Origin of the sequence: Janibacter hoylei PVAS-1 (genome assembly GCF_000297495.1) — a bacterium.
In the GTDB taxonomy this organism is placed as follows: Bacteria; Actinomycetota; Actinomycetes; order Actinomycetales; family Dermatophilaceae; genus Janibacter; species Janibacter hoylei.
Map to the genome: position 1 here is coordinate 1 of NZ_ALWX01000009.1, position 46,018 is coordinate 46,018.

At 70.9% G+C, this 46,018-nt stretch carries 47 protein-coding genes, 1 tRNA gene and 4 pseudogenes; 22 read left to right on the top strand and 30 right to left on the bottom strand.

Annotation, left to right across the window (positions count from 1 at the left end; genetic code table 11):
• Together B277_RS02375 and B277_RS02380 are read left to right on the top strand one after the other, a co-directional pair.
• Window positions 1–1,662 (top strand): DUF2339 domain-containing protein (locus tag B277_RS02375; RefSeq protein WP_007924755.1); only part of this gene is annotated, 1,662 nt, incomplete at its 5' end.
• Between the two features lie 47 nt (window positions 1,663–1,709).
• Window positions 1,710–2,006, top strand: a complete 297-nt coding sequence (locus B277_RS02380; protein ID WP_007924757.1) for a WXG100 family type VII secretion target — start codon at window positions 1,710–1,712, stop codon at window positions 2,004–2,006.
• Window positions 2,007–2,060: 54 nt separating this feature from the next.
• Here B277_RS02380 and B277_RS02385 read toward each other — a convergent pair whose 3' ends face one another.
• The 15 genes and pseudogenes from B277_RS02385 to B277_RS02450 form a co-directional block, all read right to left on the bottom strand.
• Entirely contained in the window at window positions 2,061–4,595 is a 2,535-nt protein-coding gene (locus B277_RS02385) for an ABC transporter permease (protein WP_007924758.1), read from the bottom strand.
• Window positions 4,595–5,335 carry an ABC transporter ATP-binding protein gene (locus tag B277_RS02390; RefSeq protein ID WP_051987806.1) on the bottom strand — a complete coding sequence of 247 codons (741 nt, stop codon included), beginning with the start codon at window positions 5,333–5,335 and terminating at the stop codon, window positions 4,595–4,597. Before B277_RS02390 ends, B277_RS02385 begins: the two co-directional genes overlap by 1 nt.
• 124 nt (window positions 5,336–5,459) lie before the next feature.
• Window positions 5,460–6,242, bottom strand: a complete 783-nt coding sequence (locus B277_RS18660) for a metallophosphoesterase family protein (RefSeq protein ID WP_238539358.1) — start codon at window positions 6,240–6,242, stop codon at window positions 5,460–5,462.
• A 109-nt stretch (window positions 6,243–6,351) separates the two neighbouring features.
• Window positions 6,352–7,113: pseudogene (locus tag B277_RS20460) on the bottom strand (DUF7800 domain-containing protein); the annotation flags it as partial.
• A 53-nt stretch (window positions 7,114–7,166) separates the two neighbouring features.
• Window positions 7,167–7,910, bottom strand: a complete 744-nt coding sequence (locus B277_RS02400; RefSeq protein WP_007924765.1) for an SRPBCC family protein — start codon at window positions 7,908–7,910, stop codon at window positions 7,167–7,169.
• A gap of 10 nt (window positions 7,911–7,920) precedes the next feature.
• Entirely contained in the window at window positions 7,921–8,772 is an 852-nt protein-coding gene (locus tag B277_RS02405; protein ID WP_007924768.1) for an FAD binding domain-containing protein, read from the bottom strand.
• Window positions 8,769–11,285, bottom strand: a complete 2,517-nt coding sequence (locus tag B277_RS02410; protein ID WP_007924770.1) for a xanthine dehydrogenase family protein molybdopterin-binding subunit — start codon at window positions 11,283–11,285, stop codon at window positions 8,769–8,771. Before B277_RS02410 ends, B277_RS02405 begins: the two co-directional genes overlap by 4 nt.
• Window positions 11,282–11,767: a (2Fe-2S)-binding protein gene (locus B277_RS02415; RefSeq protein ID WP_007924772.1), complete on the bottom strand. Its 486-nt coding sequence runs from the start codon at window positions 11,765–11,767 to the stop codon at window positions 11,282–11,284. Before B277_RS02415 ends, B277_RS02410 begins: the two co-directional genes overlap by 4 nt.
• Before the next feature lie 86 nt (window positions 11,768–11,853).
• The gene (locus tag B277_RS02420) at window positions 11,854–12,984 is read right to left on the bottom strand and encodes an XdhC family protein (protein ID WP_007924773.1); all 1,131 of its coding nucleotides are present in this window, start codon (window positions 12,982–12,984) and stop codon (window positions 11,854–11,856) included.
• Complete coding sequence (locus B277_RS02425; RefSeq protein ID WP_007924774.1) at window positions 12,977–14,107, bottom strand: vWA domain-containing protein; 1,131 nt, start codon at window positions 14,105–14,107, stop codon at window positions 12,977–12,979. The genes B277_RS02420 and B277_RS02425 overlap by 8 nt, the downstream gene beginning before the upstream one ends.
• Window positions 14,104–14,976, bottom strand: coding sequence for an AAA family ATPase (locus B277_RS02430; RefSeq protein ID WP_007924775.1), 873 nt, complete (start codon window positions 14,974–14,976; stop codon window positions 14,104–14,106). The genes B277_RS02425 and B277_RS02430 overlap by 4 nt, the downstream gene beginning before the upstream one ends.
• Before the next feature lie 73 nt (window positions 14,977–15,049).
• Complete coding sequence (gene groL, locus B277_RS02435) at window positions 15,050–16,684, bottom strand: chaperonin GroEL (protein ID WP_007924776.1); 1,635 nt, start codon at window positions 16,682–16,684, stop codon at window positions 15,050–15,052.
• 208 nt (window positions 16,685–16,892) lie between these two features.
• Window positions 16,893–17,357: a hypothetical protein gene (locus B277_RS02440; protein ID WP_007924777.1), complete on the bottom strand. Its 465-nt coding sequence runs from the start codon at window positions 17,355–17,357 to the stop codon at window positions 16,893–16,895.
• Window positions 17,358–17,574: 217 nt separating this feature from the next.
• Window positions 17,575–17,865 (bottom strand): DUF3263 domain-containing protein, encoded by a 291-nt coding sequence (locus B277_RS02445; protein WP_128277277.1) that lies wholly within the window; start codon window positions 17,863–17,865, stop codon window positions 17,575–17,577.
• A 111-nt stretch (window positions 17,866–17,976) separates the two neighbouring features.
• Window positions 17,977–19,335, bottom strand: coding sequence for a pyridoxal phosphate-dependent decarboxylase family protein (locus B277_RS02450; RefSeq protein WP_007924779.1), 1,359 nt, complete (start codon window positions 19,333–19,335; stop codon window positions 17,977–17,979).
• A gap of 143 nt (window positions 19,336–19,478) precedes the next feature.
• Here B277_RS02450 and B277_RS02455 point away from each other — a divergent pair, with 143 nt between their 5' ends.
• From B277_RS02455 to B277_RS02485, 7 genes are all read left to right on the top strand, one after another.
• A complete protein-coding gene (locus B277_RS02455; RefSeq protein ID WP_007924780.1) occupies window positions 19,479–19,712 on the top strand; it encodes a three-helix bundle dimerization domain-containing protein in 234 nt (77 codons plus the stop codon).
• A 77-nt stretch (window positions 19,713–19,789) separates the two neighbouring features.
• Window positions 19,790–20,467 (top strand): uracil-DNA glycosylase, encoded by a 678-nt coding sequence (locus B277_RS02460; RefSeq protein ID WP_007924781.1) that lies wholly within the window; start codon window positions 19,790–19,792, stop codon window positions 20,465–20,467.
• The gene (locus tag B277_RS02465) at window positions 20,464–21,276 is read left to right on the top strand and encodes an SGNH/GDSL hydrolase family protein (RefSeq protein WP_007924782.1); all 813 of its coding nucleotides are present in this window, start codon (window positions 20,464–20,466) and stop codon (window positions 21,274–21,276) included. Before B277_RS02460 ends, B277_RS02465 begins: the two co-directional genes overlap by 4 nt.
• Before the next feature lie 85 nt (window positions 21,277–21,361).
• Window positions 21,362–21,763 carry a TOBE domain-containing protein gene (locus B277_RS02470; RefSeq protein WP_007924783.1) on the top strand — a complete coding sequence of 134 codons (402 nt, stop codon included), beginning with the start codon at window positions 21,362–21,364 and terminating at the stop codon, window positions 21,761–21,763.
• Window positions 21,760–22,530, top strand: a complete 771-nt coding sequence (gene modA / locus B277_RS02475; RefSeq protein ID WP_007924784.1) for a molybdate ABC transporter substrate-binding protein — start codon at window positions 21,760–21,762, stop codon at window positions 22,528–22,530. Before B277_RS02470 ends, modA begins: the two co-directional genes overlap by 4 nt.
• Complete coding sequence (locus B277_RS02480) at window positions 22,527–23,303, top strand: ABC transporter permease (RefSeq protein ID WP_007924785.1); 777 nt, start codon at window positions 22,527–22,529, stop codon at window positions 23,301–23,303. Before modA ends, B277_RS02480 begins: the two co-directional genes overlap by 4 nt.
• Window positions 23,300–24,361 (top strand): sulfate/molybdate ABC transporter ATP-binding protein, encoded by a 1,062-nt coding sequence (locus B277_RS02485; RefSeq protein WP_007924786.1) that lies wholly within the window; start codon window positions 23,300–23,302, stop codon window positions 24,359–24,361. The genes B277_RS02480 and B277_RS02485 overlap by 4 nt, the downstream gene beginning before the upstream one ends.
• Window positions 24,362–24,392: 31 nt before the next feature.
• Here the strand turns inward: B277_RS02485 and B277_RS15675 are convergent, their stop codons facing one another.
• Entirely contained in the window at window positions 24,393–25,025 is a 633-nt protein-coding gene (locus tag B277_RS15675) for a PepSY domain-containing protein (RefSeq protein ID WP_007924789.1), read from the bottom strand.
• 101 nt (window positions 25,026–25,126) lie between these two features.
• On the opposite strand from B277_RS15675, the pseudogene B277_RS02495 reads away from it, so the two are divergent.
• A pseudogene (locus tag B277_RS02495) lies at window positions 25,127–26,288 on the top strand (acyl-CoA dehydrogenase family protein).
• 13 nt (window positions 26,289–26,301) lie between these two features.
• Here the strand turns inward: B277_RS02495 and B277_RS02500 are convergent.
• Window positions 26,302–27,642, bottom strand: coding sequence for an MFS transporter (locus tag B277_RS02500; protein ID WP_007924793.1), 1,341 nt, complete (start codon window positions 27,640–27,642; stop codon window positions 26,302–26,304).
• 143 nt (window positions 27,643–27,785) lie between these two features.
• Between B277_RS02500 and B277_RS15680 the strand changes: the two genes are divergently transcribed.
• The 4 genes and pseudogenes from B277_RS15680 to B277_RS19695 all read left to right on the top strand — a co-directional run bounded on the left by B277_RS15680 (window position 27,786) and on the right by B277_RS19695 (window position 29,306).
• Window positions 27,786–28,706 (top strand): hypothetical protein, encoded by a 921-nt coding sequence (locus B277_RS15680; RefSeq protein ID WP_007924795.1) that lies wholly within the window; start codon window positions 27,786–27,788, stop codon window positions 28,704–28,706.
• Window positions 28,628–28,861 (top strand): annotated as a pseudogene (locus B277_RS19685) (GntR family transcriptional regulator); the annotation flags it as partial. The gene B277_RS15680 and the pseudogene B277_RS19685, both read left to right, overlap by 79 nt.
• Before the next feature lie 73 nt (window positions 28,862–28,934).
• Complete coding sequence (locus tag B277_RS19690; protein ID WP_338009722.1) at window positions 28,935–29,081, top strand: hypothetical protein; 147 nt, start codon at window positions 28,935–28,937, stop codon at window positions 29,079–29,081.
• Between the two features lie 117 nt (window positions 29,082–29,198).
• On the top strand, window positions 29,199–29,306 hold the full coding sequence (locus B277_RS19695) for a hypothetical protein (protein WP_007924814.1): 108 nt from the start codon (window positions 29,199–29,201) through the stop codon (window positions 29,304–29,306).
• Window positions 29,307–29,310: 4 nt separating this feature from the next.
• Here B277_RS19695 and B277_RS02520 read toward each other — a convergent pair whose 3' ends face one another.
• The 4 genes from B277_RS02520 to B277_RS18270 all read right to left on the bottom strand — a co-directional run bounded on the left by B277_RS02520 (window position 29,311) and on the right by B277_RS18270 (window position 31,860).
• On the bottom strand, window positions 29,311–29,973 hold the full coding sequence (locus tag B277_RS02520; RefSeq protein ID WP_007924824.1) for a class III extradiol ring-cleavage dioxygenase family protein: 663 nt from the start codon (window positions 29,971–29,973) through the stop codon (window positions 29,311–29,313).
• Between the two features lie 74 nt (window positions 29,974–30,047).
• Window positions 30,048–30,908 carry a dihydropteroate synthase gene (gene folP, locus B277_RS02525; protein ID WP_007924826.1) on the bottom strand — a complete coding sequence of 287 codons (861 nt, stop codon included), beginning with the start codon at window positions 30,906–30,908 and terminating at the stop codon, window positions 30,048–30,050.
• Complete coding sequence (locus tag B277_RS18265) at window positions 30,905–31,234, bottom strand: glycosyltransferase family protein (protein WP_007924828.1); 330 nt, start codon at window positions 31,232–31,234, stop codon at window positions 30,905–30,907. The genes folP and B277_RS18265 overlap by 4 nt, the downstream gene beginning before the upstream one ends.
• Window positions 31,222–31,860, bottom strand: coding sequence for a glycosyltransferase (locus B277_RS18270; RefSeq protein WP_202948405.1), 639 nt, complete (start codon window positions 31,858–31,860; stop codon window positions 31,222–31,224). The genes B277_RS18265 and B277_RS18270 overlap by 13 nt, the downstream gene beginning before the upstream one ends.
• 32 nt (window positions 31,861–31,892) lie before the next feature.
• Between B277_RS18270 and B277_RS02535 the strand changes: the two genes are divergently transcribed.
• Window positions 31,893–32,303 (top strand): type 2 periplasmic-binding domain-containing protein, encoded by a 411-nt coding sequence (locus B277_RS02535; protein ID WP_007924832.1) that lies wholly within the window; start codon window positions 31,893–31,895, stop codon window positions 32,301–32,303.
• A gap of 479 nt (window positions 32,304–32,782) precedes the next feature.
• Here the strand turns inward: B277_RS02535 and B277_RS02540 are convergent, their stop codons facing one another.
• The 4 genes from B277_RS02540 to B277_RS02545 all read right to left on the bottom strand — a co-directional run bounded on the left by B277_RS02540 (window position 32,783) and on the right by B277_RS02545 (window position 36,213).
• A complete protein-coding gene (locus B277_RS02540; protein ID WP_007924834.1) occupies window positions 32,783–33,085 on the bottom strand; it encodes a DF family (seleno)protein in 303 nt (100 codons plus the stop codon).
• 928 nt (window positions 33,086–34,013) lie between these two features.
• Window positions 34,014–34,709: a hypothetical protein gene (locus B277_RS17260; RefSeq protein WP_128277282.1), complete on the bottom strand. Its 696-nt coding sequence runs from the start codon at window positions 34,707–34,709 to the stop codon at window positions 34,014–34,016.
• 155 nt (window positions 34,710–34,864) lie between these two features.
• A complete protein-coding gene (locus B277_RS16425) occupies window positions 34,865–35,422 on the bottom strand; it encodes a GNAT family N-acetyltransferase (protein WP_083853597.1) in 558 nt (185 codons plus the stop codon).
• A 2-nt stretch (window positions 35,423–35,424) separates the two neighbouring features.
• Window positions 35,425–36,213, bottom strand: a complete 789-nt coding sequence (locus B277_RS02545) for a GntR family transcriptional regulator (RefSeq protein WP_128277283.1) — start codon at window positions 36,211–36,213, stop codon at window positions 35,425–35,427.
• Window positions 36,214–36,319: 106 nt separating this feature from the next.
• Here B277_RS02545 and B277_RS15685 point away from each other — a divergent pair, with 106 nt between their 5' ends.
• The 7 genes from B277_RS15685 (at window position 36,320) to B277_RS02575 (ending at window position 41,613) form a co-directional block, all read left to right on the top strand.
• Complete coding sequence (locus B277_RS15685; protein ID WP_007924842.1) at window positions 36,320–38,191, top strand: P-loop NTPase family protein; 1,872 nt, start codon at window positions 36,320–36,322, stop codon at window positions 38,189–38,191.
• A complete protein-coding gene (locus B277_RS17785) occupies window positions 38,178–38,435 on the top strand; it encodes a WhiB family transcriptional regulator (protein ID WP_157986930.1) in 258 nt (85 codons plus the stop codon). The genes B277_RS15685 and B277_RS17785 overlap by 14 nt, the downstream gene beginning before the upstream one ends.
• A gap of 98 nt (window positions 38,436–38,533) precedes the next feature.
• Window positions 38,534–38,695, top strand: a complete 162-nt coding sequence (locus B277_RS18680) for a hypothetical protein (RefSeq protein ID WP_238539357.1) — start codon at window positions 38,534–38,536, stop codon at window positions 38,693–38,695.
• Window positions 38,695–39,174: a replication initiator gene (locus B277_RS15690; protein ID WP_007924846.1), complete on the top strand. Its 480-nt coding sequence runs from the start codon at window positions 38,695–38,697 to the stop codon at window positions 39,172–39,174. Before B277_RS18680 ends, B277_RS15690 begins: the two co-directional genes overlap by 1 nt.
• Window positions 39,068–40,168 (top strand): replication initiator, encoded by a 1,101-nt coding sequence (locus B277_RS17265; RefSeq protein WP_338009721.1) that lies wholly within the window; start codon window positions 39,068–39,070, stop codon window positions 40,166–40,168. The genes B277_RS15690 and B277_RS17265 overlap by 107 nt, the downstream gene beginning before the upstream one ends.
• Before the next feature lie 35 nt (window positions 40,169–40,203).
• A complete protein-coding gene (locus B277_RS02570) occupies window positions 40,204–40,389 on the top strand; it encodes a helix-turn-helix transcriptional regulator (RefSeq protein WP_040880612.1) in 186 nt (61 codons plus the stop codon).
• Between the two features lie 3 nt (window positions 40,390–40,392).
• Window positions 40,393–41,613 (top strand): tyrosine-type recombinase/integrase, encoded by a 1,221-nt coding sequence (locus B277_RS02575; protein ID WP_007924852.1) that lies wholly within the window; start codon window positions 40,393–40,395, stop codon window positions 41,611–41,613.
• Window positions 41,614–41,633: 20 nt separating this feature from the next.
• On the opposite strand, the gene B277_RS02580 is transcribed toward B277_RS02575, so the two are convergent.
• The 5 genes and pseudogenes from B277_RS02580 to B277_RS17790 all read right to left on the bottom strand — a co-directional run.
• Window positions 41,634–41,706: transfer RNA gene (locus B277_RS02580), tRNA-Thr, on the bottom strand.
• 74 nt (window positions 41,707–41,780) lie between these two features.
• Entirely contained in the window at window positions 41,781–42,506 is a 726-nt protein-coding gene (locus B277_RS19425; protein WP_007924854.1) for a transglycosylase family protein, read from the bottom strand.
• 298 nt (window positions 42,507–42,804) lie between these two features.
• The gene (locus B277_RS02590; RefSeq protein WP_007924857.1) at window positions 42,805–43,581 is read right to left on the bottom strand and encodes a transglycosylase family protein; all 777 of its coding nucleotides are present in this window, start codon (window positions 43,579–43,581) and stop codon (window positions 42,805–42,807) included.
• Between the two features lie 153 nt (window positions 43,582–43,734).
• The gene (locus B277_RS02595; RefSeq protein WP_007924861.1) at window positions 43,735–45,072 is read right to left on the bottom strand and encodes a threonine/serine exporter family protein; all 1,338 of its coding nucleotides are present in this window, start codon (window positions 45,070–45,072) and stop codon (window positions 43,735–43,737) included.
• Between the two features lie 246 nt (window positions 45,073–45,318).
• Window positions 45,319–46,018: pseudogene (locus B277_RS17790) on the bottom strand (hypothetical protein); the annotation flags it as partial.

A 46,018-nucleotide genomic window follows, 5' to 3' on the forward strand; every position in this document is an offset into this window, starting at 1 on the left:
ACCCCGCCACCGACCGCTCCCTCCGCGCCGCCCGCGGAGCCCCCGACCGCGGCCCTGCCGCCCACCGAGCCGTGGTGGCAGCGCGACGGCGTGGTCGCCAAGCTGCTCGCCGTCGTCGGCACCGGCATCACCCTCATCGGCGTCGCCTTCCTGCTCGCCCTCGCCATCCAGATGGGCTTCTTCGGCCCTCTCGCCCGCGTCATCAGCGGGGCGATCCTGGCCGCCGCACTCGTCAGCGCGGCCGTCCTCGTGCGGCGGCGACCCTCGGGCACCATCGGTGCCCTCGGACTGGCCGCCACCGGATTCGCCACCGCCTACCTCGACGTCCTCGCCGTGACCTACATCTACGCTTGGGTGCCCCTCGCGGTCGGGATGGCCCTCGCCGGCGCCATCGCCCTCGGCGGTGTCCTGCTCGCCCGGGCCTGGGAGAGCGAGCTGCTCGCCGTCGTCGCCGTCCTCGGGGTCGCGCTCATGGCTCCCTTCGTCGGCATCTCGCACGGTCTGCTCACCGGCGCCTTCCTCGTCGTCCTCGCCGCCGCCACGTGGCCGGCGCAGGTCGGGCGGAGCTGGTACGCCCTCGAGGTCTCACGGGTCGTGCCCGCGGCGCTCTTCCTCATGGTGCTCGCCGGATTCCACGAGCGGACCGGCATCGCCGCGACGCTCGCCGTCGTCCTCGCCGTGCTCCTCACCGCCACCGCGGCACTCGGGGCGACGGTGCGCCGGCTGCCCGAGCAGCTCGGCATCCTCCTACCGGTGGCGATCGCCCCGGCCGCCGTCGCCGCGCTCGCCGTCGACGACCGGTGGGGCGGAGCCGGGCTCTTCGTCGTCATCACCTGCCTGCTCGTCATCGTCGCCGTCCTCGCCGACCACGGCCCGCCGACACCGTGGTACCTGCGCCAGCCGGAGATCGCCCTGGTGACCGCCGGCGTCACCTCCCTCGGTGCCGCCCTGCGGGCGGGCGACGGGCAGGGGTGGACCCCCGTCATCGCCGTCGCGGTCGCGCTCGGCTGGGCCGTGGCTGCTCTCGTCCTGCGGCACCAGACCACGCTGGTCGTCGCCCTGGCCTTCGCCGCCTTGTCTCTCCTCGGCGGCATCACCCTCCTGCCCTACGTGCTCGGTCGAGGTCTGGCCGGCGACGTCGACGCCCAGCACCTCATCGCCGCGGGCGGCCTCCTCGTCCTCTACGCCGTGCTCGCCCGCGCGATCACGACGACGCTGCCGATGCTGGCGCCCGCCCTGCCCCGGGTCCTCGTCGCGCTCAGCCTCGCCTGGGCCGGAGGGGTCGTGGTCCTCGCCGGCGCCCTGCTCGGGCAGCTCCTCGACGACGCACGGGGCGGCTTCATGGGCGGCCAGGCCGGCGCGACCGTCATCTGGATGGGTGTCGCCGCCGTGCTCCTCCTGCGCGGGCTGCGCGGCTCGAGCATCGCGATCCCGGCGGGCCTGACCCTCGTCGCCGTGAGCGTCGCCAAGCTGCTGCTCTTCGACCTGTCCTTCCTCTCCGGCATCGCCCGGGTGCTGTGTTTCATCGTCGCCGGCCTGCTCCTGCTCGGCATGGGCGCCGGCTATGCGCAGGCCCTCGAGCGCACCCGCCGCGAGAAGCGTCCGCCGGCCGGTCCTGTGGAAAACCCGACGGCCGCCGGGCCACTTCCTCCTACGGTCTGAAGGACACCGGGCCACACGGGCCCGGCACCGGACGAAGGGGAACGAGCATGGCCACTTTCACCGTCGACACCGACCAGGTGGCGAGCAGCGCGAGCGATGTCGCCCGCATCTCGGAGGACGTCGAGACGACCGTCGCGAGCATGATGACGCGGCTGATCTCGCTCCAGAACGACTGGCAGGGTGACGCCTCGACGTCCTTCCAGGACCTCATCAACGACTGGCGTGCGACCCAGCGCACCGTCAAGGAGAGCCTCGACGAGATCGGTCGGGCATTGCACGACGCCGGCCGGACCTACGACACCTCGGAGACCTCGGTCAAGAGCTCGATGCAGCCGGGTCGCTGACGAGACGCGCAGGGGCGGTGACCGGGTGGTCACCGCCCCTGCGCCCTCCGCGGGTCACTCCGTGGAGATCGCCTCGAGCACGTCCATCCGCGAGGCCCGGCGTGCTGGGAGCAGCGCCGCCAGGACACCGATGACACCGGCGAGGCCGACGAAGACCGCCATCTGCCCCCACGGGATCGCCAGCTCGGTGATGCCGTCGTCGACGAGGGCCCGCTGGATCGCGACACCCGCGACGACACCGAGGACGATGCCGAGCAGCGCCCCGAGGAGCGCGATGGTCACCGACTCCAGGGTGATCATGCGCCGCAGCTGACGACGGGAGAGCCCGACCGCCCGCAGCAGCCCGACCTCACGGGTGCGCTCCATGACCGACAGGCCCAGGGTGTTGACGATGCCGAGCACCGCGATGACGATCGCCAGGCCGAGCAGGGCGTAGATGAGGTAGAGCAGCTGGTTGATGCTCGAGCGCTGCTCATCGGCGTAGCCCGCCTGGTCCTTGAGGGTGACGAGCGGCTGCCTGTCGGTGATCGCCTCGATGTCCGCCTCGACCGCTGCCCTGTCGGCGCCGCCGTCGACGAAGATGAAGGCCCAGTTGTCGGCCGCCGCACCGTTCATCGCGTCGACCGTCTCGACCGACATGAGCACGTCCGGCGAGCCGATCGTGCGCAGCTCGTCGTAGAAGCCGACGACCTCCAGGTCCTTGGTCTCGGACCCCATGGTCACGGTGACGGTGTCGCCGACCTTGCGGCCCCCTTCGTGCTTGGTCGACAGGACGACCGCGTCGGGGCCGATGTCCGCCGTGCCGGACGTCGTCTCGATCTGCTCGACGTCGCCGAAGGACGCCGGGTCGATCGCCGTGACGAAGAGTTGCCCGCCGTCGACCTGGGCGCTGCTGAAGCGCACCGGCGAGACCTCGCGCACCCCGTCGACCTCGGCGACCTGCTCGGCGATCTTCGACGAGAAGGGCTGCCCCACCGCATTGCTCAGGATGTAGTCGGCGCGGAAGGTCTCCTCGATCTGCTGGTCGACGCTCGCCGTGGTGCTCGAGGCGACGACACCCATGAGCGCGACGAGGGTCATGCCGATCATCAGCGCCGAGGCCGTCGCCGCGGTGCGCCCGGGGCTGCGCACGGAGTTTTGCTCCGCCATCCGCCCGACCGTTCCGAAGAGGCGCCGGTAGACCCACCCGAGCCCGGAGATCACCGGCCGACCGACGAAGGGGGCGAGGAAGGCCGTGCCGAGGACGAGACCGACGATGCCGCCACCGATCCACCACAGCTGCCGTGTGTCGGCGACGAAGAGCCCGTAGAGGAAGGCGAGGGCGCCGACGGCGAGCACGGCGACCTCGAGCCCGTGGCGGACCGGGTGGTGGCCGGTGCCGGAGTCGATCGAGTCCCGCATCGCCGCCACCGGTGGCACCGAGCCTGCCCGACGGGCCGGCACCCACGCAGCGAGCATCGTAACGACGATGCCGACCGCGTAGGCGGCGATGACGGTGCGCGGGGTGAAGACCAGGCCGCTGCCCGACAGGTCGAGACCGATCGTCGCGAAGAGCGCCTTGATGCCCAGCGCGAGGACGACCCCCAGGGCCAGGCCGAGGGTCGCGCCGACGACGCCGATGATGAAGGCCTCGAGCAGAACCCCCCGGACGATCTGCCGGCGCGAGGCACCGATGGCCCGCAGCAGCGCCAGCTCGCGGCCTCGCTGGGCGACGATGATGCTGAAGGTGTTGATGATGAGGAAGGAGCCGACGAAGAGGGCGATGCCGGCGAAGACCAGCAGGAAGGTCGTGATGAAGCCGAGCGCCTGCTGCACGTCGTTCTGGTTTTCCTCGGCGAGCCCCTCACCGGTCCACCCCTTGAAGCCCTCGGGTACGAGGGGCTCGACCTGCGAGAGCAGCTCGTCCTGGCTCACGCCGTCCTTGGCCGTCACCCACACGGAGGAGTAGTCGTCCTTGCCGTCCATGAAGTACTTCTGCATGGACTTCGTGTCGAAGACGACGACCGAGGCGCCGGCCATCCCCCCTTCGCCGAAGGTCAACGTGCCGACGAGCTCGGCCTCGATCTCGGGGGTGTCGCCGGTCGTCACGAGGGTGATGTCGTCGCCCACCTCGTAGCCGGCACGCTCGGCGGTCACGGTGTCGACCATGACCTCGCCCTCGCGCTCGGGGACGCGGCCGGCATCGGTGACGAGCGGCTCCTCGCCGAGCTGGTTGGGCGCGTCGGTGTAGTTGAAGGACAGCGCGGGCGCGCCCTGCCCGCCGACGACCTTGCCGTTCTTGCCGACGACGAAGACGCCCATGGCGTCGATCGACCCGTCGGCACGCTCGGCGCCGGGCAGCTGGCCAAGCTTCTCGACGTCGGCGGCGGACATCCGGCCGCCGCCCGTGCCGCCGTACTCGTCGGTCTGCTCCGGCTGGACGACGACGTCACCGACGGTGCCGTCCATGATCCCGTCGAAGGTCCGCGAGAGGGTGTCGGTGAAGATCAGCGAACCGGCGACGAAGGCCGTCCCGAGGACGATCGCCATCGCGCTCATCAGCAGGCGCGCCTTGCGCGCCAGCAGACTCTTGAAGGTGGCCCTGAGCATCAGTGGGCCCCGCCAGTCAGGGCGACCATCCGCTCGAGGACGCTCTCGCGGTCGGGCTCGTAGAGCTCGTCGACGATGCGACCGTCGGCGAGGAAGAGCACACGGTCGGTGTGACTCGCCGCCACCGGGTCGTGGGTGACCATGACGATCGTCTGGTCGAACTCGTCGACGCTGCGTCGCAGGAAGCCGAGCACCTCGGCGCCCGACGTCGAGTCGAGGTTGCCGGTGGGCTCGTCGGCGAAGATGATCGCCGGCTTCGACACGAGGGCCCGGGCGCAGGCGACCCTCTGCTGCTGGCCGCCCGAGAGCTCCGTGGGCCGGTGACCGAGCCGGTCACGCAGGCCGACCTTACCGATGACGAAGTCGAACCACAGGGGGTCGACCTTGCGCCCGGCGATCGCCAGGGGCAGGAGGATGTTTTCCTCGGCGGTCAGCGTGGGGATGAGGTTGAAGGCCTGGAAGATGAACCCGATCCGGTCGCGGCGCAGCCGGGTGAGGTCCTTTTCCTTGAGCCGGGTGATGTCGGTGTCCCCGATGAGGGCGCGGCCGCTGCTCGCGGCGTCGAGGCCGGCGAGGCAGTGCATGAGCGTGGACTTGCCGGAGCCGGAGGGCCCCATGATCGCGGTGAACTGCCCGGCACCGATGTCGAGGTCGATGCCGTCGAGGGCGGCGACGCTCGCCTCGCCCCTGCCGTAGACCTTGGTCAGGCCGTGCGTGCTCGCGGCCACCTGAGTGCTCATGCGCGTCTCCCCGTGCTGGATGTGGTGTCGCGCCAAATCTAGGTGCACCTCAGGCGCCGGGTCACTGGGGTTTACCCCCGACGGCCTCCTCGGGGGTGCACCCAGCCGCTGGCTGCAGGGAGCCTCAGACGGTGACCTCGGAGACGACCCGCAGCCGCGGCCGGTCGTCATCACCGTCGACGACGCCCGTGACCCAGCGCAGGGTGAGGTGCCCGTCGTGCACCTCGGCGACGGCGAGGTTGTTGTCGAACCATGGCCCCTGCGTGAGCTGCCACGGGTAGCGCAGCGGCGGGACCCCCTTCGTCCTGGCGGCGAGCCAGCGCATCGGGCGGACGAGCCCCTTGGCACTCTGCGACACGAGCATCCGGATCCCGCGCGGCATCGGGTTGCGGATCGGGCTGCACACCGCCTGGACGATCGAGCTGCGTGCGCCGTGCGCGTCACCGCCGGTCACCTCGGCGACGTAGGAGTGGTGGACGTCGCCGGAGAGGAAGGTGATCGTCGCGGGTGGGCGGCCGCGCTCGCCACGGGCGACCGACATGACGAGCTCGAAGACCTCGACGAAGCCGGAGCTGAAGGCACCCCAGTGCTCGAGGTCGACGGCCTGCCGGACCACCTCGGTGGCGCGACGGACCGGCCGTGACCGGCCCGGCCCGGCGAGGGCCTCGCTGATCGCCTCCGCGTCGTGCAGCCCCGGCGGCAGGAGGAAGGGGAGGGAGGTCCCGATGAAGAGGTGGTCCAGGTCGCCGGTCAGCTGCTCGCCGAGCCAGGCCAGCTCGTCGTCGTCGAGCATCGCGCGGCGCTCGGGCTCGAGGACCCGGGCGGCCCGTGAGTCGAGCATGACCAGTCGGGAGCCGCCGAGCGCCCGGGTGTAGCTCCAGCGGTAGCGCTCCGGGTGCCGGTCCACCTGCTCGGCCAGGGCACGAAGGGGGCCGGTCAGGTCGACCTCGCCGGGAGCGGCCCCCCTCGAGCCGACGCCAGATCTCGTCGCGTGCGAGCTCCTCGGGCGCGAGGTTGCCGATGTGCTGGTGGACCCAGTAGCTCGTCAGGCCGGCGACGAGCCGCTCGTGCCACCACGGGGTCTTGTTGATCTCCTCGTGCCAGGCCCACGAGGTGTTCCAGTCGTCGCGGATGTCGTGGTCGTCGAAGATCATCGCGCTCGGCACGACCGACAGGACCCACCGGATCGCCGGGTCGCTCCACGCGAGCTCGTAGAGGTGCGCGTACTCGGCGTAGTCCTTGATCTCCTCGCCCGGCGGCTCGTCGAGGCTGCGCCGCGAGGCGATGAAGTCACGCATCTGCGGGCTCGTCTCGTCGGCGTAGACCTGGTCACCGAGGAGGGCGAGGACGTCGGGTCGTGGGGACTCCCCCTTCGCCAGGGACAGGGCGAAGGTGCGCAGCGCGTCGACGCCGTGGCTCGCGTGGTGCTCCGCGTCGTGCGGGACGCTCGTGCGGCAGCTGCCGAAGGCGAGCAGCGTCGCACGCGTGTGGTCCAGCGTCGCGATGCTCGAGGACGGCAGGTCGGAGCCGGCCGGCGGCCACACCAGCTCGTCGTCGACGCTCACCGTGTAGTCGTAGGTGCGGCCGGGCTCGAGGTCGTCGAGCAGGACGAGGGCGTAGTGGTGGCCCTCCACGACGAAGCTCGCGGCGTGCCACGCGCGGCCGTCGGCCGCGACGGTCACCCGCGCGGGGGCGGCGGTCTCCACCCAGACGGAGGCGTCGTGCTCACCGACGAAGCGCAGGAGGGGACCGAGGACGAGCGGAGACGTGGCGGTCATCCGCTCATCGTCTCGCCCGTGGCTGTGAGTCGGCTGGCCGGGGGTGCGTCAGCTCACCCCTTGCGACGCCGCAGGGCGATGATCAGGAGGACGAGCGGGGCGAGCGCCGCGGCGATCTGGGGACCGTAAGCCCGCAGCAGCACCGGAAGGGCGGTCGCCCCGAGGTCGATCGCGTCATCGGACGAGCTCGCCGGGCGCGCGGCCGGCGAGGACTCGGCCGGTGAGCTCGCGGCGGGAGCCGCAGCGGATGCGGGAGCCGTAGCCCCCGGTGTCGTGGTCGACCGGGTCGGCGTCTGCGCCGGCGATGTGGCCTCCGCTTCCTCCTCACCCGTCGGCTCCGGGGTGGCCTCGGGGGCGGCGAAGCGGCCCGCCAGGCAGTCGACGAACTGCCCGAGGAGCTTGTCGGAGACGTCCTGCATCACGCCACGGCCGAACTGCGCGGGCTTGCCCGTGATGTTGAGGTCGGTGACCACGTCCACCTTGGTGCTCGCCGCACCCTCGGGGGCCATCGTCACGACGACGTCGGCGCCCGCGGTGCCGTTGCCCCGCTTGTCCTTGCCCTTGGCGGCGATACCCATCCGGTGAGCGGCCTCGTCCTTGTCGACGAAGTCGCCGCTCCCCTTGTACACGAGCGCGATCGGACCGAGCTTGACCTTGACCGTGCCCTCGAAGGAGTCGGCGTCGGCGTGGGTCACCTGGGCACCGGGGAAGCACCCGGCGACGGACTCGATGTCGTTGAGCGCGGCCCAGGTCTCGTCGATGCCGGCGGGAACGGTGAAACTGTGGGTCAGTTGCACGAGGGTCCTCTCATCCTGCGGCCGTGAGCACGGCACGCCTCGTCAGTACGGTGGCCAGGTGCCGGCGGTAGTCGGCATCGCCGTTGAGGTCCGACGGCGGCTCGGTGCCCTCGCCGGCCAGGTCGCAGGCCGCCCGCACGCCCTCGGCCGTCGGCTGGTTCCCGACGAGCGCGGCCTCGACTGCGCTGGCTCGGACCGGGGTCGCGCCCATGTTGGTCAGGCCGACCCGTGCCTCGGCGATCGCGCCACCCTCGATCCGCACCTGCGCGGCGACCGCGACGATGGGCCACTGGTGGGCGACCCGCACGAACTTCTCGTAGTGCGAGCCCCACCCGTCGTAGGTGGGCACCCTGACGGCGGTGAGCAGCTCGTCCTCGCCGACCGCGGTCTCGAAGAGGCCATGGAAGAAGTCGGCCGCGGGGACGACCCGCTGGCCTGACGCTCCGGTGATGACGAGCTCGGCGTCCATGGCGAGCACAGGTGCCCCGCAGTCGCCCGCGGGGTCGGCGTGGACCAAGGCCCCACCGAGAGTGCCCCGGTGCCGGATCTGCGGGTCGGCGACCTCGCTGATCGCCTGGTGCAGGAGTCGACAGCGTCCACTCACCCGATCGTCGGCGAGGATCTCGTGGTACGGCGTCATGGCCCCGATGGTGAGCGCCCGACCGTCGTCGCTGATGCCGCGCAGCTCGGGGATCCGACCGATGTCGATGATCATCTCGGGGGCGTTGAGCCGCATCCGCAGGACCGGGAGCAGGGACTGCCCGCCGGCGAGCACCTTGGCGTCGTCGCCATGCTCGCCGAGCAGCCCGAGCGCCTCCTCCACCGACGTCGGTGCCGCGTAGTCGAACTTCGCCGGGATCATCGGACCTCTCCTTCCGTGCTCATCGCCGGTCCCGTGGGTCCGTCGGCGCCCGCCATCCGGTCGGTCTGCCCCTGGTCACCAGTCGCCTCGTCGAAGTGGGGCGCCGCGGCCCCGGTCGTGTCCTCGCCACCGGACCCCGACCGGATCGCCTGCCACACCCGCTCGGGGGTGCACGGCATCTGCACGTCGTCGACGCCGAAGATGCGCAGCGCGTCGACGACGCCGTTGACGATGCAGGGGGTCGAGGCGATCGTTCCCGCCTCACCCACTCCCTTGGTCCCGAGCGTGTTGCCCGTCGCCGCCGTCGTGGTGGTCGCGGTGTCGAAGCTGATGGTGTCGGCCGCGGTCGGGACGAGGTAGTCGACGAAACTGCCGCTCACGAGCGTGCCGGAGTCGTCGTAGACGGCCTCCTCCCACAGCGCCTGCGAGATGCCCTGGACGAGTCCGCCGTGGATCTGTCCCTCGACGATGAGCGGATTGATCACCTGTCCGACATCGTCGACGCAGGTGTACTTGCGCAGCCTGACCTCCCCGGTCTCGGTATCGATCTCGATGGCGCTCAGGTGGGTGCCGTGCGGGTAGTTGAAGTTCACCGGGTCAAAGGTGGCCTCCGCGTCGACGCCCGGTTCGATGTCGTCCGGGTAGTCGTGCGAGGCGAAGGCCGCGGCCGCGATGTCGGTGATCCCCACGGACTGGTCCGTGCCCGCGACACCGAAGCGACCGGCCGTGAACTCGAGATCGTCGGGGTTGGCCTCGAGCAGGTGCGCCGCGTAGCGCCGCGCCTTGTCGATGACCTTGTCCGCGGCACGGACCACGGCCTCGCCGCCGACGACGAGCGAGCGCGAGCCGTAGGTGTCGAGTCCCTTGTGCGAGATCTGGGTGTCGCCGTGCAGGATCTCGACGTCCTCGAAGGGGACACCCAGCCGGTCGGCGACGATCTGGCTGAAGGCCGTCTCGTGCCCCTGACCGTGCGGGCTCACGCCGACGACGACCTCGACCTTGCCCGTCGCGAGCATGCGCACGCTCGCGTGCTCCCAGCCACCCGCGCCGTAGTCGAGGCTGCCGAGGACACGGCTGGGCGCGAGACCGCACATCTCGGTGAAGGTCGAGATGCCGATCCCCAGTTGCACGGGGTCCTTGGACTCGCGCCGACGACGCTGCTCCTCGCGCAGCTCGTCGTAGCCGAACATCTGCTTGGCCAGGTCCGTGGCGGCCTCGTAGTTGCCGGAGTCGTACTCGAGTCCGGCAACGGAGGTGAAGGGGAACTCCTCGTGGGTGATCCAGTTGCGCTCGCGCACCACGAGCGGGTCCTCACCGAGCTCGTGTGCCAGCTCGTCCATGATCCGCTCGATGCCGAAGGTGGCCTCGGGGCGACCAGCACCCCGGTAGGCATCGGTCCAGGCCTTGTTGGTGAGGACCGACTGCATCGAGAAGTGGTAGGCCGGGAACTTGTAGATGGCGTTGAACATGAAGGCGCCCAGGACGGGAACGCCGCCGCCGATGAGGGCGACGTAGGAGCCGAGGTCCGCGAGCAGGTCGACCTTGAGCCCGGTGACCTTGCCCTGCTTGTCGGCGGCGAGCGTCAGCCGCTGCCACTGGTCACGGCCGTGGTGGGCCGCCATGAGCGACTCCGAGCGGGTCTCGGTGTACTTGACGGGCCGGCCCAGCTGGCGGGCCACCCACCAGGCCAGCCACTCCTCCGGCGTCACCTGCAGCTTGCCGCCGAAGCCGCCGCCGACGTCCGGGGCGATGACCCGGATCTTCGACTCCGGGACGCCGGTCGTGGCCGCGAGCGCGAAGCGCACGATGTGCGGGATCTGGGTCGCCGTCCACATCGTCAGCTGCTCGCCGGTCGGGTCGACGACGACGGAGCGCGGCTCCATGAAGGCGGGGATGAGTCGCTGCTGGCGGTACTCGCGCTCGATGACGATGCCGTCCTGGCGTGCGGTGGCAATGGCCTTCTCGACGTCACCCCCGGTGCCGGCCTCGGCGGAGTCGAAGGTCCACAGGGCCGACTTGTTGGTGCCGAGGTCGGGATGCGCGAGGACGGTGTCCTCCGCCGCCTCCTTGAGGTCGAGGGCGGCGGGCAGCTCCTCGTAGTCCACGTCGATCAGCTCAGCGGCGTCGCGCGCCTCCGCGGCGCTGCGGGCGACGACGAGGGCGACGATCTCCCCGGCGAAGGTCACCCGGTCGGCCGGCATCGGCGGGTGCACCGGAGTCACCTGATCCGGACTGACCGGCCACGCGTTGATGAGGACGCCGACCGATTCGTCGAGGTCGGCGCCGGAGTAGACGGCGACGACATTGGTCGCGCTGGCCGCCTCGCTCGTGTCGACCGACGTGATCCGGGCGTGCGCGAAGGGGCTGCGGACCATCGCCATGTGCAGCATGCCCGGCAGCACGATGTTGTCGGTCCAGCGGGTGCGACCGGTGATGAGCCGCTGGTCCTCCTTGCGACGGCGGTCGCGGCCGATCTCGGTGGTGGCGGGCCGCTCGGTGACCTCCGCGGTCATGACGCACCCCCAGCGGCACCGGCCGAGGCACTCGCCGCAGTCTGCACCGCGCGGACGATGTTGTGGTAGCCGGTGCACCGGCAGAGGTTGCCCTCGAGCCCCAGGCGGATCTCCTCCTCCGAGGGATCGGGGTTGTCGCGCAGCAGGTCGGCGGACTGCATGATCATGCCGGGGGTGCAGTAGCCGCACTGGAGGGCATGGCACTCGTGGAAGGCCGCCTGCACCGGATGCAGCTCGCCATCCGTGGCCATGCCTTCGATGGTCGTCACCTCGCAGCCATCTGCCTGGACGGCGAGGACGTTGCAGGACTTCACGCTCCTGCCGTCGAGGTGGACGGTGCACGCTCCGCAGTTGGAGGTGTCGCACCCCACCACCGTGCCGGTCTTGCCGAGGGTCTCGCGCAGGTAGTGCACGAGCAGCATCCGGGGTTCGACGTCGTCCGCGACGCGGGCGCCGTCGACGACAAGCTCGATCTTGGTCATGGGGCGCTCCTGATCTCGATCACGACAGTGTGATCTGGCTCATGCTAGCCATGACCGTGCCGGAGGTCACGCCTTCGCGTGAGGATTCATCCCTCGCTCGAGTGGTGGATCCGCCCTTGGCGCTCGGCCAGCGGTCGACCGGAGCCGCCCCACCGCTCGGCGACGAACTCGGCCGCGATGCTGATGGCGGTCTCCTCGGGCGTGCGGGCCCCGAGGTCGAGCCCGATCGGGCTGCGCAGCCGGTCGAGCTCCGCCGTGCTGACCCCCACCGCGCTCAGCCGCTCCTGACGGTCCTCGTGCGTGCGACGCGAGCCCATGGCACCGACGTACCCGACCTCGGGCAGGCGCAGGGCCACCTCGAGGAGCGGCACGTCGAACTTCGGGTCGTGGGTGAGCACGGTGATGACCGTGCGCCCGTCGATCCGCCCGGCCTCCTGCTCAGCTGCCAGGTAGCGGTGCGGCCAGTCGACGACCACCTCGTCGGCCGCTGGGAAGCGGCTGTGCGTCGCGAAGACCGGCCGGGCATCGCACACGCTGACGCGGTACCCGAGGAAAGAGCCCACGCGGGCGACGGCGGCCGCGAAGTCGATGGCGCCGAAGACGAGCATGCGCGGCGGCGGAGCGAAGGCCCACACGAAGACCCGCATACCCTCCCCGCGGCGCTGCCCGTCGGCGCCGTAGCCGAGGGTGGCGTTGTGACCGAGCGCGAGCTGGCCGAGCGCGTCGTCACGGACGGCGGCGTCGACCCGCGCGGAGCCGAGGGTGCCGGTCGGCTCCTGATCGGGGCGCACGAGCATCCGCCGCCCGAGCCAGGCGGGGTCGGGGTGCTCGATGACCGTGGCGACGGCCACGGGTCGGCCGGCCCGGACGTCGGCGGCCACCTCGTCGAGCTCGGGGAAGGTCTCGCGGCTCATCTGCTCGACCCACACGTCGAGGATCCCGCCGCAGGTCAGGCCGACGGCCATCGCGTCGTCGTCGGAGACGCCGTACCGCTGGAGGGCAGGGGAGCCCGACTGGAGCACCTCCTGGGCCAGCTCGTAGACCGCACCCTCGACGCACCCGCCGGAGACCGACCCGACAGCGGTGCCGTCGGGCCCGACGAGCATCGAGGCGCCGGGCGGCCGCGGTGCGGATCGGAAGGTCGCGACGACGGTCCCGACCCCGACGGAGTGTCCCTGCTCCCACCAGTCCAGGAGCTCGGTGAGCACCTCACGCATCGGCCAACACCTCCAGCAGGTCCTCGAACGCCCGCAGTGAGTGTCCTGCGACGAAGGCATCGATGTGGGGCAGCGCGGCGACGATGCCCACCTGCACCGGACGGTACCCCTCCTTGCCGCGGTGGGGATTGACCCAGACCAGCAGGTGGGACATCCGGCGCAGCCTGGCCAGCTGGTCGGCGAGCTCAATGCCGTCGCCGCGCTCCCAGCCGTCGCTCACGACGACCACGACAGCGCCGCGGGCCAGGTGCCGGGTCTGCTCCCACGTGAGGAAGACCCGCAGCACCTCACCGAGCCGCGTCCCGCCGGACCAGTCCGGTACCCGGTCACCCACGCGCACGAGCGCCCGCTCGGGGTCACGGGTGCGCAGGGCCTCGGTGACCCGGGTGAGGCGCGTGCCGAGGGTGAAGACCTCGACCGCACCGCCCGTGCCACCGGTCCGGGGCGCCCGCACGATGCCGTGGGCCAGCCGCAGCAGCGCGTCGGCGTAGGGTCGCATCGACCCCGAGACGTCGACGAGCAGCACGACCCGGCGGGTGCGCGGCCCTCGCCGCCGGTGGTGGATCCGGCTCGGCTCCCCCATCTGGCGCAGCATCGAGCGAAGGGTGGTCCGCACGTCGATCTCCCCACGGACCCACGTGGTCCGCCGGGTCCCGCGACGCACCGGCAGCCGCGGCCGCAGGCCCGCGATCATCCGGTCGAGCACGGCCTTGTCCCGCGGACCCATCGCCGCCACGTCGCGGGAGCGGAGGACCTCGACCTCGCTCGCGGCCACGTGCAGTGCGTCGGCCTCCCCTTCCCCGTCGTCGGCACCGTCGTCCTCGGGCAAGGGGGAAACGAGCTCGCTCTGCTCCTCTCTGTCGACCCGCCGGGGCAGGTCGTCGCGCCCGGCGAACCACTCGGCGTACACCTGCTCGAAGCGCAGGAGGTCCTCCGGTCCGGCGCACAGCGTGGCCCGGCCCGCCCGACGCACGTGCTCGAGGTCGCCGGCCCCGACGACCGATGCCGCTTCGAGGAAGGTCGCGGCCCGGTCGTGGGTCACCCCGACCCCGGCTGCCCTCGCCGCGTGGGCGAGCGCGAGGAGGATCTCGTCGACCTCGCCGGCGTGCGGGGGTGCCGTCATCGGGCGAGCACCCGGTCCAGTGCCTGCCTCACCCGCTCGGCGTCCTCGCGGTACTTGATCACGGCCCCGAGCGTGCGGGCGGCGGTCTCGAGGTCGAGCTCCGGCGACCCGAGACGCTGCAGGGCAGCGACCCAGTCGAGGGTCTCGGCGACACCCGGGGGCTTGACGAGGTCCTCGGTCCGCAGTCGCTGGACGGCGGTGACGACCTGGTGGGCCAGCGTCTCGCTGACGCCGGGGAGGCGGCTGCGGACGATCGCCACCTCGCGCTCCAGGCCCGGGTGGTCGATCCAGTGGTAGAGGCAGCGTCGCTTGAGTGCGTCGTGCAGGTCCCGGGTGCGGTTCGACGTGAGGATGACGGTCGGCGGCACGGCGGCCCGAACCGTCCCGAGCTCGGGGATGCTCACCGTCCAGCCCGAGAGCACCTCGAGCAGGAAGGCCTCGAACTCGTCGTCCGCCCGGTCGATCTCGTCGACGAGGAGCACGACCGGGCTGGTGCGCAGCGCCCGCAACACCGGGCGCTCCAGGAGGTAGCGCTCGTCGAAGAGCGAGCTCTCCGCCTCGCTCGGGTCGAGCTCGCCGCTGGCGGCGACCGCTTCGAGGGTGCGCAGGTGGAGGATCTGCCGCGGGAAGTCCCAGTCGTAGAGGGCCTGGGAGGCGTCGAGCCCCTCGTAGCACTGCAGCCGGATGAGGGGGGTCCCCTCGAGCTCGGCGAGGGCCTCGGCGAGGGCGGTCTTGCCCGTGCCGGGGGCTCCTTCGAGCAGCAGGGGGCGCTGCATCTCCCGCGCGAGGAAGGCCACCGTGGCCAAGTCCTCGTCGGCGAGGTAACCCGTGGCACCCAGCCGGTCCGCCAGCTCCTGCGGTGACGTCATGCAGGAAGGGTACGCCGAAGGGCGGTTCCCCGATCCGGGGGAACCGCCCTTCGTGCGTGGTGCAGGAGTGGGCTCAGAAGCCCATGCCCCCCATGCCACCCATGTCGTCGCCACCGGGCATGGCCGGAGCGGCCTTCTCCGGCTTGTCGGCGACGACGGCCTCGGTGGTGAGGAAGAGCGCCGCGATGGAGGCGGCGTTCTGCAGCGCGCTGCGGGTGACCTTGGCCGGGTCGATGATGCCCTGGGCGATCATGTCGACGTACTCGCCGGTCGCCGCGTTGAGGCCCTCACCCGCGGGGAGGTTCTCGACCTTCTCGGTCACGACACCGCCGTTGAGGCCGGCGTTGGTCGCGATCTGCTTGAGCGGGGCACCCGCCGCGACGCGCACGATGTTGGCGCCGGTCGCCTCGTCACCCTCGAGGGTGAGCTTGTCGAAGGCGGCCTTGGTCGCCTGCAGGAGCGCGACGCCACCACCGGCGACGATGCCCTCCTCGACGGCAGCCTTGGCGTTGCGCACGGCGTCCTCGATGCGGTGCTTGCGCTCCTTGAGCTCGACCTCGGTGGCCGCACCCGCGCGGATGACGGCGACGCCGCCGGCGAGCTTGGCGAGGCGCTCCTGGAGCTTCTCGCGGTCGTAATCCGAGTCGGAGTTGCTGATCTCGGCCTTGATCTGGTTGACGCGACCGGCGATCTGGTCCTGGTCGCCAGCACCCTCGACGATGGTCGTCTCGTCCTTGGTGACGACGACCTTGCGCGCACGACCGAGCAGGTCGAGCTCGGCGGTGTCGAGCGAGAGGCCGACCTCCTCGGAGATGACCTGGCCACCGGTGAGGATGGCGATGTCGGCGAGCATGGCCTTGCGGCGGTCACCGAAGCCCGGAGCCTTGACGGCGACGGACTTGAAGGTGCCCTTGAGCTTGTTGACGACGAGCGTCGACAGGGCCTCGCCCTCGACGTCCTCGGCGATGATGAGCAGCGGCTTGCCGGCCTGCATGACCTTCTCGAGGAGGGGCAGCAGGTCCTTGATCGAGCCGATCTTGGAGTTGGCGATGAGGACGTAGGGGTCCTCGAGCACGGTCTCCATGCGCTCGGTGTCGGTGACGAAGTAGCCGGAGATGTAGCCCTTGTCGAAGCGCATGCCCTCGGTGAGCTCGAGCTCGAGCCCGAAGGTGTTGCTCTCCTCGACGGTGATGACGCCTTCCTTGCCAACCTTGTCCATGGCCTCGGCGATCTTGGCGCCGATCTCCTGGTCAGCAGCGGAGATGGAGGCCGTGGCAGCGATCTGCTCCTTGGTCTCGATCTCCTTGGCCATCGCGAGCAGCTCGTCGGACACCGCAGCGGTGGCCTTCTCGATGCCGCGCTTGAGGGCCATGGGGTTGGCGCCGGCCGCGACATTGCGCAGCCCCTCGCGGACGAGGGCCTGGGCGAGGACGGTGGCCGTCGTCGTGCCGTCACCGGCGACGTCGTCGGTCTTCTTCGCGACCTCCTTGACGAGCTCGGCCCCGATCTTCTCGTAGGGGTCGTCGAGCTCGATCTCCTTGGCGATGGACACGCCGTCGTTGGTGATCGTGGGGGCGCCCCACTTCTTCTCCAGGACGACATTGCGGCCCTTGGGGCCGAGGGTGACCTTGACGGCGTCGGCGAGGGTGTTCATGCCCCGCTCGAGGCCGCGACGGGCCTCCTCGTCAAAAGCAATGAGCTTTGCCATTCGGGTGGTTCCTCCACGCGAATCGAAGGGTGCGACCGGGGGTGCCCGCGACGGACGGAGAGCGACCACCCGGCTCACGTCACCGTGCGATCGCGCCCCTCACCTGACCGGTCAGGACTGTCACTCTCACGAGGAGAGTGCTAACGCCATTATTGGCACTCTCCTCCGTCGAGTGCAAACGAGGCGGGCCCGGGCCGCCGCCTCGGCCTCAGACCGCCGGGTGGTGGTGCTCGAAGCTCGCCCTCATGGCTCCGTCGACGTCGGAGGAGATCGGGTCGTCGAGGTCCGCGACGAAGACGGCGACGAGCTCTCGGGCCGGGTTGTCGCGGGCGGCGGCGAGCAGCCCCTGCCAGGCCGCGAGGTTGGGGTGCTCGAGCTGCTCGCAGGCCCGGGCCGGCGCGAGGGCCTCGACGGCGGCGGCGAGCTGGTCGGTCGACACGTCGAGGGTGGCGGTCGACCCGTCGTGCCGCAGCACCGTGGCGAGGACCACGGCCGCCAGGCCGTGGCGACCGCCGGGGAGGTTGACGTGCGGCAGCTCCCACTCCGGGTCGCTGCTGGCGGGCGAGATCGCCACGGCCCACGCGGTCGGCCGCGTCCATCCGTCGACCTGTGCTGCCAGGTGGTCGGCGATCGCCGCCAGCCCGTCGGGGGTGCTCCAGTCGAGGTCGGTCATGGTCCCCACTGTGCCAACGAGTGGGCGGCTCCGGTACCCCCTGCGGACCGGAGCCGCCCACCTGCCCCTCCACCCCTGCACCGTGAGACGCGAGAGGACGACGGCGGGTTCGGCCCGGGCACGATCCGTGACGCTTCCGTGACCCTCGGGCGCCCGGTGCACGCACGAGGGCCCCGCCCGACCGGTGGTCGTGCGGGGCCCTCGTGGCGGCGTGCGCTCAGATCTCGATGCCGAGCCGCCGCGCGCTGCGGGTGCGCTGGCGCTGGTCGCGCAGGCGGCGCAGCCGCTTGATGAGCATGGGGTCCTCGGAGAGGGCGGCCGGGTTGTTGATGAGCCCGTTGAGCACCTGGTAGTAGCGGGTGGAGCTCATGTCGAAGAGCTCCTTGATCGCCTGCTCCTTAGAGCCGGCGTACTTCCACCACTGGCGCTCGAAGGCGAGGATCTCGCGGTCGCGGTCCGTGAGCGGGACCGAGGGGGTCGGCGCGGCGGTCTGGTCTGCGAGGTTCACGTCGAGCACTGTACCGGCGAAATCACACGCCTGTCATTACCTCGGCGTGTCGGCTGGACAGGTAGGGCGAAGGGGGTCACTCGCGCCTCCTTCGCCCCACCCGTCACAGGCTCAGCCCATCGAGTCGAGGATGGCGACGATGTCGTCGGTCGTCGTCTGGGGGTTGACGATCGCGAAGCGCGCGAGGGTCTCGCCGTCGTGGTTGGTCGGCACGACGAAGGCGAACTCCTCGTCGAGGATGCGGTCGGACCAGGCCTGGTAGTCCGCGGCCGTCCAGCCCGTGCGCCGGAAGACGAGGACGGACAGGAAGCGCTCGCCGACGAGCTCGAAGCCCTCGCGGCGGGCGATCTCGGCCTCGGCGAAGGCGGCGACGGTCAGCGTCTTCTCGACCGAGTCGGTGTAGGCCTGCGTGCCGTGCGTGGCCAGGGAGAACCAGAAGGGCAGGCCGCGCGCCCTTCGCGTCAGACCGACGGAGTAGTCGGTCGGGTTCCAGTCGGTCGCCTCGGTGAGCACGTCGAGGTAGCCCGCGTGCTGGGTGTGGGCCCGGCGCCCCGCCTCGGGGTCGCGGTAGAGCAGCGCGCAGCAGTCGAAGGGGGCGAAGAGCCACTTGTGCGGGTCGACGATGAAGGAGTCGCAGTGCTCGATGCCCGCGTACAGGTCGCGCACCGAGGGCGCGGCCAGACCGGCGCCGCCGTAGGCGCCGTCGACGTGGAACCAGATGCCGAGCTCGCGGCACACCTCGGCCACGGAGGTCAGGTCGTCGATGATGCCGAAGTTCGTCGTGCCCGCCGTCGCGACGACGGCGAAGAAGGTCTCCGGCCCCTCGGCGAGGAGGACCTCGCGCAGCCGCTCGCCGGTGAGCCGACCCCGCTCGTCGGGCTCCACGGTGACGAGCTCGGCGTCCATGACGTCGCAGGCGGACTGGATCGACGAGTGGGCTCCGCGGGTGGTCGCGACCCGGAAGGGACGCTGACCGGCGGGTGCGGTGCGGCGCGCCTCGGCACGGGCTGCGACGAGGGCCGAGAGGTTGCCGATCGTGCCGCCGGGGACGAAGACGCCGCCCGCGGACTCGGGGAGGCCGACGAGGTCAGCGATCCACCGGAGCGCCTGGTTTTCGGCATAGACCGCGCCGGACCCCTCGAGCCAGGAGCCGGCGTAGATCGAGCTCGCGCCGACCACGAGGTCGAACATCGCGGCGGCCTCGGTGGGCGCGCACGGGATGAAGGAGAGGTAGCGCGGGTGGTCGACGGACAGGCAGGCGGGTGCGAGCACCTCGGCGAAGAGGTCCATCGCCGACTGCCCGCCGAGCCCCTCGGCGGTGATCGTCTGACCGGCACGCTCCTGCAGCTGCGCCGGCGTGAGGGGCCGGTCGAGTGGGACCGGGTCGAGCTCGAGGCGCTCCTTCGAGTAGTCGAGGACGATCCGAGCCAGCTCGGCCAGGGAGGTGTTGTCGTCAGCGAATCCGTGCACGGAGGCACTCTAGGGCCAGCCGACGCGGCGCGAGGCCCCCAGGCGACGGCAGGGACACGCCCGAAGGTGTCCTCCCGGCAAACACTTGGGCCGCGCGTCCACATGGTGTTAACCTTGTGTTCATCTTGAGTCGAGGAGGACCCATGATCACCATCCACGTGGACCACGTCATGACCAACATGGCCGCGGACCTGTGCGTCCGCTACCCCCAGGTCGCCTGCGAGCGCATCGAGGCCATGGTCGCGAGCGCCAGGGAGCGCATCGAGCCGACCAACCAGCACCCCGAGTTCCTCGCCCCGCTCGTCGAGCACGCCGTGAAGATCGAGTTGCACGAGCTCGCCGGCGCCCCGGTGCCGCCCACGAGCGCCACCTGCTGACGACCCCCGATCCACGAACCCCCCGGTCCCCTGCACCGGGGGGTTCGTCGTCCCCGCGGCAGGCATAGGTTGGGCGGGTGCCAGCACAACCCCTGACCGAGCTCGTCCACCCCTCTTGGGCGCAGGCCCTCGAGCCCGTCGCCGGGACGATCGCGGCCATGGGCGAGTACCTGCGCGCCGAGGTCGCCGCCGGCCACGGCTACCTTCCCGCTGGCGAGCACGTGCTGCGAGCCTTCACCATCCCGCTCGACGAGGTCCGGGTGCTCGTCGTCGGCCAGGACCCCTACCCCACCCCCGGCCACGCCATCGGGCTCTCCTTCGCGGTGGCGCCGGACGTGCGGCCGCTGCCCCGGTCCCTGCTCAACATCCACCGCGAGCTCGTCGACGACCTCGGCGTCGCCACCCCCGGCAACGGCGACCTCACACCGTGGGCACAGCGGGGCGTCATGCTGCTCAACCGCTGCCTCACCGTGCGCCCCGGCGCACCGGCCAGCCACCAGGGCCACGGCTGGGAGCAGGTCACCGACCGCGCGATCGAGGCCCTCGCCCGCCGCGGCGGACCACTCGTCGCGATCCTCTGGGGTCGGCAGGCGCGCAACCTGGCCCCTGCGCTCGGCGACGTGCCACGCATCGAGAGCGCCCACCCCTCCCCCCTGTCCGCCCGCAACGGGTTCTTCGGCTCGCGGCCCTTCAGCCGGACCAATGAGCTGCTGACCCGTCAGGGAGCCGACCCGATCGACTGGAGCCTGCCGTGACCGAGCCGACCACCCCCGCCCAGCACCCCTGGCGCCGCTACGTCGCGATCGGCGACTCCTTCACCGAGGGCATGGTCGACGTCGACCCTCGGCACGAGGGCCGCTTCATCGGGTGGGCCGACCGCCTCGCCGCGGAGCTCGCCGGGCGCACCGGCGGCGAGGAGCTGCACTACGCCAACCTCGCCATCCGCGGCCGCAAGCTCGCCGACGTCGTCGGGCGGCAGCTCGACGAGGCGCTGACGATGACCCCGGACCTCGTCTCGGTGGTCGGCGGCGGCAACGACATCCTGCGCCCCCGGGTCGACCTCGACGCGATCGCCGCCCGGCTCGAGGACGCCGTCGCCCGGATCCGTGGGGCCGGCGCCGACGTGCTCCTCGCGACGCCGACGGACCCGCGCGGAGCCGGCCTCTTCTCCGCCCTTCGCTCGCGGCACGCGGTGCACACGGCCAACCTCCACTCCATCGCCGCCCGCCACGGCGCGCACGTCCTCGACCTGTGGGGCATGCGCTCGGTCAAGGACGCGCGCATGTGGGGCGAGGACCGGATCCACCTGAGCACACCGGGGCACGAGCGCGTGGCCCAGGCGGCGCTGACGGCGCTCGGCCTGCCGACGCGGGCGGGCTGGGACACTCCCCTCGACCCGGCGCCGTCGCGACCGGCCACCCAGCGTCGGGCTGAGCGCGCCCGGTGGGCGGTCACCTACGCCGGACCGTGGGTGCAGCGCCGGCTCACCGGCCGCTCCTCCGGCGACACGGTGACGGCGAAGATCGGCGAGCCCGCCCCCTTCGGCCCGCTCGACCTGCCCTGAGGTCGCGACGACCACAGCGCTCTTTGTCCAATACGGCTGCACTTTCCTGTGGTTTTGCCGCAGATGCGGTGATACTTTGCGCAACATGGCGCAGATTCGAATTTCAGAGGCGGCGGAGCTGCTGGCCGTCTCCCCGGACACCGTCCGACGCTGGATCGACGCTGGCCGCCTCACCGCGACGAAGGGAGCCGGCCCGGCCCACGTCGACGGCACCGACCTGGCGCGGCTCGCCGAGGAGATCGCCCACCCGGCCCCCGTCGGCACGGTGACCGACGAGTCCGCCCGCAACCGGATGCGCGGCATCGTCACCGAGGTCAAGAGGGACGGGGTCATGGCGCAGGTGAGCCTGCAGGCCGGACCCTTCCGGATCGTCTCCCTCATGTCCCGCGAGGCCGCCGACGAGCTCGGCCTGGATCCCGGAGTCGTCGCCGTCGCCTCCATCAAGTCCACCAATGTCGTCATCGGCACGCCCGGGAGCCCCGCATGAAGCGCATCGTCGCCACCACCGCCACCGCCGCACTCGCCCTGGCCCTTGCGGCCTGCGGCTCCGACTCGGACTCCTCTGCGTCGGGCGGCGACGGGGGCACCACGACCCTCAACGTCGCAGCGGCCGCCTCGCTCACGGCCTCCTTCGAGGAGATCGAGGCCGCCTTCGAGGAGGAGCACGAGGGCGTCGACGTCCAGCTCCAGTTCGCCGGGTCCTCCGACCTCGCCTCGCAGATCACCAACGGCGCCGACCTCGACGTCTTCGCCTCCGCCGACGAGGCCAACATAGACAAGGTCAAGGACGCTGTCGAGGGCGAGCCCACGGTCTTCGCGACCAATGTCCTGACGATCATCACCGAGCCGGGCAACCCGCAGAAGATCACCGGGCTGGAGGACCTCGAGGACTCCGACCTGGCCGTCGTCGTCTGCGCCGAGCAGGTCCCCTGCGGCGCCGCGACCGCGACCCTCACCGAGCAGCAGGGCGTCACGCTCGAGCCCGCGAGCGAGGAGTCCAAGGTGACCGACGTGCTGAGCAAGGTGACCACGGGCGAGGCCGACGCCGGCCTCGTCTACGTCACCGACGCGACCGGCGCGGGCGACAAGGTCGAGATGGTCGAGACGAAGGGCGCCGACACGGTCGTCAACAGCTACCCCATCGCCGCGCTCAAGGACTCGAAGCACGCCGAGGACGCCCGGGCCTTCGTCGACTACGTCACCGGCCCGGAGGGTCAGAAGGTGCTCAAGGGCAAGGGCTTCGGCACCCCGTGAGGCCCCCCGCCTGGCTATGGATCCCGGCGGCGGGGGCCATCCTCGTCGTCGTGGTCCCGCTGCTCGGTCTGCTGACCTCCGTGGACGTCGGCAGCCTCTGGCCGCTGCTGACGTCGGAGGCCTCGGTGACCGCGCTCCTGCTGTCGCTGCGCACCGCGGTCATCGCCACGGCGCTCTGCTTGGTCCTCGGGGCCCCGCTCGCCCTGCTGCTCGCCCGCGGGCAGTGGTGGGGGCAGGCGGTGCTGCGGGCGCTCGTCCTGGTGCCCCTCGTCCTGCCGCCGGTCGTGGGCGGCTTGGCGCTGCTGACGACCTTCGGTCGGCGCGGGCTGCTCGGCGAGCACCTCGTCGCCGCGGGCATCTCGATCTCCTACACGACCACCGCGGTGGTCCTCGCGCAGACCTTCGTCGCGCTCCCCTTCCTCGTCCTGTCCCTGGAGGGGGCGGTGCGGGGTCTCGACCGGCGTCACGAGGAGGCCGCCGCCACCCTCGGCGCCGGACCGTGGCGCCGGCTCACCCGCGTCACGCTCCCGCTCGTGGGGCCGGGGCTCGTGTCGGGCTCCGTGCTCGCCTTCGCCCGGGCCCTCGGCGAGTTCGGGGCGACGCTCACCTTCGCCGGGTCCGCGCAGGGGCGGACCCGGACCCTCCCCCTGGAGATCTACCTGCAGCGAGAGGTCGACCAGGACGCCGCCATCGCGCTCTCGCTCGTGCTCGTCGTGCTCGCCACGGTGATCGTCGGGTCCGTCTACGCGCGCACGACCAGGGCCGCAGCATGAGCCTGCAGGTGCGCGCCCGGTGGGCGCAGCGCGGCCTCGACGTCGACCTCGACGTGCCCGCCGGTCGGCACGCGATCACCGGGCCCAACGGCGCGGGCAAGTCCTCGCTGCTCGCCGTCGTCGCCGGACTGGCCCGCCCCGACGAGAGCCGGGTCGTGCTCGGCGGTCGCCCGCTCGACGGGCTGCCGCCGCACCGCCGTCGGGTCGTGCTCATGTCGCAGGCCGGGCAGCTCTTCCCCCACCTCGGGGTCGGCGACAACGTCGCCTTCGGCCCGCGCAGCCAGGGCAGGGGGCGGCGCGAGTCCCGCGCCGCTGCCGAGCACTGGCTCGAGGTCGTCGGGATGAGCAGCTTCGCCGACCGACGCCCCGCCCAGCTCTCCGGTGGTCAGGCCGCGCGCGTCGCCCTCGCCCGGGCGCTGGCCGCCGAGCCAGCCGCGCTCCTGCTCGACGAGCCGCTCGCCGCGCTCGACGTCGAGGCGACCCCCGCGATGCGGGCGGTCCTGTCACAGGTCACCCACGAGCGCGAGGACCTCGTCGTCCTCCTGGTCACCCACGACGTCCTCGACGTGCTCACCGTCGCCGACGGGCCGCGCGACACGCTCACCGTCCTCGGCGAGCAGGTCGAGCACGGCCGCGTCCGCGAGGTGCTCGAGCGACCGCGCAGCGCCTTCACGGCGGGGCTGGCGGGGGTCAACCTGCTCCGGGCCGAAGGGCGCGCCGGCGGCGGTGCCATCGCCGGAGAGGTCGAGATCGCCACCGGACCGCACCAGATCGCCGGGCCGTGCTGGGTGACCTTCGCCCCCGACGCGGTCTCGCTGCACGATGACCACCCGGAGGGATCGCCGCGCAATGTCTGGCGCTCTCGGGTCACGCGCGTCGAAGCGCACGCCGGGCGGGTGCGGGTCCGGTTGGACTCCCCCTTCGCGATGAGTGCGGAGGTGACGCCTGCGGCGCTGGCGGCACTCCCCCTTCGTCCCGGGGACCGGGTGTGGGCCTCGGTCAAGGCGACCCAGGTGCGCGTGCACCCAGCCACCGTCACCGCTGACGACCGTCCCTGACGGCCGGCTGTCGCGACCGGCCGCGAGGAGATCAGTCGTCCGTGGCGACCGTGGCCTGGCCCGACTCGACGTCGACGTCGACCTCGACGCCACCACGGTCCGTCGTGTCGATGGTGACCTGCCAGACGTGACGGCCGCCCTGCTCCTCGAGCTCGACGTCGTCGAGGGTGCCGTCGACCTGCTTCAGCGCGGTGGTGATGGCATCGCCGAGCGAGATCTTCGCGGCCTCGATCGCGGCCCGGTCCTCGTCGTCGAGGTCGTCCGTGTCGTCGTCGACCGTGGCGGTGCCGTCAGCCGTCACCGTGACCTCGGTGCTCGTGCTGCCCTCGGCGACGTCGATCTCCCAGCTGCCGTCGTCGTCCTGGTCGTCGATCTCGTAGGCGGCGCCGCCCGCCTCCTCCTCGGCCGCCGAGATGGCCGCGAGGACGTCGTCGGAGCTCGCACCGCCTGCCGCGGAGGTGCTGGATCTGCTCGTGTCGTCGGCGGAGGAGCTGCCGTCCGACGGGCTGTCGTCGGAGCTGCTCTCGGTCGTGGTGGTCGACGGCGCCGCGGAGCTGCTCGTCGTCGACCCGGCACCATCGGCACCGGTGTCCGACCCGCAGGCGGTGACGCCGAGAGAGACGGCGGCGGCGAGGGCGATGAGGGCGGTGCGTGAGGTCGTCATGGCTCCCACCATGGCGGCCCAGATCGCCGATATCCAGCCGGATCGGCCTGGGTGAAGGCACTCTCATCGAGGCCTCATCCCGGTCTCATAGAGTGGCACCCATGGCAGCAACGAGGCTCATGCCCACGGAGATCGGTGACGACCTCATCGCCCTCACGCGGGAGATCTGCGACAAGTCCCTGCGACCCCAGGTCGACGACGTCGAGGCGCGCGCGGCGACCGAGGAGGTCTTCCCGCGGGAGGTCTTCCGCACCCTCGGGCGGGCGGGCCTGCTCTCGCTGCCCTACCCCGAGGAGCTCGGTGGGGGGCGGACAGCCCTACGAGGTCTACCTGCAGGTGGTCGAGGAGATCGCGAGCGCTTGGGCGGCCGTGGCCGTCGGGGTCTCGGTGCACTCCCTGACCGCCTACGCCGTGCACACCTACGGCAGCCCCGAGCAGCAGCAGGCGCTCCTGCCCGACATGCTCTCCGGCGAGACCCTCGGCGCCTACGCCCTCTCCGAGCCCCTGGCTGGCTCCGACATCGGGGCGATGACGACCCGGGCCACCGCGGACGGCGACGACTGGCGCATCCGCGGGCGCAAGGCGTGGATCTCGCACGCCGGCCACGCCGACTACTACACGACCTTCGCCCGCACCAGCGACGACGGCGGTCGGGGCGTCAGCTGCTTCGTCGTGCCGGCCGACGCGCCGGGCCTGTCCTTCGGCACCCCGGAGAAGAAGATGGGCCTGCACGGCGACACCGTGCGCGAGGTGATCTTCGAGGACGCGCCGGTGAGCGGTGACCGCCAGATCGGTGAGCTCGGGCGCGGTGTGCCCATGGCGCTGGCCGGCCTCGACGCCGGACGGCTCGGCATCGCCGCGGTCGCGACCGGCCTGGCCCAGTCCGCCCTCGACGTTGCGGCCCGCTACGCGACCGAGCGCGAGCAGTTCGGCCGGGCCATCGCGAGCAACCAGGGGTTGGCCTTCCTGCTCGCCGACATGGAGGCCGCGGTGACGAGCGCCCGCGCCACCTACCTGCACGCCGCGCGGCTGCGTGACGCGGGCCGCACCTTCGGCAAGGAGGCCGCCGTGGCCAAGCTCGTCGCGACCGACGCGGCGATGCGGGTGACGACCGACGCGATCCAGGTCCTCGGTGGCGCCGGCTTCACCCAGGACTTCCCCGTGGAGCGCTACTTCCGCGAGGCCAAGGTGACGCAGATCTTCGAGGGGACCAACCAGATCCAGCGGCTCGTCATCTCGCGCCAGCTGCTCGCGGGGCTCTGACCCCCTTCGGCCGTCAGTCCTCGTGGTCCCGGGAGATGCCGGGCAGGAGGGCCTCGCCGGAGCGCAGGGCGTCCAAGGCGCCGGGGCTCTGCGCGATGCGATCGAGGCTGCGCCGGCGGTAGCGCCAGATCATCCACGCGCCGAAGCCCCACAGGAGGAACTGGACGCTCATCGCGATGCGGAAGTCGTCGAGCGTGTAGGTGTCCGGACCGCCGGGGGCTAGGCGGTCGAGGACGAGGCCGATGAGCGCCATCGTCACGAGCGAGGCGACGAAGCCGCCCATGTTGACCACGCCCGAGGCCCGGCCGAGCCGGTCGCTGCGGTGGAAGCTGCGGGCGAGGTCGAAGGCGATCATCGAGCCGGGTCCGCCCACCGCGGTGACGGCGACGAGCACGACGAGCAGCCACAGCGGCGAACGGCCGGGAAGGGCCAGGACGACCGCCCACACCAGGGCGATCGACCCGACGACGCCCAGGGCAACCACCGAGCGGTAGTAGGGGTTGCGGCCCGTCCAGCGACCGATCGTCGGGCCGGCCACGAGCGCGACGAAGGTCATCAGGGTGAGCAGGGCCGATGCGGTCGTCGGGCTCAGCCCCTGGCCGGAGACGAGGAAGGGGTAGCCCCACAGCAGCGCGAAGACCGTGGGCGCGAACTGCGAGGTGAAGTGCACCGACAGACCGAGCCGGGTGCCCGGGTCACGCCAGACCTCGGTGAGGCTGTGCCGCAGGGCGCGCAGCTTGATCCGCTCGACCTCGCCGCGCTCGTAGGGCGAGTCCTTGATGACCGCGAAGGCGCCGAACAGGAGGATGACGCCGAGCGAGGCGGCGAGGGTATAGGTGCGGGTCCAGCCCAAGCCGTGCAGCGCGGCACTCAGCGGGACGGCTGCGGCCACGGCGCCCATCTGGCCGACCATGCCGGTGAGCTGGGTGATGACCGGCGCCTGCCGCACGAGGAACCACAGCGCGACGAGGCGCAGCACGGCGGTGAAGACCATCGCGTCGCCGGCGCCGATGAGGGCCCGGGCTCCCAGACCCATGGCGAAGCTGTCGGCGGCGGCGAACCACAGCTGGCCAGCAGTCATGCAAACCAGCCCGCTGATGATGAGGATGCGCGAGCCGAAGCGGTCGAGCGCCACCCCGACGGGCACCTGCATCCCGGCGTAGACGGCGAGCTGGAGGACCGTGAAGGTCGCCAGCTGGCTGGCGTTGATGTCGAAGCGGTCGGCCGCGAGCAGCCCTGCGACCCCGAGCGAGGTGCGGTGGAAGACGGCGAGGACGTAGACGGCGAGGCCGGCGCCCCAGATGGCGTAGGCGCGACGCCGCCCGATGTCGTGCAGCTGTCGGGTCCCGGTCACTGGATAGATGATACGAATCCGTGCGCGATGCAGGCCATTGCGTCCACGGATCGGCAGGCGACGACTTGTCACACACGCTTGACACAAGCCGAAGGGAGGACGAGTCTTTCTTTGTCACACTCACCTGATACAAGGAGCTGGCCATGGCCATCGCGCTCGTCCTCCCCTTCCTCCTGGTGGCGGCGCTCGGCGTCGCCCTCGTCGGGTGGCTGCTCACCCGCACGCGCGCTCCGCTCACGGTGCCGCAGCACGCGGCCGTGATGCAGGTGCACCGTCGCTCGACCCGGTGGTTCGCCTGGGGCGTCGCCCTCGCGCTCGTCGTGACGGTCGCGCTCTTCGCCCTCGCCGGCGTCTCGCTGGGGCGGGTCGCCGCCCTCGCTCCGGCGGTCGGCGGTATGACCCTGCTCCTGGTCATGTGCGTCGGCGAGCTGCGCAGCCCGCGGCAGACGACGCTCACGCGCACCGCGGTGGCCCGACCACGCCGGGTGCGCGACCTCATCGGCGCCGGCCCCCTCGCCCTCGCGACGATCGCGGTCGCCGCGCTCACCACGACCCTCGTCGTCGGCACGGCCATGGGCTCGCCCGACGACCTCGGCCGGGCCGGGCGCGCGCTGACGACGGTGTGCGGGGACGCCACGACGGTCCGCGGCCCGTGGCCCGGGAGCTACTACGCCATCCCGATCGCCGTTGCCCTCCTCGTCGGTCTGGTGGCCGCCGCGGTCACCTGCCGCACGATCGTCGTCCGCCCCGCCCGGGGGGCCGAGGGAGCCGACGTCGACGACGCCCTGCGACGCTGGTCGACGCGGTCGGTGCTGCTCACCGTCGCGCTCGTGTGCTGGGCGACCCTCGTACCGCTGCTTCTGCTCATGACGGTTGCGCACTCCGGCGGCACCTGCGCGACCTCGTCGACGCGAGCCCTCCAGCTCACCTTCGGCGCGGGCGCGCTCGTGTCGGCGGTGGCGGCGATCGGGACCTTCGCCGCGCTATGCACCGGCCCGCGGCTGCGGCCGGGTCAGGCGCCGCCGGGCAGCTCCGACCGCTCGACCGTGGGGGTGCCGCTGTGAGCGACGTCGTGACGATCGACCTCGTCGACCCGACTCCCCCCTTCGAGCAGGTGCGCCGCCAGCTGACCCTGCTCATCGAGACCGGCCAGCTCGTCACCGGCGAACGCCTGCCGTCCGTGCGGCAGCTCGCCGGTGACCTCGGCCTGGCGACCGGCACGGTCGCGCGCGCCTATCGGGAGCTCGAGTCCGCCGGGCTCGTCGTCACCCGGCGCGGGGGGTGGCACCCGGGTGGCCGACCGGCCGAGCTCCGCGAGCGCGGCCGCGACGTCGCTGCTCGAGGACGCCGCCCGCGAGTACCTCGCCCGGGCCAAGGCCCTGGGCGCGGGGCCCGACCGCGCCATCCAGGTCGTCGAGATCGTCTCGCGCCGCCACTGACGGCACCACCGAGGAGACCCATGGACCGCATCACCAGGGCGCGCCGGTGGGGACGCTGCAGCTGACCTTCGTGCCCGGCCTGAGCCGCGGCGGTGCGATGCGGCCCGGGCCCGCGGCGTGACGCTCGTGCGGCTGACGAGCGACAAGCGGCGCCCCGAGGCGCACCGCTTCTACGAGCGGCTCGGCTACGTCACGACGCACGAGGGCTTCAAGCTCGAGGTGTGACCCCTCAGGCCCAGCGGGCAAGCAGGTACTGCACGCCGAAGGGTGACTCCTCGGCGACGAGCTCCCCGGCCAGACCGTCGGTCGCGGCGGCGAGGACCTGCAGGGCGGCCCGACCGCGCATCCACAGCCGGTCGCACGTCGCGGGGTCGAGGGCGGCCAGGGCGGTGGTGTCGGCGGCGGCGAGCGCGCGCGCCAGCCCCTCGGCGAAGGGAGCCGCGTCCGGCTGCAGATGGCCCGGTGCCTTGTCGGTGAGCGTCGCCGGGCCGTCGGCGACGACGACCAGCAGCGTCGACGGGCAGGCGGCGAGGGTGGTGCCCAGGGCCGCGCACTCCTGCGGCGAGGCGTCGGCGGAGACCGAGTGGAGGATGATCTCGCCCCCCGTGGAGGAGGCGAGCAGGCGCCCGATCTCGAGGTCGGAGGGCAGCGCCCCGTCGGGGACGCGGCCGGTCGTGAAGCGCGCAGCACCCGAGGGCGCGTCGCCGGGCCACACACGGGTGGTCGTACCCGAGCCGACGACGACGAGACGGTCGGCCCCCTTCGCCGTGGCGGTGTCGGCGACGAGGGCTGCGGCCCGCTCACGCAGGTCGGCGAGCGGGTCGGCGGTGCCGCCGATGCCGGGCAGCAGCGCCGGGGCAGCGGGGACGACGACGGCGGCGGTGATGCTCATGCTGGTCGACCGAGAAGGGTCCCTCCCTGCGGGCGCGGCTCGTCCCTCGCTCGTGCCCTCGCTCCTCACCCCGCTCATGCGAGCCCTCGGATCGTGCGGGCCGGCGGACGCTCGCCGCGCAGGGTGGCGACCATGTCGAGGACCTGGCGGGTCTCGGCGACCTCGTGCACGCGGTAGATCCGCGCGCCGAGCCACGCGGAGACGGCGGTCGTCGCGAGCGTGCCGATGAGTCGCTCGTCGACGGGGCGATCGAGGGTCTCGCCGACGAAGTCCTTGTTGGACAACGACACGAGCACCGGCCAGCCGGTCTCGACCATCTCGTCGAGGCGGCGGGTGACCTCGAGGGTGTGGTGGGTGTTCTTGCCGAAGTCGTGTGCCGGGTCGATGACCACCGACTCCCGTGCGACGCCGGCCACGACCGCCCGCTCGGCGTACCCGAGGACCCCGTCGAGCACGTCGGCGACGACGTCGCGCTCGAAGCCGGTGCGGAAGGGCCGCGTCCGCGGCTCGACCCCGCCGGTGTGCGTGCAGATGATCGCGACGTCGTGCGCGGCGGCGACGTCGACGAGGCCCGGGTCGGCTCCGCCCCACGCGTCGTTGAGCACGTCCGCGCCTGCGGCGCAGACGGCTTCGCCGACCTCCGCTCGCCACGTGTCGACGGAGATGACGAGCTGCGGATGCGCCGCGCGGACCCGGGCGACGAGCCCGGCGACCCGATCGATCTCCTCGGCGACATCGACGTCCCCGCCCGGCGCGGCCTTGACCCCGCCGATGTCGACGATGTCGGTGCCCTGCTCGACGACGAGGTCGACTCGCTCCATCGCCTTGTCCTCGGCGAAGGTCGCGCCCTTGTCGTAGAAGGAGTCGGGCGTGCGGTTGACGATCGCCATGACGAGCATCGCGTCGTCGGCGAAGGTGTGGCGGCCGAGTCTCATCGGGCTCCTGCGGGGTAGCCGGGCTGGGTGGCCGCCGGTGGTCGCTGACGAAGGGGGAGCGCCCGAGTCCGCCAGCCGCCCTCGCGGGTGAACTGCTCGAGCGTCTCGCTCGCGATGGTGACGTCGACCGGCTCGCCGTGGCGGCGGGCGTGGACGACGGCGAGCAGCTCGGCAGCCATGACGGCCAGGTCGTGGTCGCGCTGGTGGCGGTGGGCCCGGCAGCCGAGGTCGACCTGGGCGATCGCGTCGAGACCGTGGCGGGTGTGGGTGTCGAGCAGCGAGGCGATCTCGACGCCGTAGCCGGTCGGCACGGTCAGCGACTCCATGAGCGAGCGGCGGGCGGCCCACTCCCCCGCCAGGGGCTGGACGACGCCGGCGAGATCGGGCCACCACAGGTCGATGACGGGGCGGGCGACGAGCTCGGTGACCCGGCCCCCTTCGGTGCTGGGTGCCCGGCCGAGCACGTCCATGACCCGGTCGTACCAGCCTTGACGAGCTGGGTGCGGGGGTCGGCGGTGAGGGCCCCGACGAGACCGGTGACGAAATGCGGCCACCACTGCGTGAGGTCGGCGTCGACGAAGACGAGCAGGTCGGCGGAGGTGACGAAGAGCGACTTCCACAGCGCCTCGCCCTTGCCCGGGTGGGCGCCGAGGTGGGGCGCGATGTCGGCGGCCCGGTGCACAGTCGCACCGGCGTCGGCGGCGACGGCCGCGGTGTCGTCCGTCGAGTCGGAGTCGACGACGACCAGCTCTGAGACGAGTGGCACCTGCTCGACGAGCTCGCGGCGCAGGCCGGTGACGACGTCGCCGACGGTGGCGGACTCGTCGCGGGCGGGGATGACGACGGCGACGGTCTCCCCCTTCGCCCGGAGGTGCTCGACCAGGGTCGTCGCGTCGAAGTCCGTGTGGACGTGGCTGTGCGCCCTGAGCCACTGCCGGGTCGACGCACGCACGTCGCCCATCGTAGGCAGGCATCATGGGGGCCATGCGCCGACTCCTCGCGATGGCCCTGCTGCCGCTGCTCCTCGTGGCCGGCTGCTCCGACCCCGGCTCCGGCCTCGACCGCGCCGAGAGCACGGGGGTCCTCACCGTCGGCGTCGTCGCCAACCCCCCGCTCGCCGTGCCGGAGGACAGCGGTGAGGTGAGCGGGCCGGCGGCCGAGGCCGTCGGCGACTACGCCGAGTCGATCGGCGCGCACCCGAGCTGGCAGGTCGGCGAGCTCGACGCCCTGGCCGCCGCGGTCGACCGCGGCGAGGTCGACGTCATCATCGGTGCCGACGGCGGGACGAAGGGAGTCACCGCCACCTCGTCGACGGGCGAGGGCGGGGTCATCCTCGTCGGCGAGCAGGAGGGCCCGCTGAAGGACTCGATCAACGCCTGGCTGGCCGGCCGCTGATCCTCCGGCCGGTCCCGCGCCAGTGGAGCTGGCGAAGGGACTCGAACCCTCAACCACCTGTTTCCCTGCGGGGCTCCTCGGTTGGGTACTGCTGGGACTCGGATTCCCTGTGTTTCCAACGGTCTTCGCGTGCATGTGCGGAGCCGACTCGGGCTGGATCGGTCCTTCTCTGGACGAAAGAGGAGGCGTAAGTGGAGGGCTGGCCGGATCTAGCCACCGACCCTGTAGCGGGGCAGAGGAGCCTGCCGGAGTGGCCGGGTCAAGGGTGGACGGAGTCCATCACGCAGTGACGCGGAGCGCCCTTGATGCGGTCCGGAGGTGGGCGGAGAGTGAAGCGGAGGGTCGGAGGCGTGAAGGTGACGTATTCGCGCGGCGGCGTGTCCGCCCAACTTCACTTCTGGACCACCGGCCTTGCTCACGTCATTGCTCCGAGCCAGCAAGGCCATCTCGGCTGCAGTTCCGTCGATGTTTCGTTGGCGCTATGTCCCAGATAGGACCTGGACTAGCTGTTCAACTGTGGGAGAACCCTCCACGCCATCTGGTGTCCGATACAGCCGACACGACAGCCCGACCGGCGCGCCTGGCTCGGCGAAGTGGTCCTCACCGTCGACAAGGATCGACGGCGAGCCACGAAAGCTCCACTGTTCAGCTTGTTCGGGGGTGGTCACCAGGACCTTCTCCACGTCGACGTGGATGCCTAGGGTTTCCAGCGCTTCACGGATGCGGCCGTCGGCCACCTGCCAGTTCGGGCACCCGTCGAAGTACAGGAGTTGGACGCGCATACTGCCAGCCTACTTATCGCACGGTGGCAATCACGTAGCTGCATGGCGAAGGGAGCGACGCTCGGGATGAGGTCCTGGGCGTCGCTCCTTTTGGTCTGCCGGTTGGGTCGAGGTTCGCCGCCGCGCCCGGAACGGCCGCAGGCCGCACGCCCGGCACGGCGGCGGGCCGAAGGCCCGCCGGCTCGCGCCGGAGGCGCGCTTGAGTCAGTAGAGAAAGTCCTCACCGGCCAGTTTTCTGCCTAGCATTCTCCGCCTGCTTAGGAGGGAGCAGAGAGGGCCCGCGCGATTCTGTGTATCGTCTAAGCGTGCGCACTCAAGCTGTGATACTGTCCTACGCCGCCTTTATCCTTGGGGCAGCCGCCTTCGTCTACGCTGGCCTGTCCGGCCGAAACGAAGGCCCCTTCGTTCAAGCAGCGGGGGCCATAGTCGTTGCGGGACTGGCCCTTTTCGGTGTCGCCACAGGGGTAAGTTCTTGGCAAAGTGAGCGGACAAAGAGCCGGAAGCAGAGGCAGGAGGACGCGTACGCCTCACTTGTTATGCAGTTGCTGGCGCGCTTCACATCTGGCGAGGTAGAACCTGAGGGCGAGGCACAAACTCGATCAAAAGTGGCCGTTTGGGCAGAAGCTCCCGTGATTCAAGCACTGGGCGAGTGGAATCGTGTTTACGACAAGTACATACCTAGCGGTTCAACTGGAGAGGTGACGCTCGACGATTCCGGAAGGAAGGCATTTGAGGAGGCCACAGCGAAAGTGGCCCGGGCTGTCCGCAGGGAATTGGACCCCGGGGACAAAGTTCAGTTGGATCAATTGATCCAAGTGCTATTCAACCGAACTTCATAACCATGCCGGGACACGCAGCAGATGAAAGTTCGGCCCGCCGTTCTAGTAAGCCGACTGTCAAACCTGTGCCATCGACAACACAATTTCCCCTAATGAGAGCGCCCGCGATTATAATTGTCTAGGGAGGACGCAAGCATTCTGGCCACGTTTCGAGAGAGGCCGCCGTAGCCAGAGAGGCTAATGCCAACGTTACCCCCAGTGATGGATCCTCCTCGAATTGCATTGCCCACGCCGAAGCTGATTTCACGGCTACCGAACTCTATTAGACCGTTCCTCGAGCGCTCGTAGATGAGTGCGACCACCACCGGGAAATTTACCTTCTCGGCAATTGCCTCTCGGCCAGGCAGCATCTCGCGGAAGGCTTCTGCAGTTCGCGCCTCTCGGAAAGAGATGTAGAATCCATCGCCATTTTCAAAATCGACCCTGAGGTACCTTCCTCGCGGTGGGCATTCAATATGCGCCGCACCTGGATCCACGGTCCAGACGTTGTCTTCCATCCATGCTCGTGGCTCGCCATGCATAGATGGCATCTTAAAATTGAGCAATAGGAATCCGTCTTGGTCGCGGTTAAAGTAGACGCAAGGCTCACCGTCAATCTCTACGATTGTGTCTACTTGATAGAAAGCCACCGACCCAACGACGGCCACCAGATCTCGCGTCAGGTAGTCAAATTCTCCCACCACAGGCAGTGAGGCCGGCCCAACCTCCTTCAACTTGGACAGATACTCGTTGGGGTAGTATCCGCCATCGGCCTTTGCCGCGTGGTTCGAGCAGAGCGCAATCATTCCGACAGGATCGTGGTGACGCTTCTCTCGCCAGGGCGGTAAGAAGTGGTGGAACGTCAGGTACGGGCTCCCGCAGTCACGGATCGGACACCTGAACCCGACTTCACGACACAACTGCTTGCGGACAGCCTTGGGGATGGTCCGCCCTGGTTCGCTTATTGGAGTATTCGCGTTGGATTGCCGCTGCACGCCGATCCCACCATCCCCTTCTTGTCCTTTGTCATCACCATGGCTTCTGCATGGCGGCCCTCGCCCCAGACGTGGTCAGACTCGCCGATGACCTTCCAGCCGTTTCTTAGATATAGGTTCATGGCGCTTTTATCTTTGGCCAGAACTTCTAGCACGAGTGTCAGACCTAGAGACCTTGCACTGTCCTCAGCGGCTTTTAGCAACGCTTCACCTATACCCTGCCCCCGAACTCGAGGGTCGACGAAAAGGCGAGCGAGAACTGCCAGCTGCGTCATCGACACTCCCTGCTTGTCGACCACCAGACCAACTACCTCGTCGGTTGACTTGGGCTGCAAGAGAGCGGCGTGTCCACGAGGTCTTCCGTCCAAGAGGGCAGTCCATTGTCCAATAGCGTCTGGCAGGTCCAGCCAAGCCAGAGGGCTATCAACTCCTTCCACCGGGTAGCCGTCCCTCTTGTTGACCGCGACGAGTACGTCCGCAAGCTCCTCATAGTCGGCTCGTCGGGTCAAGCGGATTTCAGTCATGCTCAATCATCCACCTTCATCGTGTAGTCAAGGCCGGAGTAGTCGGCGCGCATGGTGAACTGCGTGACCTCGAAGGGTCGCCGGTCCTGGTCAAGCCCCGTATGCAGCACTACGAGGACCGGCACTCCTTCGGGCAGTCGCAGACCGTCCACCTCATCGAGCGTGGGCATGCGCGCGGTGACCTCCTCGCGGGTGTAGGTGATCTCGTGGCCCAACTCAGCGAACCGCGCATAGAGGTCGCCCTTGCCGAGGTTGTCGCCTGCCCGAAGCTCCGTCCCCGCCGCGATGCTCCACGGCACGTAGGTGACGCCGACCTGCATCGGCTCATCGTCTGCGAAGTACCAGTTTTCGCGCCGCACCACGCTCGCCTCAGTGGGACTGACGTTCAGGCGCTCAGCGATCTCAGGCGGTGGGACTACGCGGCCGATCTCCTTCAGGAAGGCGTTCGGCACTCGATCCTGGGCGGCTACCTCGGCGTGGAACGGAGACAGGCCCGTCTCCTCGCGCAGCCTCCGCGAGTACCGCCACTGACCGAACCGCATCAGCCGCGGCTTGGTCCGAACAAAGACACCCTTGCCGTGATGTGCGGTCACGAGCCCCGCCTCGGCTAGCTGTCGCACGGCTTCGCGGGCGGTGTTGCGGGCAACCCCGTGATCTGAAGCCAGCACGCGCTCAGAGGGCAGTCGGTCGCCTGGCTGGTACTTCCCCGACTCGATGGCAGCACGCAGCGCGGCCGCCACCTGACGACTTGCTGTGCCCGCCCCTTGGGCCGACACCTTCTTCTCACTCATATCCACAGTGTAGGCCCCTGGCTTAAGCCACCTGTTGACACTGGCTTGAGCCAGTTGTAACGTCGTCACACTGGCTTAAGCCAGCATCTATCAAGAGGAGCAAGTCATGGCGATGCAGCGTCGGTTCCCGGTCGGTCACGCGGATGTCTTCCCCGCGGGTGCGTTCTTGAAGGGGGGTGTGGAGCCGGTGGCGGACTTCGATGCGGACAAGCGGCCTGATGGTTCGCGGCCGCAGCAGTTGGACAAGGACTCGGGGTTGCCGTTGTGGCAGGTGACGGTCCTGGACGCGGACGAGGAGGCCGGCAAGAAAGAGACGGCGCTGTCGATCAAGATCGCGGCGAAGGTGCAGCCGGTTCCTCCGGACAACGGGACGCCGTTTCCGTGGACGCCGGTGGAGTTCGTGGGGCTGACGGCTCTGCCCTACGTCGATGACAACGGGGTGCGTCCTCGGCTGGCGTGGTCCTTCCGGGCGGAGGGGATGACTGCTCCGGGCAAGGGGGGCGAGGCCCTCGGTCTCGGGTCGCTCGGAGTCGGCGGCTGCGTGATGCGTGCCGTGAGGGTTCGCCGTCTGGTCCGTGGGGGTGTCCTCGCGGTCCAGGCGGCTGGCCCGGTCCTGTGGCGGCTGCTGGCGGTGTGCGTGGCGTTGCTCGGTGCGGGCTGGTTCGCCGGTCGCGCTCCTGAGCGGACGTCGTGGGGGCTGCCGACCGGTCCGTCTGACACCTCGTGGGTCGCGGTCCTTGGGTCGCAGCTTCAGGTGCTCGGGGTCGTGGTGGGCGTGGCTGCGCTGTTCGTCTTCGTCGCGGCTTTCGTGGTCGCGTTGCGGTACCCCAATCAGGTTGTGGCGTGGTTCTACCGGCGCTATGTGCGTGGAGACTTTGCGCATGTCGCTCGGGCGGCTGGCCTGTCGAAGGAGATCCAGACCAAGGACGGTCGCGGGTGGGTCGATCCGGCGTTGCTGGGTGTGACCTCGTGCGGTGGTGTGGTCGTGGCTCGCATCCGGGCTCGCCGGGGGCAGTCGTCGTCGGAGATCGCTGCGGTGGCGGAGAAGTTCGCGGCTGACTTCGGTGCTGCGAGTTTTCGTGTCTCGACGCCTTCGGCTGCGGTCGCGGAGCTGCGGTTGACGATGGGTGACGCGCTGGCTGGTGCGACGACGGCGAGGATTCCTGTGGATCGTGCGCCGGGTGCGGCCCTGGAGCCGGTGGAGGTCGGTCGGGAGGAGTCGGGCGACCCGTGGCGGCTGTCGCTGGTGGGTCGGCACACGCTGGTCGCGGGTCGGTCGGGCTCGGGGAAGGGCTCGATTCTGTGGGGCTCGGTGGCCTCGTTGGGGCCGTGGATCAGGCAGGACACGGTGCGGGTGCACGGCGTGGATCTCAAGCGTGGCGTGGAGATCGCGATGGGCGATGGCCTGATGTATCGCACGGCGTACAAGCCGGAGCAGGCGGTGGAGGTGCTGCGGGATCTGCTGGCGATCATCGATGAGCGCGCGGTCCGCATGGTCGGGCAGTCCCGGCTTCATGAGCCGTTGCCGGGCGATCCGTTGCACGTCTTGGTCATTGACGAGTTGGCGGCGTTGACGGCCTATGCGGATGCAGGGGTGAAGAAGGAGGGCAATCGCCTCCTGTCGGAGATCTTGACGCAGGGCCGGGCGATGGGGGTTGTCGTCGTCGCCTTCGTGCAGGACCCGAAGAAGGAGACGGTCCCGATGCGGGGGCTGTTCACGCAGACGGTGGCGCTGCGTCTCCAGAGCGTCGAGGAGGTGCAGATGGTCCTGGGGTCGGGTCTGAGTGATGAGGCTCCGGCCCATCGCATCCCGGATGACATTCGGGGTGCTGGCTATCTCGTCACGGAGGAGGGCGAGGTGGCGCGGGTGCGGGCGCACTTCTGGCCGGACTCGCTCATCAAGGCCACAGCGGCGCACTACCCGGCGGCGAAGCGCTGGGAGTCATCTCGGGAAGGGGTTCGTCATGATGCCGAATGAGCGTTCTCGCGCTGCCACCCGGACGTTGGCAACGCTCAATCTCCACGGGGCGTGCGTGCGCCATCCGCACCCGGATTGGTGGTTTCCGGAGCGTGGCCGCGACGACACGGACAAGGCGCTGGAGGTGTGCGCTTCTTGCCCGGTGCGGGCGATGTGCCTGGACTACGCGCTGGCGTGGGACGACCAGGGCGTGTGGGGCGGCACCGTGGATCACGAGCGGTTCGGGCTGGGCGAGACGGCATGAGCTGGATGCTGGCGGCGGCTCCGTCGCAGGTGCTCCCCCTTCGCTCGTCGTTGGGTCGGGGTGCGGCGGTCGCGTGCGATGAGTGCGGGGTGGTCTTCGTGCGGCGCTTCGATGCGCGGACGATCTTCCCGACGACCTCGGACGCCATCGCGGCGGCGACGACGTTCTGTGAGGGTTGGGCCTATGTGATCGGCCACGGCCGCGATCACCTCGTGTGCCTCGACTGCGTGTGCGCCAGTGGGGCGGCAGGCGACTTCTGATGGTTGACCGCAGCGCCCCCTTCGGGTTCCCCGGCTACAGCGACGATGCGCCGCTGGATCTGGGGAGCCTCGGGGCGGCTGCTCGGCAGAGCGTGGTGGATCGCCTCGTGGGCGGCACCTTCGATGCCTGGGCGGATGCTGCGGCCCGGGTGGGTCATTGCGCGCACCCGATCCGGCTGGTCGGGTCCTCTCGTCGCGTCGACCGGGCCACGGGTGAGGTGCTGAGCAGCTATTCGTCTGCTCACGAGCCATTCGGCGTGACCTATGTGCGGTGCGGCAATCGGCGGGCGAGCGTGTGCCCGGCCTGCTCGCGGACCTATGCGCGGGACACCTTCGAGATGATCCGGGCCGGCGTGGTCGGGGGGCAAGAGCGTGCCGGAGGAGGTCAGCGGCAATCCGCTGGTCTTCCTGACGTTGACGGCTCCGTCCTTCGGTCCGGTGCACGCGGCGAAGGGAGGGCAGCGGTGCCGTCCTCGTGATGGGCACGGGGTGTGCGAGCACGGTCGTGCGGTGGCGTGCTGGCGGGCTCACGACGACGGTGACCTCGACGTGGGGACGCCGATCTGTTCGGACTGCTACGACTACGTCGGGCACGCGATCTGGCAGTGGTGGGCCCCGGAGTTGTGGCGGCGCTTCACGATCACAGCTCGTCGGGTCATCGCTCGCGCGCTGGGTGTGCCGGACTCTCGGCTGCGGGAGGTGGCGACCTTGCAGTACGCGAAGGTCGCGGAGTACCAGGCGCGGGGTGTCGTGCACTTCCATGCGTTGGTGCGCCTCGATGGCCCGAAGACGCCGGAGGGGTATGCGGCTGCGCCTGCGGCGGTCTCGGCTGGGGTACTGGCCGGCCTCCTCGAGGACGCGGTGGCGCGGGTCCACTTCGACGCTCCGTCGTGCGGTGGCCAGGGCGGCGGTCGGCTCCGGTTCGGCACTCAGGTCGATGCCCGGACGGTGACCGGCTCGCGGGGCGATGATCCGGACGCACCGCTCGTGGGTGAGCAGGTCGCCGGCTATCTGGCGAAGTACGCGACCAAGGCCGCATCGGACACGACCGATCCGCGAAGGGAGTCGGCCCACTACCGGCGCCTGCGGGCGACGTTGGATGACCTCGCGGACCAGCGGACGTCGGGCGATGACTACGAGCTGCTGGGCAAGTGGGTGCACATGCTCGGCTTCCGGGGGCACTTCTCCAGCAAGTCGCGCAAGTACTCGATCACGCTCGGTGCTTTGCGTCGGGCGCGGCAGCGGTGGCAGCGGATCGCCGCCGACTGCGCTCGTGAGGGGCGTGAGGTGCCGGTCCTCGACTTCGCGGACCTGATCTCTGATGACGAGGAGGAAACGACCCTCGTCGTGGGCTCCTGGAGCTACGCGGGCACCGGGTGGGACAACGACGGTGACACGGCGCTGGCTCTGGCGGCTGCGGACCGTGCTCGGGCCTACGACCAGTGGCGTGCCGAGAAGGCACGGGCGAACTGAGAAGACACGACAGACAAGGGAGAGAAGGGATTCAGATGTGCAATCGACATGACCCGCTGTGGACGGTGCAGGACGTCGCAACGTTTCTCGGGGTGCCCGTGGGGGCGCTCTACGACTGGCGGTGCCAGGGCGAGGGACCTCCGGCGTTGAAGATCGGTCGTCGCCTGCGCTACCGGGAGAGTGACGTCTTCGCGTGGCTCGACGAGCAGACGGCAGCGTGAGCCATGGGACGGCAGGGGCTGGCTCCGGGCGAGTGGGGCGCCATCTCGACGGTGCGCGTGGCCACGGACTCCGGAGCGACGTACAAGGCTCGGGCATGGTTCCGGGGCTTCGACGGTCGCAAGCGTCGGGTGGAGCGGTGGGGGTCGTCGCAGGCGGCGGCTCAACGGGCACTGACGACGGCCCTGGAGGATGCCGCCACGACCGGCGTCGGTGGGCTGACGGCTCGCGACACCTTGGACGAGGCGGTGCGGCAGTGGTTGGCCGACCTCGACCAGCTCGTGCGGATGGGTGAGCGATCGCCGGGGACGGTGCAGACCTATCGCTACCAGTGGCAGCGTCACGTCTCCCCCGCGTTGGGCAACCTGCGGTTGGGTGAGGTGACGACGCCCATCGTGGACCGCTTCCTCGTGGACCTGCACGAGCGGGTCGGGTCGGCCACCTCGCGCACGTCGCGGGCGGTGATCTCCGGTGCGATGGGTCGGGCCGTGCGTGAGGGTGCGGTGCGGTTCAACCCGACTCGCGAGGTGCGTCGGCTCAGTGCCGGCCCTCGTCGTCGGCCGCGTGCGTTGACCGAGCAGGAGCGGGCGGCGTGGTTCCTGGCCGTGACCCGTGATCCTCGGGCCGTCGAGCACGACCTGCCGGACCTGTGCGCCTTCATGCTGGCGACGGGTCTGCGGATCGGTGAGGTCGTCGCGGTGCTGTGGTCGGAGATCGACCTGGAGGCCGGCACGGTCGCGGTGACCTCGACGCTGATCCGGGTGACGGGTCAGGGCTTGATCCGCAAGCCCACGAAGTCGGCGGCCGGGCAACGGCTCCTCCCCCTTCCTCAGTGGTGCGTGGCGATGCTGCGGCGGCGCGCTGAGGTCGGGGTCGGGCCGGAGGAGCCGGTCTTCGGCACGGTCGACGGTGGCTACCGGGAGCCGCGCACGGTGAGTCGGTGGCTCTACGAGGTCCGATTGGACAGTGACCTGGAGTGGGTGACCTCGCACGCCTGGCGCAAGACGACGGCGAGCATCCTCGACGGGTCCGGGGTCACGGCGCGGATCATCGCGGACCAGCTCGGCCACTCGCGGGTGTCGATGACGCAGGACGTCTACCTGGGACGCGGCGAGCAGGATCCTCGGGTGCTGGCGGCGCTCGAAGCGGCCGACCCACGACCCCCTTCGCCGGGCCAAAGTGGAGGCGAAAGTGGAGGCTTCGGCCTCCCGGAGGGTGGGGAGTGAGGTGTTTCCCTTGATTTCAGAGCTGGCGAAGGGACTCGAACCCTCAACCACCTGTTTACAAGACAGGTGCGCTACCAATTGCGCCACGCCAGCGGGCCCGGACGACGAAGACCGGGACCGCGGCATCGTAGCCCGCGGGCCCGGTCGTCACCGAGTCGTGGCGCCCGTCAGAGGACGTTGTTGTTGAGCCAGGACTGCAGGCGCGAGGTGGTCTGCGGGCCCCACTTGCCGTCGACGTCCGCGCCGACCTTGCGCTGCAGCGCCTTGGTCGTCTGCGGGCCGATGACGCCGTCGGGGGAGGCGCCGACCTTGCGCTGCAGGGCCTGCTTGTCCTGGGAGTCGAGGTAGCCGTTCATCGGGCGGCCGCCCCACTTCTCGATGCCGGCATTGGTCTTCGGGCCCTGGATGCCGTCGACGGCGAGCTTGCCACCGGTGGAGGTGGCCGGTGGGCGGGTCGTGTCGCGTGAGGGCCGCTCACCGCTGCCGTAGGGGTTGACGGCCAGGCCGTTGGCGACGGTCAGGCCCGCCTTGCGCGAGCACACCGGCCAGGCGCCGGGGCCCTGGACCTTGAGCACCTCCTGGGCGATCTCGATCTGCTGCGCGCGGGAGGCGCGGTCGGCGGTGTAGGCGTACTTCTGGCCGCCGAAGCCCTTCCACGTCTGGAAGGAGAACTGCAGGCCGCCGTAGTAGCCGTTGCCCGTGTTGATGCTCCAGTTGTTCGTCGACTCGCAGGCGGCGACCCGGTCCCAGACCGTGTCGGCGGCACCGGCGTTGGAGGCGACCACGAGGCCACCGGCCACGAGCGAGCCGGCGGCGGCGACGCCACCTGCGACGCGCAGGCGACGGCCGCGTCGGGAGGCCGGCTGATCCGGGAAGTCATTGGTGCTGAACATGTGGTGTCCTCATCTCGGCTGAGCACGGGCAGGGGTACCCCGCGCAGGTCCGAGAGCGACGCTAAGGACACTCCAGTCACACAGACAACACTCGTCACGTAAATACAGACCTGTAACTCAGGCACCTCGGACACCATCCACACCACGCCTCCGAAATGGTGGTGAGGCGCGAGCGGCGATGCCTGGGCCGCCCGGCGTCACGACCCCGGGCACGACGAAGGGGGGTCCGCACCGTTGGTGCGGACCCCCCTTCGCGGAGTGCTGCGTCACGCCTGACGGCGGGACGGGCTCAGCTCACTCAGCGACCGTTGAGGTAGGTCTGGAGGGCCTTGGTGGTCTGCGGACCCCAGATGCCGTCCTGGTCGGCGCCGACGACCTGCTGCAGGGCAGCGGTGGTCTTCGGGCCGATGACGCCGTCCTGGCCCGAGCCGACCTTGGCCTGGAGGGCCTTCACGTCGGTGGCGCTCAGGGCACCGTCCTGGGTGGCGCCGACCCACTTCTCGATGGCGGCGTTGGTCTTCGGGCCGCGGATGCCGTCGACCACGAGGGCGCCGGCGGCGGCCGGGGTGCGGACCTCGGAGCGCGAGGGCGCCTGCTGCTGCGGAGCCTGCTGCTGCGGGGCAGCCTGCGTCTTGGGGGCCTCGGCCTTCGGGGCCGGGGCGGTCGAGCCGGCGGAGGCGCCGCCGTTGGCCTTGGTCAGACCAGCCTTCTGCGAGCAGACGGGCCAGGCGCCGGGGCCCTGGGTCTGCAGGACCTTCTGCGCGATCTCGATCTGCTGCGACTTGGTGGCCTGGTGGGCGTTGGGGGCGTACTTGCCACCGCCGAAACCGTTCCAGGTCTGGTTGGTGAACTGCAGGCCGCCGTAGAAGCCGTTGCCCGTGTTGATGGACCAGTTGCCACCGCTCTCGCAGGCGGCGACGCGGTCCCAGACGGAGGAGTTCGTGGAGGCGGACGCGCTCTGGGCGGTCGCCATGGAGCCGACGGCCACCGAGGCCCCAGCCACGGCAACACCGGCGATGCGGCGGCGGGCGGGCGAGGTCTTCGCAGCCTGAGCGTGCTTCGGGGAGTAGAACATGGGGTGGTGATTCCTTCCACGAGGTTCAGGGGGCTTCGTGGTGAAGCTGCCAGAAGGTCTGGCGTCGGTCTCGGACTTCGCGAACGTTACCTTCCCGTGATCTAGCGAGTCAAACTTGTGACCTTCGGGGCGCGGCCCCGCCCCGCCAGCACCTCAGACGATGTCCCACCCGTCCTCGGCCCGCCGGTCGCCCTCCTGCTCGACGGTGGCCCGGCGGCGTTGTGCCACAGGCGCGTCGAAGGGAGCGGCCAGCCGGTCACCCAGGGTGTTGCCCGTCGCGATCGCCATGATGACGCCGAAGGCACCGAGCACGTTGAAGAGACCGGCCGTGGAGTTGGCGCCGTCGGCCACCGTGCCGGGGCTGCTCATGTGGTACAGACCGATGAAGATCCCGAGACCGGGGTAGAGGCCGAAGGACGCGGGGACCGAGATCGTGAGCGCCGGGGCGTCCATCCGCAGGGCGATGTAGCGGGCGAGGAAGCCGATGACGGCCGCAGCCAGCCCGGTCGACGTCACCCGGCCGATGCCGAGCGAGCTCAGCCCGACGGCGACCGCCACGCCGGAGACGCAGAGCAGGCTCGCGGGCAGGAGCATCCGGCGGCTGTCCTGGAGCGTGATGGCGCCGGTCAAGCCGATGACGACAGCGCCGATGATGACCATGGGCAGCGGGCCCGACGCCCAGGCGAGCTTGTCGAGCGGCGGCGGCGTGAGCTCGATGCCGAGGAGGCCACCGGCCTGCAGGCACAGCCCCAGGCCGGAGGCGACACCGACGATGAGCCCGAAGGTGTGGAGCATGACCGCGAAGAGGCGGGCCGTCCCGGTGACGGGGAAGCCGGAGAGGACGTCCTCCATCGCCGAGATCAGCGTGCGCGAGGGCAGCAGGGCGACGATGCCACCGGCGACGATGAAGGCGAAGTCCGCCGGCGAGATCGGGATGATCCCGTAGGTGCCGAGCACGTAGGCGAAGAAGGCGATCAGCGTGGCCGTCGCGCCGCCGAGCGCCCCGAGGTAGAAGTCCGGCAGGCTCAGCCGGTCGACGAGGCCGGAGAGCAGGATCGTCACGCAGGCCGCAGCGGCGGCGACGAGCACACCGGGCAGGCTCGCCCCGAGCAGGAGGGCGACGCCACCGGCCACCCCGCCCTCGGCGAGCGTGACGAACCACCGCGACCACATGCGGGGGGCCCGGCTGATCTCGCGGAGCTGCGAGTCGGCCTGCTCGAGGTCGATGTCACCCGAGACGAGGTCGTCGACGAGCGCGTGGACCATCGCCAGCCGGGCGAAGTCGAGGCGGGGCTGCCGCACGACTCGCAGCCGCGAGATCGTCTGCCCCGACGGGGTGCGGCACTGCAGGTGCATCGACTGCATCGTCAGGTCGACGTCGAGGTCGTCGAGGCCGGCTGCCACACCGACGGCGATCGTCGCCGACTCGACACCCGCGGCACTCGAGCCCGAGCGCAGCATGATCTCGGCGACCCGCAGCGCGAGGTCCATCGCGTGCGCGGCGGCCCGCTCTTCGGCGACCGCCCTCGTGACACGGGGGTCGCGGTAGGGCGTGCCGCGCAGCGAGCCACGCAGCGGGATCGTCTCGGTCGGCTGCTCGCCGCGCAGGCTGGGTCGACGGCGCGGCTTGGGCTGCGGGTGCTGCGGGATGGCTCCGGTCTGGGGCTCGGTGCGACGTCCGGGCCGGCGCCGCGGGCCCTTGGCGGGCTCGGTGGGGTGGTGGGGGCGGCGGCGTCGTCATCGTGAGGGCAGCTGCTCCGGGGAGGGCATGGGCGACTGGACGTCAGGCCACCACGAGACCTCGAGGGCGCCGACGGCGAGCGCACCGAGCACGCCGACGGCGAAGACGACGAGGCAAGCGGTGATGACCACCCGCGCGACGGGGACTCCCGTCACGCTGCGCACGAGGCTGCGGCTGCCCCGGCGCAGGCTCGGGCCCCCGGGACCCCACCAGCCGATGAGCAGGGCGAGCAGAGCCGCGACGGCCAGGGGCACGGGCGCATCGAGCCGCACCCCTCGGCCGTCGACCGCGTCCTGCGCCACGGCGGTGACGACGAGGCCCGCGGCACCCACCGCGGCGGGCAGGAGCGCCGCCACGACTGTCGTGAGGGCGGCGCCGAGGAGGTGCAGGGGCGACGCGGCCAGGGCCGCGACGCCGTCGCTGCGACGACGTCCGTACCGGTGCCGTCGCCGCACGGTGGCCGTCATCGAGCGGTCGACGGTGCGCGCCAGCCAGGACCAGCCGATCGCCAGTGCGAAGCCTGCCCACGGCACGGCCGCGCCGAAGGCGACCGCGGCTGCGAGCAGCGCGGCGAGGACGTCGCTGCGCCGCGGGCGGCCGATGCGGSGACGGCACCGGTACGGACGTCGTCGCAGCGACGGCGTCGCGGCCCTGGCCGCGTCGCCCTGCACCTCCTCGGCGCCGCCCTCACGACCA

What these genes read in the sequence shown, in the direction of transcription:
- B277_RS02440 (WP_007924777.1), bottom strand. Translation starts at nt 17,357, where the DNA reads ATGACCGACCTCGACTGGAGCACCCCCGACGGGCTGGCGGCGATCGCC.
- B277_RS15680 (WP_007924795.1), top strand. Translation starts at nt 27,786, where the DNA reads ATGGCCATCGCGCTCGTCCTCCCCTTCCTCCTGGTGGCGGCGCTCGGC.
- B277_RS02380 (WP_007924757.1), top strand. Translation starts at nt 1,710, where the DNA reads ATGGCCACTTTCACCGTCGACACCGACCAGGTGGCGAGCAGCGCGAGC.
- folP (WP_007924826.1), bottom strand. Translation starts at nt 30,908, where the DNA reads ATGAGACTCGGCCGCCACACCTTCGCCGACGACGCGATGCTCGTCATG.
- B277_RS19425 (WP_007924854.1), bottom strand. Translation starts at nt 42,506, where the DNA reads ATGTTCAGCACCAATGACTTCCCGGATCAGCCGGCCTCCCGACGCGGC.
- B277_RS02485 (WP_007924786.1), top strand. Translation starts at nt 23,300, where the DNA reads ATGAGCCTGCAGGTGCGCGCCCGGTGGGCGCAGCGCGGCCTCGACGTC.
- B277_RS02575 (WP_007924852.1), top strand. Translation starts at nt 40,393, where the DNA reads ATGGGACGGCAGGGGCTGGCTCCGGGCGAGTGGGGCGCCATCTCGACG.
- B277_RS02590 (WP_007924857.1), bottom strand. Translation starts at nt 43,581, where the DNA reads ATGTTCTACTCCCCGAAGCACGCTCAGGCTGCGAAGACCTCGCCCGCC.
- B277_RS02405 (WP_007924768.1), bottom strand. Translation starts at nt 8,772, where the DNA reads ATGATCCCGGCGAAGTTCGACTACGCGGCACCGACGTCGGTGGAGGAG.
- B277_RS02420 (WP_007924773.1), bottom strand. Translation starts at nt 12,984, where the DNA reads ATGCGTGAGGTGCTCACCGAGCTCCTGGACTGGTGGGAGCAGGGACAC.
- B277_RS02410 (WP_007924770.1), bottom strand. Translation starts at nt 11,285, where the DNA reads ATGACCGCGGAGGTCACCGAGCGGCCCGCCACCACCGAGATCGGCCGC.
- B277_RS02425 (WP_007924774.1), bottom strand. Translation starts at nt 14,107, where the DNA reads ATGACGGCACCCCCGCACGCCGGCGAGGTCGACGAGATCCTCCTCGCG.
- B277_RS02520 (WP_007924824.1), bottom strand. Translation starts at nt 29,973, where the DNA reads ATGAGCATCACCGCCGCCGTCGTCGTCCCCGCTGCCCCGGCGCTGCTG.
- B277_RS02430 (WP_007924775.1), bottom strand. Translation starts at nt 14,976, where the DNA reads ATGACGTCACCGCAGGAGCTGGCGGACCGGCTGGGTGCCACGGGTTAC.
- B277_RS02385 (WP_007924758.1), bottom strand. Translation starts at nt 4,595, where the DNA reads ATGCTCAGGGCCACCTTCAAGAGTCTGCTGGCGCGCAAGGCGCGCCTG.
- modA (WP_007924784.1), top strand. Translation starts at nt 21,760, where the DNA reads ATGAAGCGCATCGTCGCCACCACCGCCACCGCCGCACTCGCCCTGGCC.
- B277_RS02540 (WP_007924834.1), bottom strand. Translation starts at nt 33,085, where the DNA reads ATGCGCGTCCAACTCCTGTACTTCGACGGGTGCCCGAACTGGCAGGTG.
- B277_RS15685 (WP_007924842.1), top strand. Translation starts at nt 36,320, where the DNA reads ATGGCGATGCAGCGTCGGTTCCCGGTCGGTCACGCGGATGTCTTCCCC.
- B277_RS15675 (WP_007924789.1), bottom strand. Translation starts at nt 25,025, where the DNA reads ATGACGACCTCACGCACCGCCCTCATCGCCCTCGCCGCCGCCGTCTCT.
- B277_RS02390 (WP_051987806.1), bottom strand. Translation starts at nt 5,335, where the DNA reads ATGAGCACTCAGGTGGCCGCGAGCACGCACGGCCTGACCAAGGTCTAC.
- B277_RS17785 (WP_157986930.1), top strand. Translation starts at nt 38,178, where the DNA reads ATGATGCCGAATGAGCGTTCTCGCGCTGCCACCCGGACGTTGGCAACG.
- B277_RS15690 (WP_007924846.1), top strand. Translation starts at nt 38,695, where the DNA reads ATGGTTGACCGCAGCGCCCCCTTCGGGTTCCCCGGCTACAGCGACGAT.
- B277_RS02595 (WP_007924861.1), bottom strand. Translation starts at nt 45,072, where the DNA reads ATGGACCTCGCGCTGCGGGTCGCCGAGATCATGCTGCGCTCGGGCTCG.
- B277_RS02455 (WP_007924780.1), top strand. Translation starts at nt 19,479, where the DNA reads ATGATCACCATCCACGTGGACCACGTCATGACCAACATGGCCGCGGAC.
- B277_RS02535 (WP_007924832.1), top strand. Translation starts at nt 31,893, where the DNA reads ATGCGCCGACTCCTCGCGATGGCCCTGCTGCCGCTGCTCCTCGTGGCC.
- B277_RS02570 (WP_040880612.1), top strand. Translation starts at nt 40,204, where the DNA reads ATGTGCAATCGACATGACCCGCTGTGGACGGTGCAGGACGTCGCAACG.
- B277_RS02415 (WP_007924772.1), bottom strand. Translation starts at nt 11,767, where the DNA reads ATGACCAAGATCGAGCTTGTCGTCGACGGCGCCCGCGTCGCGGACGAC.
- groL (WP_007924776.1), bottom strand. Translation starts at nt 16,684, where the DNA reads ATGGCAAAGCTCATTGCTTTTGACGAGGAGGCCCGTCGCGGCCTCGAG.
- B277_RS16425 (WP_083853597.1), bottom strand. Translation starts at nt 35,422, where the DNA reads ATGACTGAAATCCGCTTGACCCGACGAGCCGACTATGAGGAGCTTGCG.
- B277_RS02470 (WP_007924783.1), top strand. Translation starts at nt 21,362, where the DNA reads ATGGCGCAGATTCGAATTTCAGAGGCGGCGGAGCTGCTGGCCGTCTCC.
- B277_RS18265 (WP_007924828.1), bottom strand. Translation starts at nt 31,234, where the DNA reads ATGGAGTCGCTGACCGTGCCGACCGGCTACGGCGTCGAGATCGCCTCG.
- B277_RS17260 (WP_128277282.1), bottom strand. Translation starts at nt 34,709, where the DNA reads ATGATTGCGCTCTGCTCGAACCACGCGGCAAAGGCCGATGGCGGATAC.
- B277_RS02545 (WP_128277283.1), bottom strand. Translation starts at nt 36,213, where the DNA reads ATGAGTGAGAAGAAGGTGTCGGCCCAAGGGGCGGGCACAGCAAGTCGT.